Source organism: uncultured Gelidibacter sp. (assembly GCF_947500795.1).
Taxonomy (GTDB): domain Bacteria; phylum Bacteroidota; class Bacteroidia; order Flavobacteriales; family Flavobacteriaceae; genus Gelidibacter.
This window is the reverse complement of sequence record NZ_CANMTE010000007.1, coordinates 1-57,671: the sequence shown is the minus strand read 5'-3', so window position 1 is coordinate 57,671 and position 57,671 is coordinate 1. Positions and strand designations below refer to the sequence as shown.

The 57,671-nt window shown below is 39.8% G+C and carries 35 protein-coding genes (1 of these 35 running past the window's edge); 31 read left to right on the top strand and 4 right to left on the bottom strand.

The window, feature by feature from the left end; translation table 11 throughout:
- From Q0947_RS13850 to Q0947_RS13810, 9 genes are all read left to right on the top strand, one after another.
- Positions 1 to 28 carry the 3' portion of a creatininase family protein gene (locus tag Q0947_RS13850; protein WP_299398865.1) on the top strand. The gene continues 746 nt to the left of window position 1, outside the view, so only the last 28 of its 774 coding nucleotides appear in the window; the start codon falls outside the window, past its left edge; its stop codon occupies positions 26 to 28.
- A gap of 213 nt (positions 29 to 241) precedes the next feature.
- A complete protein-coding gene (locus Q0947_RS13845) occupies positions 242 to 1,369 on the top strand; it encodes a sialidase family protein (RefSeq protein ID WP_299398860.1) in 1,128 nt (375 codons plus the stop codon).
- 27 nt (positions 1,370 to 1,396) lie between these two features.
- Positions 1,397 to 1,762, top strand: a complete 366-nt coding sequence (locus Q0947_RS13840) for a CidA/LrgA family protein (RefSeq protein WP_299398855.1) — start codon at positions 1,397 to 1,399, stop codon at positions 1,760 to 1,762.
- The gene (locus Q0947_RS13835) at positions 1,755 to 2,456 is read left to right on the top strand and encodes an LrgB family protein (protein WP_299398851.1); all 702 of its coding nucleotides are present in this window, start codon (positions 1,755 to 1,757) and stop codon (positions 2,454 to 2,456) included. Before Q0947_RS13840 ends, Q0947_RS13835 begins: the two co-directional genes overlap by 8 nt.
- Before the next feature lie 10 nt (positions 2,457 to 2,466).
- Positions 2,467 to 4,545, top strand: coding sequence for a GDSL-type esterase/lipase family protein (locus tag Q0947_RS13830; protein ID WP_299398848.1), 2,079 nt, complete (start codon positions 2,467 to 2,469; stop codon positions 4,543 to 4,545).
- Between the two features lie 15 nt (positions 4,546 to 4,560).
- Positions 4,561 to 5,748 carry a glycoside hydrolase family 27 protein gene (locus Q0947_RS13825; RefSeq protein WP_299398844.1) on the top strand — a complete coding sequence of 396 codons (1,188 nt, stop codon included), beginning with the start codon at positions 4,561 to 4,563 and terminating at the stop codon, positions 5,746 to 5,748.
- A gap of 7 nt (positions 5,749 to 5,755) precedes the next feature.
- The gene (locus tag Q0947_RS13820) at positions 5,756 to 9,238 is read left to right on the top strand and encodes a family 20 glycosylhydrolase (protein ID WP_299398838.1); all 3,483 of its coding nucleotides are present in this window, start codon (positions 5,756 to 5,758) and stop codon (positions 9,236 to 9,238) included.
- Between the two features lie 212 nt (positions 9,239 to 9,450).
- Positions 9,451 to 12,573: a SusC/RagA family TonB-linked outer membrane protein gene (locus Q0947_RS13815; RefSeq protein ID WP_299398835.1), complete on the top strand. Its 3,123-nt coding sequence runs from the start codon at positions 9,451 to 9,453 to the stop codon at positions 12,571 to 12,573.
- An 18-nt stretch (positions 12,574 to 12,591) separates the two neighbouring features.
- Positions 12,592 to 14,505 (top strand): SusD/RagB family nutrient-binding outer membrane lipoprotein, encoded by a 1,914-nt coding sequence (locus tag Q0947_RS13810; RefSeq protein ID WP_299398832.1) that lies wholly within the window; start codon positions 12,592 to 12,594, stop codon positions 14,503 to 14,505.
- Positions 14,506 to 14,655: 150 nt separating this feature from the next.
- Here the strand turns inward: Q0947_RS13810 and Q0947_RS13805 are convergent, their stop codons facing one another.
- A complete protein-coding gene (locus Q0947_RS13805; RefSeq protein WP_299398829.1) occupies positions 14,656 to 15,366 on the bottom strand; it encodes a LytTR family DNA-binding domain-containing protein in 711 nt (236 codons plus the stop codon).
- 45 nt (positions 15,367 to 15,411) lie between these two features.
- Complete coding sequence (locus Q0947_RS13800; RefSeq protein ID WP_299398827.1) at positions 15,412 to 16,470, bottom strand: histidine kinase; 1,059 nt, start codon at positions 16,468 to 16,470, stop codon at positions 15,412 to 15,414.
- A gap of 283 nt (positions 16,471 to 16,753) precedes the next feature.
- Here Q0947_RS13800 and Q0947_RS13795 point away from each other — a divergent pair, with 283 nt between their 5' ends.
- From Q0947_RS13795 to Q0947_RS13690, 22 genes are all read left to right on the top strand, one after another.
- Positions 16,754 to 19,012, top strand: coding sequence for a GH92 family glycosyl hydrolase (locus Q0947_RS13795; RefSeq protein WP_299398823.1), 2,259 nt, complete (start codon positions 16,754 to 16,756; stop codon positions 19,010 to 19,012).
- On the top strand, positions 19,012 to 20,889 hold the full coding sequence (locus Q0947_RS13790; protein WP_299398819.1) for a sodium:solute symporter family protein: 1,878 nt from the start codon (positions 19,012 to 19,014) through the stop codon (positions 20,887 to 20,889). Before Q0947_RS13795 ends, Q0947_RS13790 begins: the two co-directional genes overlap by 1 nt.
- A 5-nt stretch (positions 20,890 to 20,894) precedes the next feature.
- Entirely contained in the window at positions 20,895 to 21,860 is a 966-nt protein-coding gene (locus Q0947_RS13785; protein WP_299398816.1) for a glycoside hydrolase family 130 protein, read from the top strand.
- An 11-nt stretch (positions 21,861 to 21,871) separates the two neighbouring features.
- Complete coding sequence (locus Q0947_RS13780; protein WP_299398813.1) at positions 21,872 to 22,942, top strand: carbohydrate-binding family 9-like protein; 1,071 nt, start codon at positions 21,872 to 21,874, stop codon at positions 22,940 to 22,942.
- Between the two features lie 4 nt (positions 22,943 to 22,946).
- Positions 22,947 to 24,104: a glycoside hydrolase family 18 protein gene (locus Q0947_RS13775; protein WP_299398810.1), complete on the top strand. Its 1,158-nt coding sequence runs from the start codon at positions 22,947 to 22,949 to the stop codon at positions 24,102 to 24,104.
- Positions 24,105 to 24,121: 17 nt separating this feature from the next.
- The gene (locus tag Q0947_RS13770) at positions 24,122 to 25,243 is read left to right on the top strand and encodes a putative glycoside hydrolase (protein WP_299398806.1); all 1,122 of its coding nucleotides are present in this window, start codon (positions 24,122 to 24,124) and stop codon (positions 25,241 to 25,243) included.
- 10 nt (positions 25,244 to 25,253) lie between these two features.
- The gene (locus Q0947_RS13765) at positions 25,254 to 26,567 is read left to right on the top strand and encodes a sugar MFS transporter (RefSeq protein ID WP_299398802.1); all 1,314 of its coding nucleotides are present in this window, start codon (positions 25,254 to 25,256) and stop codon (positions 26,565 to 26,567) included.
- A gap of 45 nt (positions 26,568 to 26,612) precedes the next feature.
- A complete protein-coding gene (locus Q0947_RS13760; RefSeq protein WP_299398799.1) occupies positions 26,613 to 28,859 on the top strand; it encodes a GH92 family glycosyl hydrolase in 2,247 nt (748 codons plus the stop codon).
- A gap of 11 nt (positions 28,860 to 28,870) precedes the next feature.
- Positions 28,871 to 29,890, top strand: a complete 1,020-nt coding sequence (locus Q0947_RS13755; RefSeq protein ID WP_299398796.1) for an isoaspartyl peptidase/L-asparaginase family protein — start codon at positions 28,871 to 28,873, stop codon at positions 29,888 to 29,890.
- A 45-nt stretch (positions 29,891 to 29,935) separates the two neighbouring features.
- Positions 29,936 to 32,266, top strand: a complete 2,331-nt coding sequence (locus Q0947_RS13750) for a glycoside hydrolase family 20 protein (RefSeq protein ID WP_299398793.1) — start codon at positions 29,936 to 29,938, stop codon at positions 32,264 to 32,266.
- A gap of 3 nt (positions 32,267 to 32,269) precedes the next feature.
- Positions 32,270 to 33,580, top strand: a complete 1,311-nt coding sequence (locus Q0947_RS13745; RefSeq protein WP_299398789.1) for an alpha-L-fucosidase — start codon at positions 32,270 to 32,272, stop codon at positions 33,578 to 33,580.
- A 41-nt stretch (positions 33,581 to 33,621) separates the two neighbouring features.
- Positions 33,622 to 34,971, top strand: a complete 1,350-nt coding sequence (locus Q0947_RS13740) for an alpha-L-fucosidase (RefSeq protein WP_299398786.1) — start codon at positions 33,622 to 33,624, stop codon at positions 34,969 to 34,971.
- A gap of 145 nt (positions 34,972 to 35,116) precedes the next feature.
- Positions 35,117 to 37,450, top strand: a complete 2,334-nt coding sequence (locus tag Q0947_RS13735; protein ID WP_299398783.1) for a GH92 family glycosyl hydrolase — start codon at positions 35,117 to 35,119, stop codon at positions 37,448 to 37,450.
- Positions 37,447 to 39,672, top strand: coding sequence for a GH92 family glycosyl hydrolase (locus Q0947_RS13730; RefSeq protein ID WP_299398780.1), 2,226 nt, complete (start codon positions 37,447 to 37,449; stop codon positions 39,670 to 39,672). The genes Q0947_RS13735 and Q0947_RS13730 overlap by 4 nt, the downstream gene beginning before the upstream one ends.
- A gap of 50 nt (positions 39,673 to 39,722) precedes the next feature.
- Positions 39,723 to 40,901: a PNGase F N-terminal domain-containing protein gene (locus tag Q0947_RS13725; RefSeq protein WP_299398776.1), complete on the top strand. Its 1,179-nt coding sequence runs from the start codon at positions 39,723 to 39,725 to the stop codon at positions 40,899 to 40,901.
- 454 nt (positions 40,902 to 41,355) lie between these two features.
- The gene (locus Q0947_RS13720; RefSeq protein ID WP_299398772.1) at positions 41,356 to 44,709 is read left to right on the top strand and encodes a glycoside hydrolase family 2 TIM barrel-domain containing protein; all 3,354 of its coding nucleotides are present in this window, start codon (positions 41,356 to 41,358) and stop codon (positions 44,707 to 44,709) included.
- A gap of 27 nt (positions 44,710 to 44,736) precedes the next feature.
- Complete coding sequence (locus Q0947_RS13715) at positions 44,737 to 47,850, top strand: glycoside hydrolase family 2 TIM barrel-domain containing protein (protein WP_299398770.1); 3,114 nt, start codon at positions 44,737 to 44,739, stop codon at positions 47,848 to 47,850.
- A 92-nt stretch (positions 47,851 to 47,942) separates the two neighbouring features.
- Positions 47,943 to 49,196 carry a glycoside hydrolase family 27 protein gene (locus tag Q0947_RS13710; protein WP_299398769.1) on the top strand — a complete coding sequence of 418 codons (1,254 nt, stop codon included), beginning with the start codon at positions 47,943 to 47,945 and terminating at the stop codon, positions 49,194 to 49,196.
- A 14-nt stretch (positions 49,197 to 49,210) separates the two neighbouring features.
- Positions 49,211 to 51,685 carry a DUF4982 domain-containing protein gene (locus Q0947_RS13705; RefSeq protein ID WP_299398767.1) on the top strand — a complete coding sequence of 825 codons (2,475 nt, stop codon included), beginning with the start codon at positions 49,211 to 49,213 and terminating at the stop codon, positions 51,683 to 51,685.
- A gap of 352 nt (positions 51,686 to 52,037) precedes the next feature.
- Positions 52,038 to 53,624, top strand: a complete 1,587-nt coding sequence (locus Q0947_RS13700; RefSeq protein WP_299398765.1) for an arylsulfatase — start codon at positions 52,038 to 52,040, stop codon at positions 53,622 to 53,624.
- Positions 53,625 to 53,632: 8 nt separating this feature from the next.
- Positions 53,633 to 55,228, top strand: a complete 1,596-nt coding sequence (locus Q0947_RS13695) for a sulfatase (protein WP_299398762.1) — start codon at positions 53,633 to 53,635, stop codon at positions 55,226 to 55,228.
- 302 nt (positions 55,229 to 55,530) lie between these two features.
- The gene (locus Q0947_RS13690; RefSeq protein WP_299398760.1) at positions 55,531 to 56,361 is read left to right on the top strand and encodes a glycoside hydrolase family 16 protein; all 831 of its coding nucleotides are present in this window, start codon (positions 55,531 to 55,533) and stop codon (positions 56,359 to 56,361) included.
- A 62-nt stretch (positions 56,362 to 56,423) separates the two neighbouring features.
- On the opposite strand, the gene Q0947_RS13685 is transcribed toward Q0947_RS13690, so the two are convergent.
- Together Q0947_RS13685 and Q0947_RS13680 are read right to left on the bottom strand one after the other, a co-directional pair.
- Positions 56,424 to 57,026, bottom strand: coding sequence for a hypothetical protein (locus Q0947_RS13685; RefSeq protein ID WP_299398758.1), 603 nt, complete (start codon positions 57,024 to 57,026; stop codon positions 56,424 to 56,426).
- A 224-nt stretch (positions 57,027 to 57,250) separates the two neighbouring features.
- Complete coding sequence (locus Q0947_RS13680) at positions 57,251 to 57,613, bottom strand: hypothetical protein (protein ID WP_299398755.1); 363 nt, start codon at positions 57,611 to 57,613, stop codon at positions 57,251 to 57,253.
- Between the last annotated feature and the right edge of the window lie 58 nt (positions 57,614 to 57,671).

The following is a 57,671-nucleotide window of genomic DNA, read 5'->3' as shown; positions in this document are numbered from 1 at the left end:
CGCGAATGTGCATAATATGTACGAATAAAGACTGTCAAAACAGATAGGGACTGATTCGAGAGCTTCAAAATGAATGTATTCATTTGAAAAAAAAGTATGAGAATAATTGGGCAAATCTATTTTAAACACAGATTGTCTATTATTAAAGTCCTAATTAAGTCTTGATTCTTAATTCTAACAGCGAAGCAGTCTTAATTCTATATCCGATAATAAGAGAATAATAAATAATACATTTTTAACCATGAGAAAACTAATTGCATTACTGATTCCAGTATTCCTTTTTAATTGCGGTGTAAAAACCCAAAACACGAGCACAAATGATGGTGCGCCCGTATTTCAAGATTTGTTCAACACTTCAATGACTGAAGGTGTAGAGTGTTACCGTATTCCAGCCATTATTACCGCCCCAAATGGCGATGTGATTGCGGCAATTGATGAACGTGTGCCTGGCTGTGGCGATTTGAAATTCAGTAAGGACATTAATATTATTGTCAGACGAAGCGCTGATAATGGGAAAACATGGTCAGATATTGAAACGGCAGTCGATTTCCCTTATGGTGAATCAGCTTCTGATCCTTCATTTATTGTAGATCACGTAACCAATGAGATTTTCATGTTCTATAATTATATGAATTTGGATACTGAAAAAGATATCTATTACCTACATTATGTGAAGAGTTCTGATAACGGTAAAACCTGGAGTAAACCGGTAGATATTACCTCACAAATCGCGAAATCAGAATGGCACAAAGATTTTAAATTCATCACTTCAGGAAGAGGTATCCAAACCCGCTCAGGCAAATTATTGCATACCATGGTGAATTTGAATAGTGGCCTACACTTGTTTGGTAGTGATGACCACGGTAAAACTTGGTATTTTATAGACACGCCAATTCAACCAGCTGACGAATCCAAAGTGATTGAGCTTGCTGATGGTACCTTAATGATCAACGCTCGTGTTAATGGCAAAGGCTTACGTTACGTGCACACCTCTACAGATGAAGGAAAATCATGGACTACCGTTCCTGCGCCAGAGTTGATTGATCCAGGATGTAATGCCAGCATCATTCGCTATACGTCAATTGAAGATGGTTACAAAAAGAACAGACTACTTTTTTCAAATGCGAAATCTGAAAAAGGACGTGTTAATATGACCGTGCGTATCAGTTATGACGAAGGAAAAACCTGGTCAGAAGGAAAAACTATTTATGAAGGGTCTTCTGCATATTCAGAGATGACAATTCTTGATAATGGTGATATCGGATTGTTCTTTGAACAAGATAACTATACTAAGAATCCATTTGTGAGTTTTTCACTAAATTGGTTGACTGATGGTGCAGACACCTATCAAAAACCTAAGAAAAAATAACCTTTTTTCTCATAGCGCTGAAAATTAATGAGTCCACTCCGTAGTCGATTACAAATGCTCAAAGCATTCCTCTGGATTTTTTTATTCCTCGGGATAGGAGAGTTGATTCGCTACGTGTCAGATGTTCCAATTCCTGGGAATATCTTGGGGATGATTTTAATTTTCAGCGCTTTAAAATTAAAGTTGATCCAGCTGAAAGACGTGAAACCGGCTTCAGATCAACTATTGAAGTACATGGTACTGTTTTTTGTGCCTTATGGCGTTGGACTCATGTCGTACTTTGATTTTATAAGTGCTTACTGGATGATTCTATCTGTTATTGCAGTTGTCACGACGCTACTCACCCTCTACATTACAGCGTTCGTACAACAAAAACTGGAAAAACATGATTGACTTCTATCAGCTTCCCGTTTTTGGCATTCTTCTTACCGTCGTGGTTTTTTTTGCTGCGCGAGCTTTACGGTCCAAAATAAAATTCGTTTTATTTAATCCTGTTTTAGTAGCCATTACACTCATTATTCTGTTTTTGGTAGTTTTTGATATCCCTTTTGAGGATTATAATAAAGGCGGACAATATTTGAGTTTTTTTCTGGGACCAGCCATTGTAGCGCTTGGTGTTCTCTTTTATGAAAAATACCAACTGATCGAACATAACATTTACCCTTTTTTATTGGCCGTAGGTTGTGGCGGTATCATCAGTATTGCTTCGGTATCCTTAATTTCTATTGCGATGCATGCTCCTGATGTGCTCATCAGGTCACTTGTGTCCATGTCAGTCACCACGCCAATAGCGATTGAAATCACCAAAATCACTGAAGGAATTCCTTCCTTAACGGCAGGTGTTGTGATTGCGGTAGGGGTTTTTGGAAATGCCTTTGGATCGGGATTTTTGAGGTTAATAGGCATCAAAAGCCAGACCGCTGTAGGAACGGCGCTCGGGACCGCAGCACATGGTATCGGTACTGCGCGTGCTATTGAAATCGGACCTTTACCCGGCGCGTATAGTGGATTGGCCATGTGTGTCAATGGAATTCTGACCACACTTATTTCGCCGTATGTTGTACTTTGGATTGTTGGATCGCTATAACTTATTTATGATGAAAAAGTCTTCAAATAATTACCGCATAATTTTACTGAGTTTAATGTTGTGTTCTTCTTTCCTATTAAATTCCCAAACCATAAAAGTTGCCTGTGTGGGGGATAGTGTGACCTTCGGGGCAGGAATTGAGGATCGTGAAGAAAATTCCTATCCGCAACAACTGCAAGAGCGTTTAGGCGCAAATTACGAGGTGGGAAACTTTGGATATTCCGGGGCGACTATGCTTAAAAACGGACATAAACCTTATTGGAAAACGTCCCAATTTAAAGCGTCACAAGATTTTGGGCCTAACATTGTCATCATTCATTTAGGCCTGAACGATCAAGGCAATAATAACTGGCCAGACCACCACGCCGAATTTGAACAGGATTATTTGGAAATGATTGCACTCTACAAAAATCTGCCATCAAAGCCTGAAGTTATGATTTGCAAAATGACGCCCACGTTTTCTGGACACCATTGGTTTGAAGAAGGCATGCGCGAAAGTTTTAAGGAAATCCAAGTAAAAATAGAAGGCATTGCCGAGAAAGCAGCAGTACAAGTCATCGATTTGCACGAGCCACTTTATAGATTTCCTGAATACTTTCCTGATAATTTACATCCCACCAAAGAAGGTGCAACAGTTATCGCCGATAAAGTGTATGCTGCTCTTACTGGGGATTACGGCGGATTAAAACTCCCTGTGCTCTACGGCGAGAATATGGTATTGCAACGTAATGAACCGATTAGTTTTAATGGTACAGCTAATGCTGATGAAACTATTACTGTTCGATTTAACAACGTTTCGAAAACAGCAAAAGCTGATGTGCATGGCAAATGGCAGGTCACTTTTCCTCCAATGCCAGCAGGCGGTCCTTATGCCTTAAAGTTTGCAACGGCTGAAAATTCTATTGAAATAAAGTCGGTGTATATAGGTGAGGTTTGGTTGGCTTCAGGGCAGTCTAACATGGACTTTAAAGTCCGTGAGATGGAACATGCGGCGACCGTTTTAAAAGATTCCCTTAATCCGCAAGTGTTTCTATTCTCAATGGACGGAAAAGTATTGTCTAACAAACCATACACAGAAGCTGAACTTAAAGAATGTAATGCCAACTCGTATTTCAAAAACTCTGGATGGATTCCATCGACAACCGAAAACCTAAACGATTTTTCCGCAGTAGCCTATGCCTTCGCCTATAAACTTCAAAAGCAATTAGGGGTTCCTGTTGGAATCATTAACAATGCTGTGGGTGGAGCGCCCATTCAAAGTTGGATCAGCAGGGAGTCGATGGAACAGCATCCTGAGACCGTGAGTTTGCTTAATGATACCCACTTGCATCCTAAAGTTGATACTTGGGTGGCAGAGCGTGCGGCTTTAAATATGAAAGGCCTTTCTAAGAATGGGATTAGGGCAAGACATCCCTATCATCCAACAATGCTCTTTGATGGAGGCGTGATGCCCATCAGAGATTACAAAATAAAAGGCGTCATCTGGTACCAAGGCGAATCAAATACCGAGCATGTCAACTTGCATTCGAAACTATTTAAACTGTTGGTGGACGATTGGCGTAGCCATTTCAAGACTCCAGAATTGCCTTTTTATTATGTGCAGTTGAGCAGTATCAATCGTCCAAATTGGGGAGAGTTTAGGGATTCGCAACGCCGATTATTGGAAATTCCAAATACAGGTATGGCGGTCAGTTTGGATGTGGGCCATGAAACTGATGTGCATCCAAAACAGAAATGGGTTGTGGGCGAGCGACTTTCTAAAATAGCACTTCATAAAACTTATGGTGTTGAGAATTCTTTCTCCGGACCACTTTTAGACTTTGTAAACGTCAACAAGAATAGGTTGGAAGTCCATTTTAAACACGGACAAGGTTTGAAAACACCAGGAAACGCTTCTGTGAATGATATTTATATTGCGGGACCGGACAAGACATTTGTTCCTGCACACAGTAAAATCGTGAATGACGTCTTGCAAATTTGGTCCCCGGAAATTGAAACCCCTCGCTTTGTAAGGTATGTGTATAGTTCCTTTTCCAACGGAAATTTAGTCAATGATGCCGGATTGCCAGCATCCACATTTTCAAATTAAAAAAAATATATAACCATGAAAATCAAGTTTCTTTTAATCGTTTTAGCCTTTGGTTTCGCCACCAAAAGTACGGCACAAAAATTCGAAAATTTAGCACAAACACCACCAATGGGTTGGAATAGTTGGAACAGTTTTGAATGTGAGGGTGTCAATGAAACCGTCATTAAGGAGATGGCTGATGCTATGGTTGAAAAGGGGCTTAAGGGCGCTGGGTATGAATACATTGTTATTGACGATTGTTGGCAGATAGGTCGTGATGATAACGGCTATATCATTGTTGATAAGGAGAAATTTCCATCAGGGATTAAAAGTTTGGCTGATTATGTGCATTCTAAAGGCTTGAAATTCGGCATCTATTCTGATGCGGGTACAAAAACTTGTGCTGGGCGTCCTGGAAGTAAAGGGTTTGAAATGCAAGATGCAGAAACCTATGCCAAGTGGGGTGTTGATTATTTAAAATACGATTGGTGCTTTACGGAAGGCCAAGATGCCATAGCATCCTATACACTTATGAGAGACGCGCTATATAAAGCAGGCCGACCTATTGTTTTTAGCCTGTGCGAATGGGGTGAAAACAAACCATGGGAATGGGGTAAGGACGTGGGTCACTTATGGCGCACGACCTTAGATATTGATATGAATGGCCGCTATGACGGCAATATTTGGGGTAATTTGATTGGATGGTCTGACTTGGTTGACATGCAAGTTGGCTTAGAAAAATATGCGGGACCGGGACATTGGAATGATCCGGATATGTTGGCTGTGGGCAACAATGGGATGCCTGAAAACGAAGCAAGAGCACATTTTAGCATGTGGTGTATGTTGGCAGCACCTTTAATGGCAGGCAACGATTTACGCACTATGAATGCTACGGATCAGCATATTTTAACCCATAAAGGATTATTAGAAGTCAATCAGGATGTGTTGGGAAAACAAGGGTTTAAAATTGTTGATCTTGGAAATTTTGAAATTTGGCAAAAACCGCTTTCTAACGGCGACATTGCCATTTGCTTCTTTAATCGAGACATCGCTACTAAAACCTATGAAGTGGATTGGACAAAAATCAACATCAAAGATTTTTCAGCAGAGAACGTATACCAAATTAAAGATTTATGGGAAGACAAAATGATGGGCAATACAAGTTCGAAATTATCTATTGAGGTGCCATCTCGAGATGTGATTGTCTACCGATTGTCAAAATAAAAAAATAATGAATCTATCTTATAAAAATATTGGGTGCATTGTGGCATTCATCCTTATAGGGATGATCCAGGTTTATGCTGGTACCACTCAAAAAAATATTCTAGAGAAGAAGTATCCCATCATACCAACACCTCAGGAAATTGAATACGGAAAGAGTGAAGTGAGCTTTAAGACCTTTCAAATTGTAAAAACTGATTTTGTCAGTGAGTCTAATCAATTGAAATCGTTTTTCCAAAACAATGGTATTTCAGAAGCGTCGGACGGTTTAAAAATCCAGATGATCCAGGAGCATATTCCGGTTCATAATGCTGAAGAAGCCTATAAGATACAACTCGATTCTGAGATAAAAATATGGGCCACCACTGCAAAAGGCGCGTATTATGCTATAAAAACATTGCAACAAGTGTTCAGACAGCAGAACGATTATGGTGTCATCCCACAATTGCAAATCACCGATTGGCCAGCATTTAAAATCAGAGGATTTATGCACGATACCGGCCGAAATTTCCAATCGGTCGCCCAATTAAAAGAGCAGTTGGAAGTTTTGTCCCAATACAAATACAATGTATTCCATTGGCATTTAACTGACGATCCAGGGTGGCGACTTGAGAGTAAGTTGTATCCGCAATTGCAGAATGAAGACGCTACGTCACGAGGGAAAGGAAAGTTCTACACCCAAGACGATTTTAAGGAGATTTTGGCATTTTGTAAAGCACGGCATATTACCGTGATTCCGGAATTTGATATTCCAGGACATTCGCGTGCTTTTAGAAACGCGATGGGTTTTGAAAACATGAAAGATGAGCGGGCGCTCCCTGTTTTATTGGACTTGTTTGATGAATTGATGGGTTTGGCAAGCGCTGATGAGATGCCGTACATTCATATTGGTACGGATGAAGTTAGAAATAAGGAAGAATATGTTCCAGACGGGTTTATCAAAACCATCATGGATCGTGTCAAATCTAAAAACAGAGAGCTTATTGTTTGGAAAGAAGGCATTGAAATTGAAGACGATTCCACTTCCATCAATCAGTTATGGGCACAGCACTCGCCACGTAAAGGACATCGTTTTATAGATTCGCGCGCCAATTATATCAATCATTTAGATCCTTTTGCGGGAATGGCGCGGGTGTTTTTTCAACAGCCTACGCGTCAACCACAAAGTGATGCTCTAGCCTTGGGCGGCATTTTAGCAGCGTGGCCCGATAATAATGTGGCCAAGGAGCGCGATATATTAATTCAAAATCCGATTTATCCATCCATCGTGTTTTATGCGGATGCGATTTGGAAAGGACGCGCAGAAAATAAGCTCGAATATTGGGCGAAGTTGCCACCAGTCGGTTCAAAAGAATTAAAGGAATTTATAGCGTTTGAAGACAAAGTCGTCACTCACCGGGACCTATTCTTTAATGGAAAAGAATTTCAATATGTACGTCAAACGAGCTTTGAATGGAACGTCATCGGGCCGTTTAAACATAATGGCGATGTGAACCTGCGATTCCCAGTTGAGGATTCCTTGGTCGCTTTATATAAAATAGACAGAAAAGATTATAAATGGTCACAACCTATCGTTGGTGGGACGACGCATTTTAAACATTTTTTCGGATTTCCAGCTTTAACTACTGACCAAACAGGAACCTATTATGCCTATACGGAGATTTATGCGCCTGACGATCGGGTACAGGATTTCTGGTTAGGGTTTCAGGGTTGGTCGCGCTCCGGCGGAAGACGTGTAGGCCCATTTCCTGATCAGGGGCAATGGCATACCACCAATCCTAAAATTTGGGTGAATGGAACAGAAATAGCGCCGCCCGTTTGGAAGCAACCTAATTTAGGTACCCGAACTGACGAAATCCCATTTATAGACGAAGATTATTTCTTTAGAGCACCTACTAAAATCGCCCTTAAAAAAGGATGGAATAAAGTGCTTTTAAAAATTCCTCAAGATAAGAATTCATGGAAGTGGATGTTCACCTGTGTGCCAATACATTTAGAAAATGGTGCTGTTAAGGAGGTGGACGATTTAAAATTCAGAGCTGTTTTTAATACGGAGCCAAAGGTTTCCGTAACTGAATTCCCCAAAGACAATCAGCTCTATGCAAGAGATGCGACTAACAACGCCACGATAACTGTTTCTGGTATTGCCGACAGTAGCGTGGATAGTATCCTTATAAAAGTACATCGTGATAAGGGAATTATTACGAAGCATGCCATGGGTGTAAATGGTGCTTTTTCACTTCCTTTAAAAATTGAAGCCCTAAAACACAATTATACCATTGAACTCTTCGCTAAGCATGAAAATGAAGATTATCTGATTAAAAAAGCCACGCATATCACTGCTGGTGATGTGTACGTGTTAAGTGGCCAATCTAACGCTTGGGCTATAGATTATGATAATGTGTATAATCAAGAAAGTTTGTCTTCAAATGCACAATGGGTGCGAACCATTGGTGCCATGCATTTGTACAATAGTCCAGCCATCTATCCTGAAGCTGAAAACTCAGACTGGTATATAGCCAGTGGGAAAGCACCAGATATTGTTGGGAAAGGAGAGCGTGTTGGCAACGGCATGGTGGGCGTGTTGGGTTCGAATATTGGTCTGAATTTAGTAGCTTCTCAAAATGTGCCCATCGCCATCATTAACGGTGCAGGCGGAGGTGGTGCCATTGCATCCTATCAAAAAAACGATTATGGTTTAAATGCAGCTTACGGGCGATTGCAACACAAATTAGACGCATCGGGACTAAAGCACTACATCAAAGCATTTATTTGGAATCAAGGTGAAAGTAACGCGGGCGATTCGGTGTCTGATTATAAAAACGCACTTTATCAATTGTATGAAAATCTCAAATCAGATTATACATTTGAAAAATTTTACGTGGTTCAAACCCCGCCAGGATGTAGCGTATCAAGCGGGCATCAAACGGTGAGAGAAGCACAACGACAATTTGCTGAAGAACATTCAGAAGTGAAAATCATTACGCGTCATGGATTCCCAGAAAATCCTTTATTTGATGGCAATTATTTTTTGTCAGACGGCTGCCATTACCACGCGCATGGTTATGAGGTGTTGGCGGATTGGATTTCAAATTTGGCGATATACGATTTTTATAACGGCACCGTAGACTATCAAGCGCCGCAATTAGTGAGCGCAACACGAGAATCGGCTAAATCCCTAATTATCGAATTTGACAAGCCTATAGCCATTCAGCCAGACTTAAAAGTGGACGGTCATGTTTATTCCGTAAAAGATCAATTATTTGCAATCAATTCTAAAAAAATTACTTCAATTTCTGAGTTGAAAGTCCATTCTAAAAACCCTAAAAAGTTGCACATCATCCTAAATGGAAAACGCATTAAAAAAGGTGCTCTTCTTACCTATCTTTTAGGAGATACATATCCAAACACTAAAATGCCTTATCGCGGGCCATGGCTTGTAGATGCTAATACTGGTGTTGGTGCAGTAGGATTTACAACGCGTGTTAAATAAATATTAAATGTGACATCATTAGAAAAATATGGTTATGACTGACAAAATCACAATGTAAGCACACTATATTTTTGATTTTTCTAAAATATTTATCTTAAAAAGCGTTCTACAACGCCGAACTCCCGCATTAAAATGTCATTAGTCGAAAAAATTTAATATTGATGAATATTTTCTATTCATTTATTCTGTTAAATTAATCTTAAAATAATATTATGACAAAAAAGGTACTTAATTTACTGTTTGTGTTAGGCGTTCTTTGCACTTATGGTATGCAAGCACAAACAACGGTAAAAGGAGTTGTTGTAGATGCTGCAAGTAATTTGGGACTTCCGGGCGTTAGTGTGATCGTAAAAGGCACTTCCAAAGGGGTAACAACGGATTTTGATGGTAATTACAGTATTGAAGTATCCGATGCTGCAAGCACTTTGCAATTTTCTTACATCGGTTTCGCAACACAAGAAATTCGTGTTAATGGGCAAAGCACCATTAATGTGTCGCTTGTAGAAGATGTTAGTCAGTTGGATGAGGTGGTAGTTACCGCTCTTGGGATTAAAAGAGATCGTAAATCTTTAGGATATGCGGTTCAGGAAGTTAAGGGTGATGCCTTAACAGAAGCCAGAGAAACCAACGTAGTCAATGCTTTATCAGGTAAGATTGCGGGTGTTCAGGTTATTAAAGGTAGTAATGGACCTGCGAGTTCCTCAAAAATTGTTTTAAGAGGAAACAGTTCACTTACTGGAGATAATCAACCTTTAATTGTGGTGGACGGAATTCCTATGGACAACTTTACTGGTGCTGACAATACCGATTTCTTTAACCCATCTCAAGATATGGGTAACGGTCTTGGAGATTTAAATCCAGACGATATTGAAACCATGACGGTTTTAAAAGGTGCATCTGCTGCGGCATTGTACGGTTCTCGTGCGGGTAACGGTGTTATCTTAATCACAACAAAAACAGGTAAAGCAAGAAAAGGTTTAGGGATTACATTCTCTGCAACTACTAGTTTTGAAAGATTGTTTATTGAGCCTGATACTCAAACAATTTTCGGACAGGGTAGTGAAGGTGTTTACGGTGCTCAATCAACAGTAAGCTGGGGTCCTAGAATTGAAGGACAAACGGTAACAGATTGGAAAAATGAGCAAACTACTTTACGTGCTTATGACAATTTAGGGAACTACTATAAAGGTGGTTTTAACCAAACTTATAGCCTTTCATTTCAACAACAAGTATCAGATGGTACGTCACTTTACTCTTCAGTTAACTATTTAAATGATGATAGTAACATCCCTGGATCTACTTTGGAGCGCTTGAACTTAATGACAAGAGCGGTATCTAAATTTGGTGAAGATAAGAGATGGACTACAGATGTTAAAGTACAGTATGTTAATGCAAAAGCAGAAAACAGACCTTTAAATGGTAGTAACGTTAATAACGCATTTGGTACCATTGCACGTTTACCGGTATCTTTAGATGTGACTCAATTTGAGAACCACTCAGATGAATTCGGAAAAATGAGATGGTTTATTGATAAAAATGCAGAAAACCCATATTGGTCTGCTAAAAACAGATTAAGTGATGATGCAAGAGATCGTTTCTTATTAAATGGATCTTTGAAATATGAATTCAATGATTGGTTAAGTTCTGAAATTAAAGCTGGAGCAGATTTATATACGACAACTTCAGAATCTAAATTATATTCTGGTAGCCCAGGTAATAACACAGGTAGATATGATTTTGGTAAAGATTCTTTTATTGAAACAAACTACAGCTTCTTAGTATTGGCAAGTCAGGATGACGTTGTTGGTAAATTTGGTGGTGCGATTACTCTTGGTGGAAATTTAATGGCAAGAAGATCTAACAATATCAGCGGTAGTTCAGGAGAGCTTGTGGTGCCTAACTTATTCTCATTGAATAACGGTGTGAACAGCCCAGGTGTAAACCAAGGTTCATCAGAAAGAAGAACAAACTCTCTTTACGGAACCTTCCAAGTTAATTATGACGGATTCTTATTTGTGGATTTTACAGGACGTAACGACTGGTCTTCAACTTTAAGTAAAGACAACAGATCATTCTTTTATCCATCAGTTAGTACATCATTTGTATTTACAGAAATGTTAACTAAAGGTGGCTCAGAATTACCAAGCTGGATAAGCTTTGGTAAAATTAGAGCATCTTATGCAACTGTAGGTAATGATTTAGGACCTTATGAATTATATAATTTCTATTCTATAGGTTCTGATCCTAATGGAAATACTACTGCAGGAACTAATAATACGCTATACAATCCAGATTTAAGAAGTGAGTTGATCAAATCTAAAGAGATTGGGTTTGAAGGACGATTCTTTAATAACCGTTTGGCATTGGATTTTGCTTGGTACCAATCTAACGCTACCAACCAATTAATCTCATTGCCTCTAGATCCATTAAGTGGTTATAACTCTAAGAAAGTAAACGCAGGTGATGTTCAAAATAAAGGTTTTGAATTGGCACTTCGCGGAAAAATCATTCACAATCCAGAAGGCTTCAATTGGGAATCAAGCATCAACTATTCTAAAAACGACAACACTATTGAGCGTTTGTCTGAAGATGTTACACAATACGGTTTAGGAGGTTTTGACAATTTATCTGTTCTAGCTGTTGAAGGTGGTGGTTACGGTGAAATTTGGGGAACAAGATTCTCAAGAGTTCAAGATGAAACTAGTCCTAATTTTGGTAAAATTATTGTAGATGGCGACGGAATACCTACTGCCAGCAGTGAAAAATTCAAATTAGGTGAACAACAGCCTGATGCTATGGTTGGTTTCTCAAATACGTTTACCTACAAAAACTTATCTTTAGGAGTATTGATTGATGCACGTTTAGGTGGAGAAATATTCTCAGGTTCAAACCACGCTTTACAACGTTCAGGAAATGCAGCCGTTACAGTGGTTAATGGAGAGCGTAATGATATTATTGTAGATGGTGTTGTAAGTGATGGAAATGGAGGATATACAGCTAATACAACGGCAGTTTCTCCACAACGTTACTGGGAGCAAATTACAGGAAGATCAGGAAACTTGGGTATCAATGAAGCAAACATCTATGATGCTACAAACATAAGATTAAGAAATATTAACTTAAACTATACACTGCCATCATCATGGTTAGGTAATACAGGACTTCAAAGTGCTAAAGTTGGTCTTTCGGCTAATAACGTATGGATGATAAAAAACAACTTGAACGGTATTGATCCAGAATCTGTTTTTGCAACATCAACCAATGCAACAGGTTTTGAATACCTATCATCACCTACTACAAGTAGTGTGTTTTTAAATGTATCGTTAAGTTTCTAAATTTTAAATGAATAAATTATGAAGAAAATATTAAAAAAAGCAGGCTTGATGGGTGGAGTGCTAATGGCATTTCTATCATGTTCTGAGTTTGAAGAAATAAACGTCAACCCGGTCGCGGCAAATGAAGAGCAGGTACAGATAGAATATTTTATCAATAGTTCTATTGGAGGAGCGCAACAAAATCCACATATCTCAGAGCGTGTATTCGTTTTGTATTGGGATGATGCTGGTAGAATGACTAGAGTTGGAACGCTATCTGAAGGCAGTCAAAATGATGGTTGGACAAGTGATTATTTTAATGGTTATGTATCCTCTTGGTTAAGAAATATCAATGCTGGGATAAAAGTAGCTGAAAATCAAATCGCATCTGGCAAATATAGAGAGCACACTCCAAATCTTAAGGAAGTGGCAAGAATTTGGCGCGCCTATGTGATGAGCGAAATGACTGATAACTTTGGACCAATTCCAATTGATGGTTTCCAAGGTGAAAATCCACAATACAGTGAAGTAAAGGATGTGTACTATTACATGCTTCAAGAGTTAAAAGAAGCTACAAATGCACTAAATCTTGATATTTCAAATCCTGATGACGCATTAAAAAAATTAGATCCAGCTTATGGGTATGATTATGCGAAATGGAAAAAATACGGAAACTCTTTAAGAATGCGTTTAGCGATGCGTTTGTCTGAAGTTGATGCAGAAAAAGCAAGAACAGAGTTTGAAAGTGCAGTAGCTGATGACTTTATTAAAGTAGCAGCTGATAATTTCAAAGTGAAAGAAATTCCAGGATGGAATGACTACACTGGTGTGATGACAAGAGAATGGTGGGATCATGAAGTATCTGCAACACTTAACAACCTAATGATTGGTTTAGGTGGTGTACCATCTTCAGCTGTTTTATCGGCTGATAAACAACAATACATTAAGCCAGCAAATTATATGGGGCTTAAGTTTGCTGACCATTTTACAACCATGACGAATGATCCATCTGCAGGGTTCTTTTTTGATGGTTTGCATAACAAAATCGATCCAAGAGCCTATGATTTATTTGTAATTCCTGGAGATTTTAATGATCCTGAATTCAACTCTTACCCATCTTGGACCAATGGTGCCAGAACTACTAAAAGAACTCTTGTAGACGGTTCTGATAATGTGGTTAAAGAAATAGATGCCGCTTTTACATGGAATGCTTACGCAGGAGGTAACTGGGGAACTAAAGGTGCTAAGAATAAAGTATACGGTTACACAGGAACTTTACCACGTTTGGCCAATAAATACAGAAATAGCAGTAGTGCTAGAATCTTTTTCGCATCATGGGAATCTTATTTCTTAATTGCTGAAGCAGCAGTAAGAGGTTGGAATGTTCCAATGAGCGGTCAAGTAGCTTATGAGCAAGGTATTGCTGATAGTTTTGCTTACAATGGCGTGTCTGCTCAATTAGACACTTATCTTACTTCGCAAGATTATAACAGAGTAGGGACGTCAGTAAGTTGGACACATACTACTGAGCCACCTGCAACAGTGACTATGACTTACAAAGATGGTTATACTGGTGCTACAGGAACACATACTTTAAAGTATCCTGAAAACACTATTTATAAGAATGGAACAGTAAAGAATGATCTGTTAACTAAGATTATTACTCAAAAGTTCATTGCTCAAACGCCATGGTTGCCATTGGAAACTTGGAGTGACCACAGAAGACTTGGGTTACCATTCTTTGAAAATCCAGCAATTGAAACACCTTTAACCAATATGCCAGAATTAACACCTGGAAATTACCTGACCAATAGCGTTAAATTCTATGGACAGCGTTTAAAATACCCATCTAACTTTGGAAGTAATATTCCAACTGGATATGGACAAGCTGTTGATAAATTAGGCGGTCCTGATGAGGTTTCTACACCATTATGGTGGGCTAAAAAGAACTAAAAATTAGTATTTCGTTTTCATTTAATGTTTAGTCGAAAAAAGGGAGAACTTTACAAGTTCTCCCTTTTTTAATTTATAAAATTTCAATTCGGAATAAGTCGTTGTTGATGCTAAAAGCGAAGTAGTCTTTAGGCTTCCTGAAACTAAAAATTAAATAGCGGAGTTTAGAATTTTGGCTTTTACCTCGTCAATATAAGAACGTCCAATACTGTATCTCATGCCATCAATTTCAACGCTGTTGCCTTCCACAGAGTCAATTTGACTGATGGAGACAGTGTACGATCTATGAATCCTGATAAAGTCTGACACAGGTAGTAAATCGGTGAAGTCCGATAATGTACTATGGATCATGAATCGGCCATTTGTCGTGTTGATTTTTAGATAATCCTTTTGGCTTTCAATCACCAAAATCTCATCTAAAAACACTTTTTTCATTTTTTTCTTGTCGATTTTGATGAACACATACGGACGAGTATGACTGAGATCGGTAGCAGGTTGATGTAATTGTAAGCGTCTGTAAACCTTATTCAGCGCATTCATGAATCTTGGAAACTCAATAGGTTTTACAAGATAGTCAAGCACATCTAAAGCATAAGTTTCTACCGCATATTCAGTATAAGCGGTGGTCACAATAATCAAAGGTGGTTCTTCTAAGCTTTTAATAAAGCTAAGGCCATCCAGAACTGGCATGCCAATGTCTAAGAAAATGACATCTACTTTATGGTGCTTTAAATAATTTAGTCCATCAATCGCATTATTGAAGGAGTTCACCAATTCTATATCCTCAATTTTCTGTAAATAATTTTTTATTACATTGATAGCCAATGGTTCATCATCAATAATCAAACATTTTATTTTCATAGCTTTCTATATATCATAGCATTTATGAGCGCGACTAAAGCTGCATTAAGTCACCTTGATCTTGAGATGGATCGTAAACAAGTGTTCATCGTTTTTAATCGTGAGCTCATAATCATTCTTATCATACCCTAAACTTAATCTTTTTTTTACGTTCTCTAAACCAATTCCACTAGATTGATCAAACTTGTGTGGTAATGTGTTTTCAGAAGGTAACGGATTGGTGACGGTAAAATAGAGAAAATCACCTTCCACATTAATTTCAATGTCCACTTTTACAAAACCAATATTCTTGCTCACACCGTGCTTAAACGCATTCTCCACAAAGGTCAGTAGCAAAATAGGAGCTATAGATTTATCTTGGATATCTCCAGAAATGGACATGTTCACTCTGAGTAACTCATCATGCCTGATTTTTTCCAAGTCGAGGTAATTCTGAATGCAAAGAATTTCATTTTGTAAGGATTGCCGTTCGTGCTTTGTCTCGTAAAGTAGGTAGCGCATTAACTCCGAAAGCCTTAAAATAATTTTCGGTGTTTTATTGGATTTTTCTAACGCTAAAGAATGGATGTTATTCAACGTGTTAAAGAAAAAATGCGGTGAAATCTGCGATTTTAAAAACAGTAATTCGGTTTCTAATTGTGCCTTTTCCAAATCGGCAACCCGCTTGTGTTCCTTCAAAAAATCTAAGGTTACTTTTATGGCCGTTACAAACGTAATCACATACAACTCGCCAATCATCATATCAATTACGTAATTGAGTGTCAGGTTATTGATGGGGTTAGGGCCTTCTGGCCAAACCTCATTACTTATTAAAAAATAAGTGAGATTGAATTTGGCGAGCACCATTAAAAAAATGGCGGACAGAATTAAAATAACGAAGGAAATGTATTTCTTTTTGAATAGAAATACGGGCATCAAAAAGTAAATGTTAAAATAACATAAGGTGATGTGAATTGGAAATCCGAGCAGGTTTGTTTTTAACGAATACACGTAATCATCAAAGTAACTTCCCCATCTAAAAGTGTTAAATAAAAAATAAACAGACCAAAAAATAATGTGATGCCAAAACGATATTTTATAGAGATGGCTGGATTTATAGTTCATTAAAAAAATCTTTTGTGATGTTTAGGAGAGTTAACGTGTCGTCCGTCTAATTTAATTTCAATTTCGGTTAAATTTATGAAAATTTATGCAGTGAATTCAGCTTGTTTTTTTCTTTCCAATTAAAAACCAAAATGATTCCAAAACGATATTTAATTCGCGATTCACTTTCGTAAAAAGTAAAATCACGTAACGCTCTAAGAACGAGTTAAAACGAATTGAATTTTCAAGAAGTCATAAATTTTATAAACGAAAACGATTGCATAAGTCAGGTTAAAAGATAATCATGAAAAAAAGCTACTTAATTATTTTATCCGCTCTATTAATTGTCAGCTGTAATAAAAAAACAGACACTAAACCGGAAGTGAAACGAGAGGCCATTAGTTATGTCGATCCATTTATTGGCACTGGCGGTCATGGCCATACCTATCCTGGTGCTACCGTTCCTTTTGGAATGCTTCAAGTGAGCCCTGTAAACGGGATCAGCGATTGGGATTGGTGTTCGGGTTACCACTATTCTGATGATATCGCCGTTGGGTTTAGCCATTTAAGCTTGAGCGGTACCGGAATTGGAGATTTGGCCGATATTATTTTTATGCCCATCAACAAAACGGTGGATTTAACAACGAATCCTATCTCACGAGACAGCATTCCTTACAGATCAAAATACAGCCATGATAACGAAAAAGCATCACCAGGCTATTACCAAGTCTACTTGGAGGATCATGACGTGAATGTGGAACTGACGACTTCAAAAAGAACGGCATATCATAAGTACACGTTTAAAGAAGGTGATCAACAATCAGTTGTGATCGACTTAGGTTTTGCCATCAATTGGGACAAGGCCGTTGCAACATCCCTAAAAGTTGAAGACCGATACACCATTAGCGGTTACCGCCATAGTACAGGGTGGGCACAGAATCAAAAAGTATTTTTTGTAGCTAAATTTTCTAAGCCTATTGCCGATTATAAACTGTATGTTGATGGTCAGGTTTTTGAAGATGGCGATCATGAAGGCGTAAAATCGTCTATTCAAGTAGTGTTTGACGCTAATGAAAAGAGCCCTGAATTATTTGCAAAAGTGGCCTTGTCATCGGTGAGTATAGAGAACGCCAAAGATAATTTGGGAACCTCTGGCTTTGATTTTGATCAAACGAAAACCGCTGCCGAAAAACTATGGAATACAGCGCTATCTTCCTTTGAAGTGGAGACGCCAACCGATTCTTTAAAAACTATTTTTTACACGGCCTTATACCACACCCAATTGGCACCAGTGACGTTTAGCGATAAAAATGGCCAATTCAGAATGGAGAATGACAGCATTGTTAACGCTGACAATTACACCGCCTATTCAACCCTCTCACTATGGGATACTTTTAGAGCAGAACATCCTTTGCTGACTATGATTGCACCAGATAGAGTGTCAGATATGGTCAATTCTATGTTGGCGTATTATGAGGTTAGAAATATTTTACCAGTCTGGACATTATACGGCAACGAAACCAATACCATGACCGGCTACCATTCTATTCCGGTAATTGTGGAAGCCTACAAAAAAGGAATCCGCGGTTTTGATGTCGAACGCGCTTACGAAGCGATGAAGAACACGATGATGCAAGACGAACGTGGCCTTAATCACTATAAAAAATACGGCTATATTCCGTATAGTTTGTTGGACGAGTCTGTAACCATCACCTTGGAATATGCTTATGACGATTGGTGTGTGGCTGAAATGGCCAAAGCTTTAGGAAAAGATGAAGATTATAAATATTTCTCCGAGCGTTCTAAAGCTTACCAACATTTATTTGATAATGAATCCGGATTTATGCGCGGGAAATCTGTCGCTGGAAATTCTTGGAACGAACCTTTTGATCCGAAACATTCCAACCACAGAGAACAAACAGATTATACTGAAGGTAACGCCTGGCAACACAGTTGGTTTGTGCCACATGCCGTCGATAACCTTATTGAACTTCACGGGGGCAACGAAAAATTCACCAGCCGTTTAGAGCAATTGTTTACGGAGAGTTCTGAAATTACTGGCGATAATATTTCGGCAGATATCACAGGACTTATCGGCCAGTATGCCCATGGTAACGAACCGAGCCATCATATTGCCTATATGTTTAACCATGCGGACCAACCGTGGCGTACGCAATATTGGGCACGCCACATTATGGACACCCAATACAACACCACACCAGACGGCTTGAGTGGGAATGAAGATTGCGGACAAATGAGTGCTTGGTATGTGTTGAGTTCCGTTGGGTTATATCCTATGAATCCAGCGTCTGGAGAGTATGAAATAGGAACCCCAATTTTTGAAAAGGCAAGCATCAATCTGCCAAATAAAAAGACCTTTGTGATTGAGGCAGAAAACGTTTCCGATAAGAATTTTTACATCCAATCTGCCTCTTTTAATGGCAAACCGTTCCATAAAACAGCCATTTCACATGCTGATATTTTAAAAGGAGGCACCTTGCGTTTTATAATGGGCGCAGAACCTAACAAACAATGGGGCACTTCTAAAACTAAAAACGACTAATGGGAATTATTGACGTATCTATAATTGTCCTCTATATTGTCGTCACTTTGGCGGTAGGGATTTGGATTTCCAAACGCGCTTCTAAAGGTTTGGATTCCTACTTTCTTGGAGGAAAAAGTATCAAATGGTATTATTTAGGCTTGAGTAACGGTTCGGGAATGTTTGATGTTTCCGGAACCGCATGGATGGTAGGGATTTTATTCCTCTATGGCGCTAAAAGCTTTATGTTTATGTGGATGTGGCCCATTTGGAACCAGATTTTCATCATGATTTTCTTGGCCGCATGGATTAGACGTTCTAATATCATGACGGGTTCTGAGTGGATTTTAACCCGCTTTGGCGATGGGAAAGCCGGCAGGGCATCACATTTAATTGTGGCCATTTTTGCGATTATTGCGTCCATCGGATTTATCGCCTACTTTTTTGAAGGCGTGGGTAAATTTATGAGCATCATTTTGCCTTGGGATTTAACCCTGATGATGAACGATGGGGTCTTGTTAACTTCCGATCAGAATTACGCCCTGATTATTATATTCCTTACTACGATTTATACCATTAAAGGGGGAATGTTTTCGGTGGTTGCTACAGAAGTATTACAATATGGCATCATGGTCATTGCCGGAATTTTGATTGCCGGCTACGCATTTATTACTGTTACGGACATTCAAATAAATGAAGTCATTTCTACAGAATGGTCAAGCATTATGTTTTCAAGTCAATTGGAAGGCTCATGGTCAGATAAATATGCTGCTTTCAATGATTTAATCGATACCCAAGGTTATAAAATGTTTGGTGCTTTTATTGGCATGTCGCTGTTTAAAGGCTTTTTTGCGAGTATCGCCGGACCAACGCCAAGTTATGATATGCAGCGCATCCTATCCACCCGCTCAGTTAAGGAAGCCGCTTATATGAGTGGATTTACCAACTTGGTACTTTTTATTCCGCGCTATTTACTTATTGGTGGGATTGTGGTGCTTGGGTTAGTTTATTTGGCTCCCGATATGGCTGCTTCGGGGAGTATCACCGGTGCCGATTTAGAAGTGATTTTACCAAAAGTGATCAATGAACATGTTCCCGTTGGGATTAAAGGATTGTTGTTGGCAGGGCTTTTGGCCGCATTCATGTCTACATTCTCAGCCTTTGTCAATTCGGGACCAGCCTATATTGTCAATGATATTTATAAGAAATATTTCAAACCCGAAGCTTCACACAAACATTATATCAAAGCGAGTCATATCGCCTCTTTCGCTATTGTGATTTTAGGGGTAACCATGGGCTTCTTTGCCGGATCCATCAACTCCATAACCCTGTGGATTACAAGTGCGCTCTATGGTGGCTATGTGGCGGCAAATTTCTTAAAATGGGTATGGTGGCGCTTCAACGGCTGGGGTTATTTTTGGGGAATGACCTCCGGATTGTTCGTGGCAACGCTACAGTTTTTATTGGACCAAAATAAAGGAAATTTTGAAACGGGCACGTGGTTATACGAAGTATCTCAAATACCGGCCATTTATATGTTTCCGTTTATATTTGTAGTATCCTTATTAGGGTCGTTTTTAGGAACATTATTAACGCCGGCAACACCAATGGCGACTTTAAAAGCGTTTTATGCAAACGTTAGACCGTGGGGTTGGTGGAAACCTGTATATAATGCCTTGCAAAAGGATAACAGTGCAGTGGATCAAAATAAGGATTTTGTAAGTGATATGTTAAATTGTGTGGTGGGTGTCGTTTGGCAATCGAGTATGATTTTATTGCCAATTTATTTCCTGATAAGAGACTTCCCAAAAACGTGGATGGCCTTATTGGTTTTTGGAATTACCACGATCATTTTAAAATTCACTTGGTTAGATAAAGTAAAAAAATATAAAGATTAAAGCAGATGAAATCAATTCCATGGCAAGATAAGCCTGACAACTGTAACGACGTGATGTGGCGTTATTCTGAAAACCCAATCATAAACCGATATGATATTCCAACTTCCAACAGTATTTTTAACAGTGCTGTGGTCCCTTTTGAAGATGGATTTGCCGGCGTTTTTAGATGTGATAACAAAGCTGTGCAAATGAATATTTTTGCTGGTTTTAGCAAGAACGGTATCGATTGGGAGATCAAACATGAGCCGATTGTGATGCAAGCGGGAAATACCGAAATGATAGAATCCGACTATAAATATGACCCACGTGTTGTTTTTATTGAAGATCGTTATTGGATTACCTGGTGTAACGGGTACCACGGGCCAACTATCGGCATCGCCTACACTTACGATTTTAAGGAGTTTTTCCAATGTGAAAATGCCTTTTTACCATTTAACAGAAATGGGGTTTTATTTCCACAGAAAATAAACGGCAAATACGCTATGTTGAGTCGCCCAAGTGATAACGGTCACACACCGTTTGGTGATATCTACATCAGCTACAGTCCGGATATGAAATATTGGGGTGAGCACCGTTGTGTAATGAAAGCGACGCCATTTGTGGACAGTGCGTGGCAGTGTACCAAAATTGGCGCAGGCCCAATTCCAATTTTAACGGACGAAGGTTGGCTAATGCTCTACCACGGGGTAATTAATACCTGCAACGGATTCCGTTATGCGATGGGTGCCGCTATTTTAGACGAACACCAACCGGATAAAGTAAAATATAGAACGCAGCCGTATTTGTTAGGCCCTGCTGAACTTTATGAAACTACTGGCGATGTGCCTAATGTAGTGTTCCCATGTGCAGCCTTACACGATACAAAAGAAGATAAATTGGCGGTATACTATGGTGCCGCAGATACTGTTGTCGCTTTGGCATTCGGAAAGTTGAGTGAAGTGGTGCAATACACAAAAGATAATAGTTTATAAAAACAACTCCTATGGATTTGAAATTTCGATATGCGTTGGTGCTCTTTTTTTGTGTGTCTTTAGCAACTTTTGCGCAAACAAAAAACAGCATCATTCCTAAAAGTTACATAGCGTATCACACGTCTGACTCCATCATAATTGATGGAAAGGGGGCTGATGCCTCTTGGAATAAAGTGGAATGGACCGATCTGTTTATTGATATTGAAGGGGTCAAAAAACCGACCTACAATACCCAGGCGAAAATGTTATGGGATAGTACCTATTTCTACATATTAGCCAAAATGGAAGAGCCACATGTATGGGCAGATATTACCGATCACGACGCAATTATTTTTCATAATAACGATTTTGAGGTATTTATCGACCCAACTGGCGACACCCATAATTATTATGAAATTGAGATCAACGCCATCAACACCGTTTGGGATTTATTTGTGTCAAAACCATATCGCGAAAATAATGTGGTGTTAAACGATTGGACGGCTACTGGAATGAAATCCGCCATTACCATTGACGGCACTTTAAACAATCCGAAGGATACCGATAAAGGATGGATGCTCGAAATTGCCATTCCGTGGCGTGTTTTCAAGAAAGCCTATTTTGAAGAAATTGTACCTAAAGACGACTTTTGGCGCGTGAATTTTTCTAGAGTCAATTGGGATTATCAACTTAACGATGGCACTTACGGACGCAAGAAAGATGCGGAAGGCAATTACCTCCTGGAATATAATTGGGTATGGTCGCCACAAGGTGTTATTAACATGCACGAACCTGAACATTGGGGCTATGTTTATTTTTCTTCAAAGGAAGCTGGAGCAAAAGATACGTTTGAAATTCCAAATGATGAAAAAATCAAATGGGCCTTGTATGAATTGTATCGCGCGCAAAAGAAACATTTTGACACTCATGCAGCCTGGGCAACAACATTGGATAGTTTGATGACATCCCCAATAATAATCGACGGCAAGACCATCAACCCTAAACTTGAAAACCATAATTTCGGATGGAACATCTCGGTGGAAAGTCCGTTTACAAATGCCCTATTAATCCTTAAAGAAGATGGTGCTTTTCTAAAACAATAAACTCATGAAATACATCAAATATTTGTTCCTAATACCCCTGTTTTTTGCGTGCAACAATGCACCTGAAAAATCGGAATTACCAGTAGAAGAGCAAGAGATCTCCAATGAGGAGGCTACACCGGTAGACATGAAGATCATCGGTTATGCGGCAGGATATGAGGATTATGATTTTTCAAAAATTGATGCCTCAAAATTGACCCATATTAACTTTGCCTTTGCCAATATTGTAGAAGGCAAAGCGGCCTTTGAACTCGATACTGATGCTGCCAAAATTGCGACGCTTATCGGTCTCAAACAACAAAACCCCGACTTAAAAGTATTGTATTCAGTAGGCGGTTGGGTTTGGTCTGATCAATTTTCAACTATGGCAGCCTATGAGGAGTCACGCAAAATATTTGCTGAAAGCTGTGTGGCACTTCTTAAAAAACATGAATTTGATGGTGTCGATTTAGATTGGGAATATCCGGGACAACGGGCAGAGGACAATGTATTCCGTCCGGCCGATAAAGATAATTTCACGTTGCTTTTAAAGGCTATTCGTGAAGCACTCGATGTGCAAGGTGAAAAAGACAACACTCATTATTTATTGACCATTGCCACTGGCGCTGATCAGGCGTATATTGACAATACCAATTTAGGAGAGGCGCATGAATATCTTGATTTTATCAATGTTATGGGATACGATTTTTATCAAGGTTGGATGTATCAAACCGGGCACCACGCCAATTTGTATCCATCAGATAAGGAAAAATATGGCGGGAATAGTGGTGTTGAAGCCATTGAGAGACATATTGTAGCGGGCGTTCCTGTAAACAAACTCGTTTTGGGGATTCCATTTTATGGCAGACAATGGGAAAAAGTAGCACCTACGGACGTGCCTTTATATGCGTCGGCGAATGAAGGTGGTTATATCATTTCCTACTGGCAAATCCTTGAAAAAATAAAATCCGGTAACTACGAAAAATTGTATGACGACTCGGCAAAAGCGTCTTACCTCTGGAGTGCTACCGATAAGGTGATGATCTCGTGGGAAACTCCAAAAGAAATCAAATTAAAAGCGGACTATATCAAAGAAAAAGGCTTGGGAGGCGCTATGTTTTGGGAGTATAGTTTAGATAAAGATCAAGAATTGTTGAATACGCTTTTTGAAAGCTTACATTAGTATAAATAATTATTTGCATGCGGAGAATAACCACATATTTGTCTTTGTTTCTGATTGTCGTAGCGTTTGCTGGCTGTAATCAAAAGGAACGCAAACAAGAGACTGCAGCAACTGTGAAGTCCGCAGACATGGGGGATTTTAATTTTGGCACCTGGATCACTTCAAACAAAAAAAAATCCAATGCCGATTATGCCGCTGAATTCAAACGCTACAAAGCAGGTGGTATTGATGAGTTATTAATCAATACGGCGACAGATGTTAAAGAATTGGAGCGTCTCGTTGCTATAGCATCAAAAGAAGGTCTTAAAGTTCATGCTTGGATGTGGGCGGTTAACCGACCGGGAGACACCATTGCCCAAAAACATCCGGAGTGGTATATGGTCAGTAGAGACGGCAAATCCTGCTATGATACGTGGCCTTATGTGAACTATTACCAATGGTTATGCCCTACCAGAGAAGCTTCTCGAAACCATATTTTAAGTTTAGTAGAACGCATGGCTAAAGTGGAAGGCATTGAAAGTGTACATCTCGATTATATCCGTTTTCCGGATATTTTCCTACCGATAGGGTTGTTGCCTAAATACAACCTTACCCAAGATACTGAAATGGCAGAATACGACTTCTGTTACTGTGAAGCGTGTATCAGTGCCTTCGAAAAAATCCATCATAAAAATCCACTGGAAAGCACTAATACTGCTATTGACATGGAATGGAAGAATTTCCGTTTGAATGCCATTAGAAACTTGGTCAATGACGCTTACGATATTGTGCACAAAAACAACAAAAAATTAACCGCTGCCGTGTTCCCTTATCCAGAAATGGCTGACCATATGGTCCGCCAACGTTGGGATAAATGGAATATTGATGCCGTTTATCCGATGATTTACCACGGCTTTTACAACGAAGAAATCGATTGGATTGGTTATGCCACCAAACAAGGTGTCACCGATTTAGAATCTAAAAATGTCGGATTACATACTGGCGTTTTTCTACCCCCGTTTACCTCTGCCGAAGAACTCAAAGAAGCCATTCATTATGCTAAGGACAACGGTGCTAAAGGCGTGACGTTTTTTGACGGACCACAATTAACAGATGCATATTTACAGACTATTAAAGAAATAAAAGGAAGCTTTAACTAACTCACAACCTATGTCAAACCAGAAATCATACCGCTCCGCATTTATTTTATTGACCATCTTATTTTTCCTTTGGGGATTCATAACAGTACTCGTCGATTCCCTGATTCCGCGCTTGCGTGAATTGTTTACCTTAACTTATTTTCAGGCAGGACTGGTCCAATTTGCATTTTTTGGAGCTTATTTTCTACTGTCCATCCCTGCGAGTTATATCCTTTCTAAAATTGGATATAAAAAGGGAATAATTCTGGGATTGTTGACTATGGCTTTGGGCTGTTTGCTGTTTTATCCAGCCGCATCCTATCGCATCTTTGGGGTTTTTATGTTAGCGTATTTTATTTTGGCAGGAGGTATGACCATTTTGCAGGTAGCCGCGAATCCATTTGTAGCTGTCCTGGGTTCAGAAGATGGCGCATCGAGTAGATTAAACCTTTCGCAAGCCTTTAATTCATTAGGTACCGCTATCGCGCCGGCAATTGGCGCCTTGTTTATTTTGAGTGATGTGATAAAGACCAAGGAAGAAATAGCCGTATTGGATGGTTCTGCAAAGGAAGCCTACCTCACCGCAGAAGCTGCAGCCGTGCAAACGCCATTTTTAGGTTTGGCACTTTTTATAGGACTGATCGCGGTTATCTTCTTGTTTGCAAAATTACCGACCATGATTTCGGAAACTTCTACCGGAACGTATATGGAAGCTTTAAAAAATAAAAAATTGATGCAAGGCGTATTGGGGATCTTCTTTTATGTAGGTGCTGAGGTAGCCATTGGGAGTTATTTGGTGAACTACTTTTTAGACATGAACCTTGTTTCGGTCATCAAAGAATCCAGTATGATGCGATCTATAGCAGAAGCCATCCTAAATTCAGGATTGGCAGATAAAGACGATAAAGCCGTCGTAGGTGTGTTTGTAACATTTTATTGGTCTGGCGCCATGATTGGAAGGTTTGCAGGTGCTTACCTCACGCGGATCATGAAACCAGGAAAAGTCTTGGCCATTTTCGCCACCATTTCCATTAGCTTGATTGTACTATCAATCAGTACTGTCGGTTTAGTGAGCATGTGGAGTATTTTGGCGGTTGGTTTGTTCAATTCTATCATGTTCCCTACCATTTTCACTTTAGCTATTGACGGCATTGGGCATTTGAAGCCTAAAGCTTCAGGATTGTTGTGTACAGCCATTGTGGGAGGTGCCATAATTCCGCCAACGTTCGGGTTTTTAACCGATCAGATAGCGTTTAAAAATGCCTTGATTTTTATAGTGCTGTGCTATGCGTACATTGTGTGGTTTGGGTATAAAAATGGGAAATCGAAGGTAGTTGTTGTTTAAGAGAGAAGAGAGAAGAGAGAAGAGAAAAATAGAGAATTGAGGGTTATGAGAAAATTTGCGGTAATAGGTCTTTTGTGTATGGGGTTTTTGTGGCACTGCAAAGCACCTAAAGCCGTAGTGCCTCAGGAGAAATTAACCCAGTACGTGAATCCGTTTATTGGCACGGATGGGCCGGGGAATACCTATCCGGGTGCCACCGTTCCTTTCGGGATGGTGCAGTTGAGTCCCGATATCGGCATTCCAGGTTGGGACAGGATTGCGGGTTACTTTTATCAAGATTCTATTATTTCTGGGTTTTCGCACATGCACTTGTCCGGAACTGGCGCTGGAGATCTTTACGATATTCTGGTAATGCCAACCAACAGTCGCTTTTCTGAGCGCATGGAAGCCAATAGCTTCAAACCTTTCTCAAGTTATTCTCACGAGAAAGAAGCCGCCACTCCAGGTTATTACACGGTAGACTTGTTAGATTATGGTATCAAAGCCGAGTTGACCGCTACCGAACGTACAGGAATTCATAAATACACCTTCCCAAAAGACGACAGTACGCAAATTCATATCGATTTAGGCTACGCCTTAAACTGGGACAGTCCTACCGAAACCCATATCAATGTGGTTAATGAAACTACGATTGAAGGCTATCGGAAATCGACCGGCTGGGCAAGAGATCAGCGGGTCTATTTTGTGATGCAACTTTCCAAACCTTTCCAAAACTATCACGTTTATAAGAACGATTCGCTTAGCAATTCCCCAGTCACCGCTAAAAACACGAAAATCATTTTAGATTATAAAACAGAAGCCGATGAGGTCATCATCCTGAAAACTGGAGTGTCTTCGGCAAATTTAGAAGGTGCCTATAAATCTTTAGAAACTGAAGCCCCGAATTTTGATTTTGAAGCCTTAAGGTATCAGGCAGAACAGAAATGGGAAACGCAACTCCATAAAATCAACATCACCGTAGCTGACGAGACTAAAAAACGGATTTTTTACACCATGCTGTACCAATCCATGTTGGCACCAACGGTATTGAGCGATCCTAACCGCAACTACAAAGGTGCCAACGATTCCATCATGAATGCGCAAGACTTTGATCGGTATGACACCTTTTCATTGTGGGATACCTATCGCGCCGCCCATCCGCTCTATACCATTGTACATCCGAATCGCGTGTCAGACATGGTCAACTCCATGTTGGCCCATTATAAAGAAACGGGACTGTTGCCAGTTTGGTCCATGCAGGGTAATGAAACCAATATGATGATTGGCTACCACGCTGTTCCAGTGATAGTGGACGCTTACTTCAAAGGCATTGAAAATTTTGATGCTGATTTGGCTTACGAAGCCTGCATTGCCAGTGCCACAGATGCGTCTCGAGAAATTGATAAGTATATGGCATTGGGCTATGTTCCAGTTGGTGAGGGTGGCGAAGATTGGTCGGTTTCAAAAACCTTGGAATACGCTTATGATGACTGGTGCATTGCCCAATTCGCCAAAGCATTAGGCAAAACCGACGATTATAACACATTTATGAAGCGTTCCGAAAATTGGCGTAACGTTTACGATACCCAAAGCACCTTTATGCGTCCTAAATTAGAGGATGGGACATTTATAGCAGACTTTGTTCCTAAAGAGTATTCGGCACATTTTTGCGAGAGCAATGCCTGGCAGTATTTCTGGTCCGTGCAACACAATATTGAAGGTCTAGCCGAGCGGGTTGGCGGTAATGGATTATTCGAAAGAAAACTCGATTCCATGTTTTCATTAGATCCCCTTCCGGGCGATAAATTACCTATTTTTAGTACAGGAATGATTGGGCAATATGCCCACGGCAATGAACCGAGCCATCATGTGGGCTATCTTTACAACTACATTGATAAACCTTGGAAAACGCAAAAATTAGTCCGCGACATCATGGAAACCCAATACAAAAATGAACCTAACGGGCATTGTGGGAACGAAGACTGCGGACAAATGTCGTCTTGGTATGTGTTTAGCGCTCTCGGATTTTATCCTGTAAACCCTGCACAAGGGGTGTACGCGTTTGGATCGCCCTTAATCGATTCTGCCGTACTGAATTTAGAAAACGGCAAGACCTTCACAGTGAAAGCCTTGGACAATTCAAAAGACAATATTTACATTCAATCGATTTCCTTAAATGGTAAAACCATACAACGAAATCACATCACACATAAAGAAATTATGGCCGGCGGCACGTTGGTGTTCAAAATGGGAGATACTCCTAATACAAACACGAGCAATACCATGGCACCATCCTCAAAACTATATCATTAAATACCTATGTTATGTCAGACAGAAGAGATTTTATAAAGAAAGCAGCCTTAGGAACTATCGGCATCAGTTCGGTCTTGAGCTGTAGTAGTACTGCTGCAAATACTGCGGTCATCCCCACAGTAAATCCTGATAAAAAAGCGGTGAAGCCTTTGGTGATTTCCACATGGAACCACGGTTTACCAGCCAACGATGAAACTTGGAAACAGTTAAAAAACGGCAAATCAGCTTTAGATGCTATTGAAGCCGGAATGAAAATTCCTGAAGCGGATCCTGAAGTCAGAAGTGTGGGCTACGGCGGATTTCCTGACCGAGAAGGCAAAGTAACTTTAGATGCCTGTATCATGGATCATAATAGCGACTGTGGCTCGGTGTCCTTTTTGCAAGGCATTAAGCACCCTATTTCTGTGGCTAAAAAAGTATTACAAAATACGCCACACGTGATGCTGTCAGGTCAAGGTGCACTTCAGTTTGCCTTAGCAGAAGGTTTTAAGGAAGAAAACCTCTTAACGGCAGAAGCAGAAGCGGATTGGAAAAAGTGGATGGAAGAATCCAAATACAAACCGGTCATCAATATGGAAAATCACGATACCATTTCAATGTTGGTTATTGATGAAGCAGGCAATATTTCTGGAGGCTGTACGACTAGTGGGGCGGCTTGGAAAATGCACGGTCGTGTAGGCGATTCGCCAATCATTGGTGCAGGCTTATTTTTAGATAATGAAGTTGGTGCTGCAGCTGCCACAGGTTTGGGAGAAGCGGTTATTAGAACTGCCGGAAGTGCCATGGTGGTGGAGTTGATGCGTCAAGGTAAATCGCCATTTGAAGCTTGTAAGGAAATTGTGGAGCGTATTTACGACAAGCACAAAAACCATAAAGACATGGAGTATCTGCAAGTCGGTTTTATCGCCATCAATAAAAATGGCGAACATGCAGGGTATAGCTTACGTTCCGGATTTAATTATGCCGTTTGTGATGATGCACATGGCAATCGAATGGAAGATGCGACCTTTAAAATGTCTTGGGATAACTAAGAGTCAATAGAGAATAAACGTAGTGATCATATAAAAATTAGAAAAATGAGTGTATTTAAAAGGATTTTGGTGCTGATGTTAGTCGTCATCACGGCGTCTTGCCAAGAAAAAAAGGAAACTAAGGTTTTTACTGAGGCTGACATTGCCATCATTCCAAAACCGGTCGACTTACAATTGGCCCAAGGTGTATTTGAGTTTAATGACGACACCCAATTTGTCATTTCAGAGGCGTCTCAAAAAGAGATTGTTTCCATATTATCGGACAAATTTAAATCTGCCGCAGGGTGGACTTTAAAAATTTCTGAGAAAGCACCAAAATCGAATTATATCGAATTTATCAGCGATGATAGCCTGAACGATGAAGCATATGAATTGGTGGTCAATTCAGATAAAGTCACCATCAAAGCAAAAACATATTCCGGATTTTTATATGGTTTAGAAACCATCCGACAGTTATTGCCGGTGGAAATTGAAAGTAAAGAGGTTTTAAATCAAACGGATTGGGTGATTCCTAATTTGATCATTAAAGATGAGCCGCGCTTTAAATGGAGAGGATTGCATTTAGACGTTTCACGTCATTTTTTCGAGAAATCATACATCAAAGAAACTATTGATATGTTGGCCATGCACAAAATGAACGTGTTTCATTTTCACTTGGTAGACGATCAAGGCTGGCGAATTGAAATTAAAAAATATCCAAAACTGACTGAAATCGGTGCCTTTAGAAATGATCAGGAAGATGCACATTGGGATGGCAGACGCGTTACTACGCCAGAAGATGAAGCAACTTACGGAGGTTTCTATACTCAAGAAGATATTAAAGAAATTGTAGCTTATGCGAAATCAAAAGGCGTGCAGGTGGTTCCGGAAATTGAAATGCCAGCCCACGTGATGAGTGCTATTGCAGCCTATCCAGAATTGTCTTGTTTTGAAACCCCAATCGGTGTGCCATCTGGCGGCGTTTGGCCAATTACCGAGATTTATTGTGCTGGTAAAGAATCCACTTTTGAATTTTTAGAAAATGTGCTTTTAGAAGTGATGGAATTGTTCCCTTCAGAATACATCCATGTTGGTGGTGATGAAGCGACCAAAACCAATTGGGCAAAATGTCCGCACTGTCAAAAACGAATGAAAGATGAAGGTTTGGCGAATGTTGAAGAATTGCAGAGCTATTTCATCAAAAGAATGGAGCGTTTTATTTCATCACACGATAGAAAACTGATTGGTTGGGATGAGATTTTAGAAGGCGGATTGGCTCCAGAAGCTACCGTGATGAGTTGGAGAGGTGTTGCCGGTGGTCTTGAAGCGGCAGAGCAAGGTCATGATGTGGTCATGACGCCTGGTTCGCACATGTATTTTGACCATTACCAAGGGCCACAGAATTTAGAGCCGTTAGCTTGGGGTGGTTACACACCATTAAGCAAGGTGTATGAGTTTGATCCTGTTGTAGAAACGATGACGCCAGAACAAGCAAAACATGTGTTGGGCGGACAAGCGAACGTGTGGTCAGAGCAAATTAAAACCGAAGAACACTCACAATATATGATATTCCCAAGGTTAGCGGCATTGTCAGAAGCCGTGTGGAGTCCGAAGGCATCTCGTAATTGGGATGATTTTTCTAAGAGAATCCTATCACAATTCAAGCGCTATGATTACTTAGATGTCAATTACGCGAAAAGTGCATTTTTGGTGATGGAAGATGTTAAAATCGATATGGAAACCAAAGAAGTTTCTGTCGAATTAAAGAACGAGTTCACTGATGCTGATATTCGTTACAGTCTGAATGACGAAAAACTCACGGATAAGGCCACAAAATATACGCAGCCAATAAAAATTGATAAAACCACCACCATTCACGCGTCATTATTTAAAGATGATAAACCTGTTGGGGTTCAATTTAGCAAGACCATCGCATTCCATAAAGCCGTTGGTAAAAAAGTAACGTTTAAAGAAATTTACGATGAGCGTTATCAAGGTGAAGGCGAATTTGGATTGGTCAATACCCTACGCGGTACTAAAAATTTCCAAGACGGCCATTGGCAAGCATGGTTGGCTAAAGGCATGGAAGCTGTGGTCGATTTGGGCGAAGAAATGCCAATCCACGAAGTGATTCTAGGAACTTTAGAAAATCAAGGTCCTGGCATTTATTTCCCAACCGCAGTAAAAGTGTATGTGTCTAATGATGGGAAAACTTATAAAGAAGTAGGAGTCGAGAAAAGACCATTCGCTAAAAATCCGTCGTTCGATTTAAAAGATTTTAAAATTACCTTTGATGAGCAATCCGTAAGATATGTAAAAGTGGTTGCTGAAAGTATGAAAACACTTCCAACTGGCGGTGATGTGTGGTTATTTGTGGATGAAATTGTAATCAATTAAACCTTGAATAAAAAACAGATTATAATAATCGCATTACTGCTCTTTGGTCTTACCAACGAGGTGTCTGCTCAAACGGATTATCACCCTACCCAAAGTAATTTGGAAGCGCGTCAATGGTTTGATGAGGCTAAATTTGGGCTCTTTATCCATTGGGGTGTGTACAGTATTTTGGGCGATGGCGAGTGGGTCATGAACAATCAGAATATCGCCATTGATGCCTATGAAAAGTTGACTTCATTTTTTAATCCAACGGAATTTGATGCGAAAGCTTGGGTGAAAATGGCCAAAGATGCTGGAATGAAATACATTACCATCACCACACGGCATCATGATGGATTTTCCATGTTCGACTCCAAAGTTTCTGAGTATAATATTGTTGAAAAGACACCTTACGGAAAGGATATTTTGAAAGAGTTGGCGGAAGCCTGTGAGAAGGAAGGGATAAAGTTGTTTTTGTATTATTCCTTATTGGATTGGCATAACGACGATTATTTTCCGAGAGGAAAAACAGGTAACGGGATTGCTGGACGACAAGAAGGCGATTGGAATGCCTATATCAAGTTTATGAAAGCGCAATTGACCGAGTTGTTGACCAACTATGGTGAGATTGCAGGAATTTGGTTTGATGGCGATTGGGATAAAGTAGATGCAGATTGGCATTATGATGAGATTTATAAACTTATCCACCACTTGCAACCGCAGTGTTTAATTGGAAATAATCATCATTTAGCCTTAAAACCAGGCGAAGATTTTCAAATGTTTGAGCGCGACTTGCCGGGCGAAAATAAAACAGGTTTTGGCACTGCAGCTTCTGATGTTGGCGAGTTGCCAAGAGAGGTTTGTGCCACCATTAATGGCTCATGGGGTTTTGATTTGCAGGATAGAACCCATAGATCCAAACGGGAATTAGTTCAGCAATTGGTCAGAGCTTCTGGTTTTGGAAGTAATTTATTGCTGAATGTTGGCCCAATGCCAAATGGTAAAATCCAAGAGGAACATGTACAATCCTTAGCTGCAATAGGCGATTGGTTGAACATTCACGGCGAAACCATCTACGGAAGTAAAGCTGGAAGTATAGCACCAACCGATGCTTGGGTGTCCACCCAAAAGGGGAAGACACTTTACCTTCACCTGTTAGAAAAACAGCCTAAAGGCTTTGTTATTCCTGAGTTTAAAGAACGCATCAAATCTGTAAAATTATTCGCTGATAAACGTGCGGTCAAATTCAAACAAACAAAAGCGGGGTTGCTTATGGAAATTCCTGAAGCTGCCCAAAATGAAATTGATACCATTGTTGAAATAACCCTAAAATAAAAGCTGTCTGAGAAGACCAGTTAAAATTTAAGAAATTAGAGATGAGATATTTTAAAGTAATCACCGTATTAGTTTTTTTAGTTGCCAATCAAATAACGGCACAAGAAAAACTGACCAAAGAAGAACGATTAGAGTGGTTTCAAGATGCTAAACTGGGCGTCTTTATCCACTGGGGCTATTATGGCGTAAAAGGCATTGGCGAATCATGGTCCATGTATCACAAACGCATTTCTTATGACGATTATATGTCGCAAGGAAAAGATTTTACCGCCAAGAATTACGATCCGGAAGCATGGGCAAAACTGTTTAAGAAAATTGGCGCCCGTTACGCAGTATTGACTACCAAACATCACGACGGTGTGGCGTTGTGGGATACCAAATTCAGCCATTTAAACGTTGTGGAAAAAACGCCAGCTAAGCGCGATTTGGTTGGGCCTTATGTTGATGCACTGCGGGAAGAAGGTTTAAAGGTTGGCTTGTATTACTCACTGATTGATTGGTCGCATCCTGATTATGATGTGGTGTTCCCACGTCCTGATACTCGTAAAAACTATCCTCAAAAAAATCAAAATCAATTGTCGCCTTGGCAACGTTTTTTGAGATTTAATGATGGGCAGTTAAAAGAATTGAGCACCAGATACAATCCGGATTTATATTGGTTTGATGGCGATTGGGAAAAATCAAGTGAACAATGGCGCGCAGAATCTTTGAAAGATTCGTTATTGGCTTGGAACCCAAAAGTGATTGTCAATTCCCGTTTGAAAACTCACGGCGATTACAGTACGCCAGAACAGGGCGTGCCAGTAGTGAGGCCAGAAGGCGCCTGGGAGTTTTGCATGACTATGAACGATAATTGGGGGTATTTCCCATCCGACACGAATTACAAACCGGTATCACAAATTATCAGAACTTTTGTTGAGGTGATTGCTACCGGAGGGAATTTATTATTGAATATCGGTCCAAAACCTGACGGGACTATTGCAGAAGAGCAGTTAGAACGTTTGGAGGCTTTAGGGGAATGGGTTAATAAACATGAATCGGCTATATTCAGTACCAAAGCAGGGTTGCCTTACGGACATTTTTACGGCCCGACCTTGTTGAGTAAAGACGACACAAAAATCTATTTGGCATTATTTGATAATCCTAAAAACTACATTTCATTAAAGGGGATTCAGAACAAAGTGAAATCCATCAAAGTTGTGGGTAGTGGACAGGAATTGAGCTTTGAAAGAAATGGTGGTGCAGAATGGAATAATATTCCTGGAATCTTAAGAATTGAAATCCCTCAAGAGAAGAATTTAGATGCCAATGTAACCCTGATTGAAGTGGAATTGGAGGATGCGTTGGTGTTGTACAGAGGGCATGGTAATGCTGTGGAGTTGAATAAATAGAAATGAGACCGCTGCGCTGTTAAAATTAAGTATTAAGAATTAAGATCGCTGCGCTGCTAGAACAAAGTATCAAGACTGATTTTGCTTGGTTTGAAGTGCGGATTTTTAAAAGGTGAATGAGGCTTGATTTAAAATGAGATGTATAATGACGAAATTGGTTTTTAAAAAAGTTTACCTGCTGTTGCTAATTTTTGCGTGTGGTGCAATTGATAGCTACGCACAGAACAATACCTACATCGCTAGTAAGGATTTGGTGGATTTTGTGAATCCTTTGATGGGGACGGACTCGTCTTTCGATTTGTCAAATGGAAATACCTATCCCGCCATTGCCACGCCTTGGGGGATGAATTTCTGGACGCCAATGACTTCTAAAATGGGCGACGGCTGGACTTATAAATACCGAGAAAATAAAATCAGAGGGATTAAACAAACCCACCAACCGAGTCCGTGGGTGAATGATTATGCAGCGTTTTCCTTTATGGCCGTAACTGGCGATTTGAAATTTCAGGAAGATGAGCGCGTATCTTGGTTTTCTCATAAAGCAGAAACGGTAACGCCGTATCATTACTCGGTGTATTTGGCCGATTATGATGTGGTGGCTGAGGTAACCCCAACGGAACGAGCGGCGCATTTTAAATTTACGTTTCCAGAATCGGACAGTTCCTATATCATCCTCGATGCGTTTAACAAAGGATCCATGGTGAAAATCATTCCTGAAGAACGCAAAATAATTGGCTACGCCAGAAACAATAGCGGAGGTGTGCCCGAGAATTTTCACAACTATTTTGTCGCCGAATTTGATAAAGATTTTGAAGTCAACCACACTTGGAAAGACGGATGGCAATTGGTTGAAAACACCACAGATAGCGAAGGTGATCACGTGGGCGCCATCATCGGATTTAAAACCAAAAAAGGCGAAGTGGTCCATGTCAAAGTGGCGTCATCGTTTATCAGTCCTGAGCAAGCACAATTGAATCTGTCCAGAGAAATTGGGACAGATCCATTTGAAACTACAAAACAGAAGGCGAAAGATGCTTGGGAAACTGAGTTGGGCAGAATTCAAATTGAAGACGACAACATTGATAATTTAAGAACCTTTTACTCCTCGCTCTACCGCGTGTTGTTATTCCCAAGAAAATTTTATGAGTTTGATGCTGATCATAAAGTGATGCATTACAGTCCGTATAACGGACAAGTATTACCGGGCTATATGTTTACGGATAATGGCTTTTGGGACACTTTCAGAGCCGTATTTCCATTTTTTAATATGATGTATCCTGAGCTCAACGGTAAAATCATGCAAGGCTTGGCGAATACGTATAAAGAGTCAGGATGGTTGCCAGAATGGGCAAGTCCAGGACATCGTGATGTGATGATTGGTTCCAATTCGGCACCTATCATTGCCGATGCTTATTTAAAAGGTGCCCATGGAATGGATGCTGACGTGTTGTTGGAAGCGGTCCTAAAAAACGCCACTGTTGCTGATGGACGTCCTGTGAATTCAGTGGGAAGGGCCGGCTTGACCTATTACAATACCTTAGGTTATGTGCCTTATGATGTAGACATCAACGAAAATGCCGCCAGAACATTAGAATACGCCTACGCGGATTTTACCATCGCGAAAATGGCGGAGAAAATGGGCAATACAAAACTGGCAAAAAAGTACTTCAAGCAATCGATGAATTACAAAAACCTGTTTGATCCGTCTACCAATTGGATGCGCGGTAAAAACAAGGACGGCAGTTTTCAAAGTCCGTTTAACCCTTTAAAATGGGGCGATGCTTTTACGGAAGGCAACAGTTTACACTATACTTGGTCAGTGTTTCATGATATTCAAGGCTTGATCGATTTGATGGGCGGCAAGGAACAATTTGTGGGCAAGTTGGATGAGGTTTTTGATATGCCACCAAAATTTGACGCGTCTTACTACGGATTTACGATTCACGAAATCCGAGAAATGCAAATCGTAAACATGGGCAACTATGCGCACGGCAACCAACCCATTCAGCACATGATCTATTTGTACAATTATGCCAATCAACCCTACAAAGCCCAAGAGAAAGTTAGGGACGTGATGGCGAAATTGTATGCTGCAACACCTGACGGTTATTGTGGTGATGAAGATAATGGCCAAACGTCGGCGTGGTATGTGTTCAGTGCCTTAGGCTTTTATCCGGTAACCCCGGGCGTGGACGAATATGTAATTGGAAGTCCGCTGTTCAAAAAAGCGACCCTCCATTTAGAAAACGGAAACACCTTTGAAATCAAATCCAACAACAATTCAGATTCGAATGTCTACATTCAAAATGCCGAATTGAATGGAAAAACCTATAACAATACGTATTTGAAATTTGATGCCCTGCAAAACGGTGGTGTCTTAGAATTTAATATGGGCAACACTCCCAATAAAAGTTGGGGTGCTGCAAATGAAAGCGTGCCGTATTCCTTGAGCACGTCAAAAAACAAACCTAAAAAATGAAACAGTTTAGCTTATTTATTCTTCTAATTTTTTGTGGCACTTCTAGCCTTGTGGCGCAGGAGCCTGTAGATTATGTGAATCCTTTTATTGGCACCTCCAATTACGGCGCGACTTTTCCTGGACCCATTGCACCACGAGGAATGGCGAGTATCAGTCCGTTTAACGTGGCAGGACCACAAAATTTACCTTTAGAAAAAGACAGTCAGTGGTTGTCCAATCCGTATGTGAATGAAAATACATTTCTAACCGGTTTTAGCCACGTCAATTTAAGTGGTGTGGGCTGTCCAGATTTGGGCGTGTTATTGTTGATGCCAACTACGGGCGAATTAGAAACCAATCACCTGAACTACGGTTCTACTTATAAAAATGAAGTTGCAAAGGCCGGCTATTACAGTACGGAAATCGATAAATATAAGGTGAAAGCAGAGTTTACCGCATCAACTAGAGTTGGGGTGAGTAAATTTCATTTTCCAAAAGGGCAGGCCAATGTCTTATTGAATCTTGGTTTAGGGTTGACCAATGAGGAAGGCGCTATGGTGCAAGTCGTATCATCAACTGAAATTGAAGGCATGCGTTCCGTTGGATCATTCTGTTACAATAGTCCTGAAGCGGCTTATCCGGTTTATTTTGTCGCTCAATTTTCAAAACCGGCCGATAATTTTGGGGTTTGGAAAAAACCTGCAACTTACGAAGGTGTGGAAGCACAATGGATGGGTTATAATGGCAAAACACATCTGATGGAGAAATCGACCAAAATGGTGGTTGGTGATAGCATTGGCAGTTATTTTACTTACAATTTTGATAAGGCCGAAACGGTTGAAGTTAAAATAGGTGTGAGCTACGTGAGTATTGCCAATGCACGCGAGAACTTAGAAAAGGAAACGAGTAACAAAACATTTGAAGATGTTTATAAAGAAACCTACAACGCGTGGAATGAGACACTCTCCAGAATCAGAGTGGAAGGAGGTTCTGAAGACGATAAGACAGTTTTTTATACCGCTTTGTATCATACGCAAATCCATCCGAATACCTTAAATGATGTCAACGGCGACTATCCTGAAATTAAAACAGGAAACATCGGAAATACCGATGGGACGCGCTATACCGTCTTTTCTTTATGGGATACCTATCGTAATGTGCACCAATTGTTATCGCTCGTTTATCCGCAGCAGCAGAATAATATGATCCATAGTATGTTGGATATGTATGATGAAAACGGTTGGTTGCCAAAATGGGAATTGAATTCCACCGAAACCTTTACCATGGTGGGCGATCCGGCGAGTATTGTCATTGCTGACACGTATTTAAAAGGCATACGCGATTTTGATGTTGACAAGGCCTATGAAGCAATGCTAAAAAGTGCAGATCAGTTGGAAAATAATCCACTGCGTCCAGGTTTGAAAGATTATATTGAAAAGGGATTTGTAACAACGGATCATGGTGGATCAGTTTCGACCACTCAAGAGTATAATGCCGCTGATAATGCCATTGCTATATTGGCGAACGCATTAGGGAAGAAAGACGATTACAAGCGATTTAAAAATCGCTCTTTATCCTACAGAAAATTATTCGATAAAAACTTAAGATTGTTGAGACCACGATTGCAAAATGGCGAGTGGTACGAACCCTTCGATCCTGATGCTGGGGCTAACTTTACTGAGAATGTTGGATTTATAGAGGGTAACGCATGGCAATATGCGTTTATGATTCCGCACGACATCAATGGACTGAAAAAGTTAATGGGCGGCAATAAAGCGTTTACAGATCAACTTCAAAAGATTTTCGATACGGACCAATTTGATATGGCCAACGAACCTGATATTGCTTATCCGTACCTTTTCAATTATGTAAAAGGCGAAGAGTGGCGCAGTCAGCAAATGGTAGAAAAATTGGTTAGAAAACATTTCAAGAACACACCTGATGGCATTCCGGGCAATGATGATACCGGCACCATGTCAGCTTGGGTGGTGTATTCCATGATGGGATTTTATCCAATCGCTCCGGGAGAACCTGTTTATACCATTACCAAACCGTTGTTCGATAAAATTACCATTCAACTGGATTCCAAATATTACAAGAATAGTGAGTTGGTTATTGAAAAAGAAACCAACGGCAACGGTCGCATCGATCACATTTTAATCGGCGGAAAAAAACATAAAGGTTATTTTATAAATCATGATGAGTTGGTGAATGGGAAAACCCTCAAAGTCATTTTGAAATAATTAACTCGCTTAAACAACCCATACTATCAATTGCACAAACTCACTTTAACATGAAATCAAACATATTAATTTTTACATTTTTAGTATTTACAATCTTTTCATTAAACGCACAGAAACCGGTCAATGTAAAGGTTTTTGACAAACAACCTCTCAATTTTGGAGGTGAAAAAGGTGCGGATGCTCAAGCGGTTCGGTTAATGGACGGCCGTTTAGTTTATAAAAAAGTAACAGTACCCACGTTTGCTAAAGGCACGGATGTGAATATCAAATTAACGGTGCGTTCTAGCGGCGACCGTTGGGATAAATCGGGGTCTGTCTTCGTGGTTTCCGATCCTGAAAAACTTTCCATCCTGGATATTGCAGAAAAGGATGAAAAATTCCCGACTGATTCCTATGTAGATGGCAAATACGCCGGATTGGTACAAGGAAAAAACTACGAACCGGTAGTGGAACTGATGCGATTTATGACTCCGTTTGGCGTTGGACATTACAGTGATAACAAAGTTAAATACAGAAGACCAGTTTATATTCCGTCTTGGGAGAAAGAAGTGGTGTGGGAGCATGATATCACGGCTTTAGAAAGCTTGGTGACGGAGACGTTTTATGTAGGTGTTTGGATCGATTCCTGGACCGCGGAAGGTTATGATTTTGATCTGGAATTGAAGTATTCCGATAGAACACAAAAGAAAGTTTCAGTATTGCCTGTAGTGAACACCATTCCGTACGTTGGCGGGCAGAAAATTCCAGATAATTTTGCCCATAAAGATTTGGAGCAAACCATTCAACTAAAGAAGAATGCTAAAAATGTGAAATTACACTACATCACCACCGGACACGGCGGACATAGTGGTGGCGATGAATTCATCAAAATTAAAAACAGTGTCTTTTTCAATAATACATTGGTTTTGGATACCATTCCTTGGCGTGATGATTGTGCGTCCTTCCGTCGATTCAATCCAACATCAGGCGTATGGATTAAAAAAGATTCGGCGTCCTATATCAGTTCCGAAACAAGAAAGTACGAAGTTAAAGAAATTGAAGAACGCATTGCCTCTTCAGATTTGTCGAGATCTAATTGGTGCCCAGGCTCCTCTGTAGAACCTATGGTGGTGGATTTAGGCGACTTAAAAGCGGGTGCACACACGATCAAAATAAAAATCCCTGCAACTCCAGTGGATGGTGATAAGCTGAACCATTGGTTGGTATCAGCGTATTTGACTTACGAATAAATTGAAGTACTGTTCATTAACTCAGAATTGGAAAAATATATGGTAAGGATTTAAATTATAGTTAATACTATTTTGTTTTAATAGTTGATATATTTAGAAGCCGTCTCAATTTATAAATTGAGACGGTTTTTTTATACTCACCATACTTCAAAAAGATTTGTTTGGTATAAAACCAAGGAAATAAAAGATGATATTAAAATTGGGCCTTTAACAAGTATCAGATTGTTCGTTTGAAATTAGCTTAATGATAAAAAGGTGAGGTTGTTAAAAATTCATTTTTGTATATTGTTATCGAGCACAGCGCTATAATTATTAATTTTTTAATTATATTAGCTGATTGAACAAATAATGATTTATATCCCCTTTTATTTCGTCAGAGACTTCCTGAAATTAATTTGTTTCTACGATGGTCACTTAAAAATTGGTGATGTTTAATGCCTAATTACTAAACACTATGATTAATAAAAAAATTTCGTTTCTAATTTTTCAAATGGTATGTCTTTTTTTATCTGTGACCTATACCAACGCGCAAGACAAAGATCCGATTAAGGATTACAAGCATTTTATTGAAAACGAGGCTGTCATTAGCGATAATAAATTGGAAGCGCATGCGTCATTTACGTCGTTTACCTCTGAAAAAGATGCTTTAAACAACACCCCTCATTTTTATCAATCATTAGATGGACTTTGGAAATTCAATTGGGTAAAAGATCCGAAGGACAGACCCACAACGTTCATGAATTTAAATGAAGATGTGTCTGGTTGGGATGATATTAAAGTACCGTCCAACTGGGAAGTGGAAGGGTATGGCATTCCTATTTACGTGAATCACCAATATGAGTTTTCTGATTATAAAGCTATGATTGCTGATGATATGAAGCTTGTAGATGGTATCTATCCTGCAAACCCAGGTAAAGTTCCGCACTCCTATAATCCAGTAGGATCTTATGCACGCGAATTTACGATTCCTAACGATTGGGATGGAAAGGAAATCTTCTTGCAAATCGGCGCCATGAAATCCGGAGGATTTGTATGGCTGAATGGTAGATATATTGGCTACTCCCAAGGCAGTAAATTGCCTGCAGAATTTAATATTACGGCAGCTGCTAAACCAGGTAAAAATAAAATCGCCTTACAAATCTTTAGATGGACCGATGGTTCATACCTTGAAGCTCAAGATTTCTGGAGAATCAGCGGGATTGAGCGTAGCGTATATGTGTACGCACAACCTAAATTACGTATTGAAGATTATGAAGTGGTTTCAATATTGGATGCCACCTATAAAGATGGTGTTTTTGAACTTGATGTCAATCTTGAAAATGCCAACTCTAAATCGGAAAAAGGAAGTGTTTCTTATAAAATATTGGATGCTGACTCCAAACTAGTGGCATCAGAATCAAAATCATTTACTATTGATGGTTCAAAACAGAATGAACTTAATTTTTCTGCAACCTTGCCAAACGTGAAGCAATGGAGTGCAGAGCATCCTAATTTATATACCCTTCTTATTGAAACTAAAGACAGAAAAGGAAAAACGTTAGAAGTGACCACCTCTCGCATTGGATTTAGATCTGTTGAAATCAAGCAAGGCTTATTATTGGTTAATGGGCAGCGCATCACTTTAAAAGGGGTGAATACTCAAGAAGCAAATCCTGAAACCGGACACGTTGTGCCTGAGGAGTTGATCATGAAAGATATCAAACTCTGGAAAGAAAATAACATCAACGCTGTACGTTTAAGTCACTACCCACAACAACGTCGTTTTTATGAGTTATGTGATGAGTATGGTTTGTATGTAGTTGATGAAGCTAATATTGAATCTCACGGCATGTACTACGGCGAACATTCTTTAGCTAAAAAACCAAGTTGGGAAAACGCGCATGTCGATAGAATGGTACGTTTGGTGAAACGCGATAAAAACCATCCATCAGTAATCATTTGGTCTATGGGGAATGAAGCCGGTAACGGTGTAAATTTCTTTAAAGGCTATGATGAAATGAAGGCAAACGACAAAACCAAACGCCCAGTACAATACGAGCGTCCGTATAAAGATTACGACGGTAGTTTATGGGATATGGATACCAATACCGATATTATCGTGCCACAATATCCAACGCCAGCAACTTTTGAAGCGGTTGGAAGAACCAAAACGGACCGACCTTACATTCCTAGCGAATATGCCCACGCGATGGGAAATAGTACGGGGAATTTCCAAGATTATTGGGATATCATTGAGCGTTATGACAACCTTCAAGGTGGATTCATCTGGGACTGGGTGGACCAATCGATTTGGAAAACCAACGAAAAAGGCGAGCGCTTTTATGCTTATGGCGGCGATTATGGCGAAAATATGCCAACGGACAATACGTTCCTAAATAACGGAATTGTATTCCCGGATCGCACACCACAACCAGGTTTATTTGAAGTTAAAAAAGCACACGAATTCATTAATTTCAGAGATCAAGGCATCAACCGTCATGATGAACTTCGCATTCTCGTGGAGAACTTATATGATTTTACCAATTTAAATCACTTCACTTTTAGTGCTGAAATTAAAGCCGATGGAAACGTTTTAAAAACGATTCCTATTGAAGATATATCCGTAGAAACACACACTGGGAAGCTGATCAGAGTATCCTTAAAAGATGTCGATTACAAACCAAACACCCAGTATTTCTTAGAGATTTCTGCAAAAACCAAAGCACCATGGGGCATTCTTCCTAAAGGTCATGAAGTAGCTCACGAGCAATTTGTATTATCACGTAAATACACCAAGCAGAACACGGCATTGGAGAATAAAGCGGCTTTAAAAATCAAAGAATCCAAAGAGAATTTAGAAGTGTCTAACGCTGATGTGAAAGTTATTTTTGATAAAACAAAAGGACAAATCACCTCTTATGTATATGAAGGAACAGAATTATTAAAAGATGGTAACGGTCTGAAACCGAACTTCTGGCGTGCACCAACGGACAATGATTTTGGTAGCCAAATGCAAGCCAAAAACATCGAATGGAAAAAAGCATCGTTGTTTGCGAAAGTTGCCAAATTAACGTCTGCTAAAAATGATGATGGCAGTGTGAGCATCAACGTAACTTATAACTTACCAGGTGTTGACACGACGTTCGATTCAGAATACCATATTCTTGGGAACGGCGTGATCAAAATCAACAACACCTTACACGAAACGAATTATAAAGCCGACTTGCCACGTTTGGGCATGCGTATGCAATTGCCAAAGGCCTATGAAAACATGACCTATTTTGGTCGTGGTCCATGGGAAAACTATCAAGACAGAAAAGCCTCTGCGTTTCTTGATGTATACGAATCTAAAGTAAGAGATCAATATGTGCCTTACGTAAGACCACAGGAAAACGGCTATAAAACAGACGTGCGTTGGTCAGCTTTTGCTGATGCAAATAACAACGGACTTTTAGTGGTTGCAAACAATCAATTCCAAGGTTTGGGCATTAGCGCCTTGCACATGCCAAACGAAGATTTTGACACGACGGATGGGATTGCTTATAGTGGCAACGATAAGTTGGAGGAAGAATTTAGAACCGATGGTATTCCACAAATCAACGCGTCTAAACACATCAATGATATTAAAGAACAAGATTTGGTACAACTTAATATCGATTTAGCACAACGTGGTGTTGCCGGAGATAATAGCTGGGGAGGAAGACCACAGGAGGAATACTTAATTAAAGGGCAAGAAAAACAATCCTACAGTTTCTTTTTGATTCCTTTTAAAAACGGTACCAAAAAAGATTTTGTTGAATGGAGTAAGTTGTATTCCAACCAGAACTAATTGAAAAGACATTAAATTAAAAAAGCAATGAAACAAAGAAATCAACGCATCATTACGGCGTTCCTAACGTTATTGGGAAGTTATGTGGGCATCGGCCAAACCCTGGACCCTGTTATTGAAAATCCTGATGTGATAGGCATCAATAAATTAGATGCACGTGCCACGTTCTTTCCGTATAGTTCTTTAGAATTAGCGAAGGAAAACGACCTTTCAAAAGCAGATAATTACATGCTTTTAAACGGTACTTGGCAATTTAATTACAGTGATACTCCAGAAACCAAACCAGCCGATTTCTATAAAGAAGATTTCGATACCTCAAACTGGAATACTATAAAAGTACCTTCTAACTGGGAAGTTGAAGGTTTTGGAGTGCCAATTTATGTGAACGCGACGTATCCGTTCCAAAAAGGACATTTAAATCCGCCAGACATTCCAGATGGCGATAATCCAGTAGGGTCTTACAAAAGAACCTTTAATGTGCCGAACAATTGGGATGGTAAGGATTTATTCATCCATTTTGGAGCTGTAAAATCGGCATTCTACATTTGGATTAACGGAAAGAAAGTGGGCTACAGTCAAGGCTCTAAACTTCCGGCAGAATTTAATGTGACCGATTTTATAAAACCAGGACAAAACAGTATTGCTTTAGAAGTGTACCGTTGGAGTGATGGTAGTTATTTAGAATGTCAAGATTTCTGGAGAATTTCAGGAATTGAGCGTGATGTATACTTATATGCAAGACCAAAAATTCAATTGGTAGATTATTTTGCCAAAGCAGGATTGGAAAACAATTATACCGATGGTGTTTTTGATTTAACGTTCGATGTGAAAAGCATCGATTCTAAAAAGCAAAAAGGAAGTGTTTCAGTTGAAATCACCAGAAATAACCAATCGATTTATAGTGCATCAACGGGCTATGAATTGACGCCAAATACGGCACAAAGTTTCAGTTTCAAAAAAGTAATTCCGCAAGTAAAAACTTGGTCGGCTGAAATTCCAAACTTATATCAATTAAACATCGTCATTAAAGACAGAAAAGGAAATGTCATTGAAGCCATTTCTCGAAAATTAGGTTTTAGAACTTCTGAAGTAAAAGATGGTCAATATTTGGTGAATGGAAAACCAATTCTATTCAAAGGGGTTAACCGTCATGAGCACGATCCTAATACAGGCCACGTTATTTCTCGCGAAGATATGTTAAGGGATGTTCAAATCTTTAAAGAATACAACATCAACGCGGTGAGAACGGCACATTACCCTAACGATCCTTATTTCTATGAATTATGTGATGAATACGGGATTTATGTCATCGATGAGGCTAATATTGAATCGCACGGAATGGGTTACGCTTTAGACCGAACTTTAGCGAACAATCCAGCTTGGTTGAAAGCGCATTTAGCGCGTGTTGGACGTATGGTGGAGCGTGATAAAAATCACCCATCTATCGTTATCTGGTCTTTAGGAAACGAAGCTGGTAATGGCTACAATTTCTATGAGTCTTATTTGTTAGCTAAAAAAATGGACGATACCAGACCAACGCAATACGAGCGTGCGGTACACGAATGGAATACAGATTTGTATGTGCCAATGTATGAAACTCCAGCAGAGGTAGAGGCCTACGCGAAAGACCCAAGAAGAACCAAACCGTATGTACAGTGCGAGTATGCACACGCTATGGGGAACAGTATGGGTGGTTTTAAAGAATACTGGGATTTATATGAAAAATACGACAAACTTCAAGGTGGATTTATTTGGGATTATGTAGATCAGGGTCTTAAAATCGAAAAGAATGGCCGTGAGATTTTTGCATATGGTGGCGATTTCGGTCCGGAAGGCACACCAAGTGATAACAACTTTTTGAACAACGGATTGGTGCAACCAGACCGCACGCCTAACCCGCATATTCATGAAGTGGCACACATCCATCAAGATATAAAATTCTATGAAAATGATTTGGCTAATGGTGTCATCGATCTTAAAAACTGGTATTTCTTCAGAGATTTATCTAACTACAAATTAACTTGGGAAGTGATTGCCAATGGCGAAGTTGTAGAATCAGGAACTATTGATGATCTTGTAACGGCACCTCAAGCGAAGAAAGCTTTAAAAATTCCTTTCAAAACGACATTTAAAAAGGATGTTGAATATTTCTTGAATGTTGCTGCCCAATTAAAAGCAGACGAACCTTTATTGAAAGCAGGTTATGTTGTGGCGTATGAGCAATTCCAATTGCAAGAGGCCAATGTACAAACTCCTGAAAAAGCAACGGCAGCAGTAAAATCGAAAACTGAAGGTGATGTAATTACCGTTACCGGAGAACATTTCACAGTAACGTTTAATCAAAAAGAAGGTACTTTAACAGATTATGTCTACAAGACTAAAAGCTTGTTAGAAAAAGGTCCGCAAGTCAATTTCTGGCGTGCGCCAACTGATAATGATTACGGTGCAGGTACTCAAAAGAGTTATAAAGCATGGAAAGATGCTGGAACTACAGGTAAGGTAACGACCGCTGTAAAACAAGTCTCAAAATCTGAAGTAGAAATCACGTTTACCAGAGACTTATTTGATGGTGATGCTAAAGTAATTTCGAAATTTATGGTGGATGGAAACGGTGCTGTAAAAGTGACTAATGAGTTAAAAGCAATCCAAGGAAAGCATCCAGATTTCTATAAATTTGGAAACAAATTGGTCCTGCCAGAAGCGTATAAGAACATCACGTTTTACGGAAAAGGTCCTTTTGAAGCCTATACTGATAGACAACATGCAGCCAAAGTTGGACTGTATAAACAATCCATCGCTGAGCAATATTTTCCATACATCCGTCCGCAGGAAACAGGAAACAAATTAGATGTCCGTTGGATGGCATTAACTAAAGAAGATGGTTCAGGTCTTAAATTTTTAAGCGACACACCAGTATCTGTTTCAGCCCTTAATTTTGCTGAAGAAGATTTACATACCAATGATGAGCGCGTGCAACACCATGCTGGAGAAATTGATCCTCGTAAAGAAGTGTTCGTAAACATTGATGGTTTCCAACAAGGTTTGGGAAGCATCAACAGTTGGGGAAGATTGCCAATGGAACAATACCGACTGCCGTATAAGGACTATTCTTATTCGTACTGGATGGTGCCAATTGAGTAATGATAGTGTAAATATGCGTATGTAATAAGTACAACATATCGACCCTTTTCATTGTTGAAAGCGGTCGATATTTGTTTTAATATAGAAAGTGAATGTATAAAATTTGTCTGTTGTTGTCGGTTTTCGTTTTGATGTCTTGTAAACCTCAAGAACGGACTGTGGTACCCTTGACTTTAATTCAAAACACGGCCCAATCCATCACCAAACCACAAACGCCAATCATGGGCTGGTCCAGCTGGAATAATTTTCATGTCGATATCAATGAAGAGGTCATCAAAGCCCAAGCCGATTTCATGGTTTCGACCGGAATGGCTGATGTGGGTTACGCTTATGTAAACATTGACGATGGCTTTTTTGGAGGTCGTGATGCTGAGGGCAATTTAATGGTACATCCCACACGATTTCCTAATGGGATGAAGGTGATTTCTGAGTATATCCATTCTAAAGGTTTAAAAGCAGGAATTTATTCCGATGCTGGTATTAATACGTGTGCTTCGCATTGGGACAAAGATACTATTGGTGTGGGTTCTGGACTGATGGGCCACGACAGGAAGGATTTAAAATTGATGCTCAACGAATGGAATTATGATTTCATTAAAGTCGATTGGTGTGGTGGCGAGTGGTTAGGATTGGATGAAGAAACCCGATACACCCAAATTGCCAATATCATTAAAGAAATTAAACCGAATACCGTGTTTAATATCTGCAGATGGGAATTCCCTGGAGAATGGGCACTGCAAATTGCGGATTCATGGCGTATTTCAGGGGATATTACTAACGAATTTAGTTCCATCCTACATATCATCGATTTGAATGCGGATCTTTGGAAATACGCATCCCCAGGCCATGTCAACGATATGGACATGCTACAAGTAGGTCGCGGTATGAGTTATGAAGAAGATAAAACCCATTTTACCATGTGGTGCATGATGAATTCGCCACTTTTAGCGGGGAATGACTTGCGTTATATGACTCCAGAAACGATTGATATTCTTACCAATAAAGAACTGATTGCCCTCAATCAAGATCCGTTGGTGTACCAAGCACGCCGATTGGTGGATGAAGGCGATTTAGAAGTTTGGGCAAAACCATTAATCTCTACGATGAGTGGGAAAGTGGCGGTCACTTTATTGAACAGGTCCGAGAAAGCAGCAACCATGACATTCGATTTAGATACCGTTGGATTAGACGCTTCCAAAGGCTATCATTACCGCGATTTATGGGCGAAGCAAGATTTTGAATCCACTACCAAAGAAGTATTAAGTTTTGAAGTGCCTGCACATGGTGTCGTCGTACTGTCACTAACTGGTACCTCAAAGCCATTTAATATATTCCAGAATAAATAGAGCCTTCAAATCGTATGAAAACCATCAAAAGACACTTTTTTATCCGTACTATAGTTTTTAAACTGTCGGCGATCTGCGTGTTATTTGGATTGCTATGCTCAGGAACAATTCACGGGCAAGAGAGAACCGTGTTGACTTTAGAAAAAAATTGGAAGTTTCATAAAGGCGATGTGGAGAACGTATCTTCACCATCTTTTGATGATTCCAAATGGGAAACTGTTACCGTGCCTCACGATTGGGCTATAAAAGGGCCTTTTGATAAAGAGATTGACAAGCAAACCGTAGCCATTGTTCAAAATGGCGAAGAAATTGCTACAGAAAAAACGGGACGCACGGGTGCACTACCTTATATCGGAATTGGTTGGTACCGCAATCAGTTTGTCCTCCCAAATTTTAATTCCGAAAAGAAAGTCATTCTCCTTTTTGAGGGCGCCATGAGTGAGCCCGAAATATTCCTTAATGGCCAAAAAATAGGCAGTTGGAACTATGGTTACAGCTATTTTTATTTTGACATCACCGAACATATCCGTGCCAACCAACAAAATACTTTGGCGGTTAAACTGACCAATCGCGAGTTGTCCTCACGTTGGTATCCTGGTGCGGGATTGTACCGCAATGTGCGGGTTATTACCAAAAACAGGGAAAGCATTGATCAATGGGGGACCTTTATTACCACACCTTTTATAACTTCAGTTTTAGCAAAAGTCAATGTTAAAACAAAGGTGTCTGGTAAAAACCTTAAAATGGTAACCACCATCAAAGATACGGACGGAAAAACGGTAGCTGTCGATTCCACCCAAGCCAATTTTGGAGATGCCTTTGAACAGAATATTGCTGTTAGCAATCCACAGTTATGGAGTCCGGAAACGCCCTATTTATATTCGGCCACCTCTCAATTATATGCTGACCACATCTTTAAAGATGAAATTATAACCAAATTCGGAATTAGAAGCATCAAATACGAAGCAAAAAAAGGCTTTAGCCTAAATGATTCGGTCATGAAGTTCAAAGGCGTATGTCTGCATCATGATTTAGGCCCGATCGGCACAGCAGTGAACAGATCTGCCTTACGCCGTCAACTTCAGATTTTAAAGGATATGGGAGCCAACGCCATTCGCAGCGCACACAATATGCCGTCTTTGGAGCAACTCGAATTGTGCGATGAAATGGGTTTTCTATTTTTAGCCGAAAGTTTTGATGAATGGGCCAAATCGAAAGTCGACAACGGGTACCATCGCTATTTTGAAACTGATGCAGAAAAGGATATCGTCAACTTAGTACAGGCTACGCGCAACCACCCGAGTATTGTGATGTGGAGTTCCGGCAATGAAGTCCCTGATCAATGGGGCAGTGAGGGTGCTAAACGCGCCAAATGGCTTCAGGATATTTTTCATCGCGAAGATCCCACCCGACCGGTAACCGTAGGTATGGATCAAGTAGAAGCGACTATGGCTTCAGGTTTTGGTGCGGTATTGGACATCCCAGGCTTGAATTACCGCGTGCATTTATATGAGGACGCTTACGAAGCCTTTCCGCAAGGCTTGATTTTAGGATCAGAAACCGCATCTACAGTGAGTTCTCGTGGCATTTATAAGTTCCCCGTGGTAGCGGCAAAGATGAAAATGTATGACGATTTACAGTCGTCATCCTACGATTTGGAAGCTTGCAGTTGGTCTAACATCCCTGATGAAGATTTTGTGTTGCAAGATGATAAACCATGGGTGATTGGCGAATTTGTCTGGACGGGTTTTGACTATTTAGGTGAACCGACGCCTTACGATACCAAATGGCCATCTAGAAGTTCGTATTTTGGAATTAATGATTTGGCCGGATTGCCTAAAGATCGTTTTTATTTATACCGGAGTCGTTGGAACACGAAAGAGGAAACACTCCACATGCTACCCCATTGGAATTGGGAAGGTCGTGAAGGAGAAATCACCCCCGTTTTCGTTTACACCAATTATGACAGTGCTGAATTGTTTGTGAACGGCAAAAGCATGGGCATTCAGAAAAAAAACAACAGTTCGCCAACCCACAGATACCGCTTGATGTGGATGGATGTAACATACGAACCGGGTACCATAAAAGTGGTCGCTTTTGATGCTGATGGACATACCGTGGCAGAAAAAGAAACCCATACCGCAGGAACACCATACAAATTAGTCTTAGAAGCCGACAGAACACAGTTAACTGCTGACGGAAAGGATTTGGCATTTGTCACCGTATCTGTGGTTGATAAAGATGGAATTCTTTGTCCTACTGCTACCAATCCATTAAAATTTAAGGTAAAAGGCGCGGGAAAATATAAAGCTGCAGCTAATGGTGACGCCACCTCGCTCGAGTTATTTCATTTACCTACCATGAAATTGTTTAGTGGTAAATTGGTGGTCTTGGTAGAAGCTGGTGAAACTCCGGGCGAGATCTCATTGGAGGTCTCAGGAAAAGGATTGAAAACTGGAAGGATAAATTTAGACACAATCATCAAATGAAAAAATTTATAACGGATAGAAACCTTACCATCATAAATTTTGCTCTAATTTTTTATTTTATCGGATTGTATTTGCTTTATATATACCAAGTGAATAGTGTAATATTAGGGTTTTTCGTAGAAATTCTTACCATTCCTCTGATGCTTGCTCAAATTGTTTTTGTAATTATAGGAATAATATATCTCATAAAACATAGCGTTAGAATCCTGACTTTAGTGAGTGTTATTGCGCTGATTATTTGTTCAACGCTTACAATTGGTAGTTTTTTTTAGAAAAAATAAATACCTGAAAAATTAAAATTCGCACAACGCTTTTGATAAAAATTATTTATAAAGATTTAAATTGATTACATATGAAATTATTAAGAACCCTCGTCATTTTAGGCAGCGTGTTTTTAACGTTCGGATGTCATAACGCTAAAGTGGCCAAAAAACAACCACAAGCATCTGCTCAAAAACCAAATATTATTTACATCCTAGCGGACGATTTGGGCTACGGTGATTTGGGTGTTTACGGGCAAACCAAAATTGAAACCCCAAATATTGATGCCTTGGCAAAGGAAGGCATTTTGTTTACCCAACATTATACGGCGGCACCCGTTTGTGCACCTGCTCGTGCGTCGTTATTGACCGGTTTGCATGGTGGTCATGCCAGTATTAGAGGGAATGACGAATGGGGAGAACGTGGTAATGTTTGGAATTATCGCGCTATGATTGCGGACTCCACGTTGGAAGGTCAGCGCCCAATGCCTAAAAGTACCGTCACCTTAGCGCAAACCTTGAAAAAGGCGAATTACAAAACGGCTATTGTTGGCAAATGGGGTTTAGGCGCACCGCAAACCGAATCCATTCCAACAGAAATGGGTTTCGACTATTTTTTTGGTTACAACTGCCAGCGTCAAGCGCACACCTACAATCCGGTACATTTGTATGAAAATGAAAAGCGTGTGTATTTAAATAATGATACCATTGCCCCACACGAAGGGTTGGCAAAAGGTAGCGATGCTTATGATTTGGAAGCTTATGCAAAATTCACCCAACCTGATTACAGTCCGACGCTGATTTTTGATAAAATGATGGCATTTATAGAGAAAAATAAAAAAGAGCCATTCTTCATGTATTGGGCAAGTCCTATCCCTCACGTGCCGTTACAGGCGCCACAAAACTGGGTGGATTATTATGTAAATAAATTCGGTGATGAAGAGCCTCACCATTTTATTGAAGGTGAAGGAGCCGATTATTTCCCTACACGTTATCCGCGGGCGACTTATGCTGCGATGATTTCATATTTGGATGAAAACGTTGGAAAATTGGTGGCCTATTTAAAAAAGGAAGGCTTGTATGAAAACACCTTAATTGTCTTTACTTCTGATAACGGACCAAGTTCAGCAGGTGGTGGTGATGCCGTTTGGTTTGATAGTGCTGCACCTTTTGATAGTAGCGACGGACGAGGTAAAGGGTTTTTATATGAAGGGGGTATCCGCGTACCGTTGATCGCGACGTGGCCAGGAAAGATTCAACCAGGAACTACAAGTGATCATATTTCGGCATTTTATGATATCATGCCAACATTTAATGAAGTTGCACAAGTGGACACCAATTATGCTTCCGATGGGATTAGTTTTTATAATGCGTTGACCAATGCAGGCAAGCAAGATCAACATGACTATTTGTATTGGGAATTTGCAGGCTATAACGGTCAAGTTGCGGTAAGAATGGGTAAGTGGAAGATGATTTGGAAGAATATCAAGAAAGGCAATAAAACAGTTGAGTTATATGATTTGGATGCGGACATCCGAGAACAACACAATATCATGGACCAACATCCTGAAATGCTCAAGACGTTTTATGACATCGTTAAAAAAGAACACAGAGCACCAGAAAACAAAACGTTTTCTATTGAAGGTGTAGAACAATTAGTTAGTCAACATCAAGAATAATAATCCCTATGAAATCTTTAAAACTCTTTTATCTTTTGGTAGGCGCCTCCGTAGTTGTAGGCTGTAAGACCAAAAACATTACGACAGCAGAAGTAAAGCAAGAGCGGCCAAATATCATTTTTATCATGTCTGATGACCATGCGTACCAAGCCATCAGCGCTTATGATACGACGCTGATTCAAACGCCAAACATCGATAGGATTGCCAAGGAAGGCATGCTATTTACCAATGCCACAGTCACCAACTCCATCTGTGCGCCATCAAGAGCAGTGATCCTTACGGGAAAACACAGCCATATCAATGGTAAAATTGACAATTTAAGTCATTTTGATACCACTAATGTGACCTTTCCACAAATCCTTCAAAAAGCGGGTTATCAAACAGCGATGTTCGGGAAATTGCACTTTGGGAATAACCCAAAAGGATTTGACGAATTCAAGATTTTACCAGGTCAGGGCGATTATTACAATCCGAAATTTATCACCCAAAAAGGGGATACCATTATTGACGGCTATGTGACGGATATCACTACCGATTTGACTTTAGATTGGATGAAACACCGTAGAGATCCGAACAAACCATTTATGTTGATGTATTTGCACAAAGCACCGCACCGTGCGTGGTTGCCGAGCGAAAAATATTATAAAGAATTCACCCAAAAGACCTTTCCATTGCCAGAAACCTTGTTCGACGATTACAAGACCAGAGGAACGGCAGCTAAATCGGCCGAGATGGGAATTTTAAAACATATGTCGCTTATCAACGATAATAAGCTCACGCCAGCAACGGTTAAAGAGCTGAACATTGAGCAATGGAGTCAACTCGGTGAAAGTTTATATACCATGAATGCAGAGCAGCGCGCCAAGTGGGATGCCGTTTACGGACCGATTAATGAGGATTTCAAAAAACGTTACCCAACCATGAACGATTCGACTTTGACGGTTTGGAAATACCAACGTTACTTACAGGATTATTTAGGAACCATCGCCTCCGTAGATGAAAATGTTGGTCGCGTATTGGATTATTTAGATGAAGAAAAATTGGCAGACAACACCATCGTGGTCTACACCTCAGATCAAGGTTTTTATTTAGGCGAACACGGTTGGTTTGACAAGCGATTTATGTATAACGAATCGTTTAAAACACCGTTGTTGATTAAGTGGCCAAATCAAATTAAGCCGGGCATCACGGAAGATGAGATGGTGCAGAATTTAGATTTTGCGCAAACTTTTCTTGAAATTGCTGGTGTCACTGCTCCTAAAGACATGCAAGGAGAGAGTTTAGTGCCACTTTTAACCGGAAATAAAGCCGTTTGGGATAGAGACGCCGTGTACTACCATTATTACGAATATCCTGCGGAACACGCCGTAAAAAGACATTATGGGATTGCCACCAAGGAATATAAAATCATCCATTTTTATCATGATGTGAATGAATGGGAATTGTATGACCGTTTAAATGATCCTAAAGAAGTGCATAATGTGATCAATGATCCTAAATATGCCCAGGTGGTGATCGAAATGAAGCAAAAACTTCAGGAAACACGGAAGAAATACAAGGATTCTGAGGAGCTGGATAGGAAGTATATTGAGAGTTATAATTAGGAAGAGAGAAAATAGAAAATAGAAAAGAGAGAAGAGAGAAGAGAATCTCGAATGACAAAATCTGAATAACAAATGTTGAAGTTTAAAGCACAGTAACATTGAAAGTTATGTTGTTTGCTATATCTCAATCTTTAATAACCCTCTTAAATTCTCCTCCTTCTAAAGGAGGAGTGGATTCTGCTTCCGGAGAGAAGCAGAAGACGAGGTGGTTTTTGTTTGATTATTTGATATATGCAGGGTTCAATGTTGAAGACAGAGCAGAGAGAATCGAAAAGAGAGAATAGAGAATATAGATTTTAAAAATGATGACTACGAATTTCATGTTGAATCGGTTGGGGATACTGTTACTTTTGTGCGTGGCGTTACAGTCGTGTTCGGTTATTAAACCTATAAAAGAGAACAGTAATGAAGCGTATCAATTGGTGTTTGAAGACCAGTTTGACGGGACAGCTTATAACACAACATATTGGACGAGTCTTCCTCAGCGAGAAAATGGATCGCCATGGAACCGATACGTTGTGGAGGATGCGGATTTGGCGGAAGTTAAGGACGGGAAGTTACACATTCGTGCGCGCTGGAATGAGGAGACTAATCTCCCAGAAACTGGAGCAATCCAAACCAAAGATAAATTCAGTTTTAAATACGGGAAAATCGAAGTGCGGGCGAAGTTTAATAGCGCTGCGCAAGGAGGTTGGCCAGCGATATGGTTGATGCCGCAAAATGATGTCTATGCTGGATGGCCTAATGGCGGCGAAATCGACATCATGGAGCGTCTCAACAACGATAACTTTGTCCATCAAGTTGTGCATCAATCTGACGGAAATGCCAAACACATCTCTAAAGGAAAAACTCCTGAAATTATCCCTGCCGAATACAATACGTATAGCATTATAAAACTCCCCAACCGCATCGAGTTTTATGTTAACAATAACCTGACGATGGTGCACGAGCCTACAGGCGATTTCGAAAAACGCTGGCCATTTGAGACCGATTATTACATCATCTTAAACCATGCGAGTGCCGATAAAGGGCAGTCCGGTATCAATTTCTGGCCAGGCCTTGTAACCTCAACGGAAAACTTTCCGCTTGAAATGGCGATTGAATATGTAAAAGTTTGGGAATTTAAAGATTAAATCTTCTTTATAAAAGTTTGATTAGATTTTCCCTGAGTCTCTGCACAATATGAAATCATATATCAGTCCATCACCGAAACATAATTCACTTCTTTTAAGGTCTTGTTCTTTTTATCAAAAGTGAAGGTCACTTCAAAAGCATCACGGTCTTCAACTGTTGCTTTATAATTGATGTCGAGTTCTAAGGGAAACAGTTTTGTAAAACTATCTGCATCCATACCCAAATGCACGCCATAATTGAGCTGCAGGCCTTCAGATTGTAATCGCATATAGGTAATCCGATCTACATACTTATTTTTTAAAATTTCGATGACATCAGTGGCTGATGCAAATCGGATTAAAGAATCGCGTTCTTTATCAAAATGCGCTTCACCAATTGCCACATAGCTATTTGAATTGGCTTTCAAAAGGGAATCTCTATTAGTATCTACATGCGGATTTTCATTTAAGATATAACTCTTATGGAATTGGATCGTATTTAAGCGCTGTTCTGTAGCGTTCGTATTAAGCGTTATGGGTGATTCTAAAAACAATTCAAGGCGTTCTACCTTGGTTAAATTGGGTTCTGGTATTAAATTTTCGGATGCGGATTTGTCCTTACAGGACATGAAGAGCATGGCTATCAAGACAACTATAATGGCAAGGGTTCTATTGGTGATATTCATACAAGATGTTTTTAATTAAGCCTTTAAATTGATAGCTTCTGGAATTAACGATCGCGTCTCTAAGATAGGAATTGTTTTCATAGGCTTCAGAAATCTGTTATAAAGTATTCGTTATTAAGCTTATTTGGAAAAACAAGCTGAGGTATGCCCAAAAAAAAATAGGCAAAACAAGAAATCTTGCTTTGCCTATAATTTCACCTAAAATCAGAATAATTCTGATCAGATTATTTTAACTCCACCTTTAAAAGATCAAGTTTTGCTTCTAGTGTTTTTGAAGCGGTATTGCTTATTCTAATATACTTCACCTCATTATTAACGGCGCCTCTTACAGCATCATCTTTAACTTCTGTTTTCACAGAGGTCCAGTCGCTACCATTAGTAGATACTTCTAAGGCCAAGTGCTCATAACTGGTTGCTGGCGATAGTTTGTAGACGATTGATTTTATTTTTGCGGCTTCCTTTAATGCAAATCCGAAGTAGGCTTTCGGTTCAAAACGAATCACTTCTAAAGGCACATTTATTGCTAACGTACGATCTTTTAGCGTCGCAGTTTGATGCTTCAACTGCTCAACAAAGAACTGAGGCAAAAAACAAGCCTATTCTCCATTAAATTTTGACAAATGTGTTCCTGGCATTGTTGAAGTG

Excerpts from the sequence above, each read along its gene's own strand:
- Q0947_RS13715 (WP_299398770.1), top strand. The coding sequence starts at position 44,737 with ATGAAACAAAGAAATCAACGCATCATTACGGCGTTCCTAACGTTATTG.
- Q0947_RS13840 (WP_299398855.1), top strand. The coding sequence starts at position 1,397 with ATGAGTCCACTCCGTAGTCGATTACAAATGCTCAAAGCATTCCTCTGG.
- Q0947_RS13720 (WP_299398772.1), top strand. The coding sequence starts at position 41,356 with ATGATTAATAAAAAAATTTCGTTTCTAATTTTTCAAATGGTATGTCTT.
- Q0947_RS13755 (WP_299398796.1), top strand. The coding sequence starts at position 28,871 with ATGTCAGACAGAAGAGATTTTATAAAGAAAGCAGCCTTAGGAACTATC.
- Q0947_RS13845 (WP_299398860.1), top strand. The coding sequence starts at position 242 with ATGAGAAAACTAATTGCATTACTGATTCCAGTATTCCTTTTTAATTGC.
- Q0947_RS13685 (WP_299398758.1), bottom strand. The coding sequence starts at position 57,026 with ATGAATATCACCAATAGAACCCTTGCCATTATAGTTGTCTTGATAGCC.
- Q0947_RS13770 (WP_299398806.1), top strand. The coding sequence starts at position 24,122 with ATGCGGAGAATAACCACATATTTGTCTTTGTTTCTGATTGTCGTAGCG.
- Q0947_RS13765 (WP_299398802.1), top strand. The coding sequence starts at position 25,254 with ATGTCAAACCAGAAATCATACCGCTCCGCATTTATTTTATTGACCATC.
- Q0947_RS13695 (WP_299398762.1), top strand. The coding sequence starts at position 53,633 with ATGAAATCTTTAAAACTCTTTTATCTTTTGGTAGGCGCCTCCGTAGTT.
- Q0947_RS13800 (WP_299398827.1), bottom strand. The coding sequence starts at position 16,470 with ATGAACTATAAATCCAGCCATCTCTATAAAATATCGTTTTGGCATCAC.
- Q0947_RS13690 (WP_299398760.1), top strand. The coding sequence starts at position 55,531 with ATGATGACTACGAATTTCATGTTGAATCGGTTGGGGATACTGTTACTT.
- Q0947_RS13730 (WP_299398780.1), top strand. The coding sequence starts at position 37,447 with ATGAAACAGTTTAGCTTATTTATTCTTCTAATTTTTTGTGGCACTTCT.
- Q0947_RS13705 (WP_299398767.1), top strand. The coding sequence starts at position 49,211 with ATGAAAACCATCAAAAGACACTTTTTTATCCGTACTATAGTTTTTAAA.
- Q0947_RS13700 (WP_299398765.1), top strand. The coding sequence starts at position 52,038 with ATGAAATTATTAAGAACCCTCGTCATTTTAGGCAGCGTGTTTTTAACG.
- Q0947_RS13775 (WP_299398810.1), top strand. The coding sequence starts at position 22,947 with ATGAAATACATCAAATATTTGTTCCTAATACCCCTGTTTTTTGCGTGC.
- Q0947_RS13785 (WP_299398816.1), top strand. The coding sequence starts at position 20,895 with ATGAAATCAATTCCATGGCAAGATAAGCCTGACAACTGTAACGACGTG.
- Q0947_RS13820 (WP_299398838.1), top strand. The coding sequence starts at position 5,756 with ATGAATCTATCTTATAAAAATATTGGGTGCATTGTGGCATTCATCCTT.
- Q0947_RS13815 (WP_299398835.1), top strand. The coding sequence starts at position 9,451 with ATGACAAAAAAGGTACTTAATTTACTGTTTGTGTTAGGCGTTCTTTGC.
- Q0947_RS13825 (WP_299398844.1), top strand. The coding sequence starts at position 4,561 with ATGAAAATCAAGTTTCTTTTAATCGTTTTAGCCTTTGGTTTCGCCACC.
- Q0947_RS13805 (WP_299398829.1), bottom strand. The coding sequence starts at position 15,366 with ATGAAAATAAAATGTTTGATTATTGATGATGAACCATTGGCTATCAAT.
- Q0947_RS13795 (WP_299398823.1), top strand. The coding sequence starts at position 16,754 with ATGAAAAAAAGCTACTTAATTATTTTATCCGCTCTATTAATTGTCAGC.
- Q0947_RS13760 (WP_299398799.1), top strand. The coding sequence starts at position 26,613 with ATGAGAAAATTTGCGGTAATAGGTCTTTTGTGTATGGGGTTTTTGTGG.
- Q0947_RS13735 (WP_299398783.1), top strand. The coding sequence starts at position 35,117 with ATGACGAAATTGGTTTTTAAAAAAGTTTACCTGCTGTTGCTAATTTTT.
- Q0947_RS13710 (WP_299398769.1), top strand. The coding sequence starts at position 47,943 with ATGTATAAAATTTGTCTGTTGTTGTCGGTTTTCGTTTTGATGTCTTGT.
- Q0947_RS13830 (WP_299398848.1), top strand. The coding sequence starts at position 2,467 with ATGAAAAAGTCTTCAAATAATTACCGCATAATTTTACTGAGTTTAATG.
- Q0947_RS13725 (WP_299398776.1), top strand. The coding sequence starts at position 39,723 with ATGAAATCAAACATATTAATTTTTACATTTTTAGTATTTACAATCTTT.
- Q0947_RS13750 (WP_299398793.1), top strand. The coding sequence starts at position 29,936 with ATGAGTGTATTTAAAAGGATTTTGGTGCTGATGTTAGTCGTCATCACG.
- Q0947_RS13780 (WP_299398813.1), top strand. The coding sequence starts at position 21,872 with ATGGATTTGAAATTTCGATATGCGTTGGTGCTCTTTTTTTGTGTGTCT.
- Q0947_RS13835 (WP_299398851.1), top strand. The coding sequence starts at position 1,755 with ATGATTGACTTCTATCAGCTTCCCGTTTTTGGCATTCTTCTTACCGTC.
- Q0947_RS13810 (WP_299398832.1), top strand. The coding sequence starts at position 12,592 with ATGAAGAAAATATTAAAAAAAGCAGGCTTGATGGGTGGAGTGCTAATG.
- Q0947_RS13790 (WP_299398819.1), top strand. The coding sequence starts at position 19,012 with ATGGGAATTATTGACGTATCTATAATTGTCCTCTATATTGTCGTCACT.
- Q0947_RS13740 (WP_299398786.1), top strand. The coding sequence starts at position 33,622 with ATGAGATATTTTAAAGTAATCACCGTATTAGTTTTTTTAGTTGCCAAT.